Below are 57,671 nucleotides of genomic sequence, written 5' to 3' on the forward strand. Positions count from 1 at the left end.
GAATGTTCAACGTGTTCTAAATAAAATAAAAAACGATTGTGGTACATAAACGCTCTTAAGTCGATCAGCTACTAAAGCGTTGAGCTGTTTGTAAAATTATGACTGATTAGATTTTTTAAGATTTTAAGTTTAGCAAAGTTAAGTTCCATAAGCTAAATCTGTTGAATTTCGCAAGCATTCTGTCATCTACTCACCCGATACACACTTGATGTCAAAAATTCAATCTCTTGTATGTCATGACTGACGTACAGCATGGGAATGTTCATCGCTTTGATGTCTTGAAAAAACGGCAGAATTTCTTGCTTGTGTTCGCTATCTAGAGCGGACAGCGGTTCGTCCATGAGTAGTAGATTGGGAGAGTATAGCAACGCTCGCCCGAGTGCCACTCGCTGTTTTTCCCCGCCTGAGAGTTTGGCGGGCAAACGCTTGGTTAGATGCCCCAGTTTTAATAGACTGATGATGTCATCAGGATGGAAACGACGGGCGGACTTATCACGGTGCCGATAGCCGAACAGCAGGTTATCCATCACGCTCTTGTGGGGGAGTAGTTGCCCGTCTTGGAATACCAAACCGACCAGTCGGTCTTGTATGGGTAAATTGATGTTGGCTTGTTTGTCGAACCATGTCACGCCATTGACTCTGATGTGTCCTGATGTGGGCGTGACAATCCCTGCAAAGGCATGTAGGATGCTGGTCTTGCCCGTACCGCTCGCCCCAAACAGCCCGACGATGTTGTCATCAAAACAAAACTTTGGCGATAGGGTGATTTTACCCAGTTTTAGAGTGACATCACAATCAAAGGTGGATTTGTCATGGGTATTCATTGCTACACCTTTTGCTGTTGCTGACGATGATACCACTGTGAGAAAAACAACGCCACAAATGCCACGCCGACCGAGAACGCCATCAGTCGCATGATGGCAACATCGCCGTCAGCCTGTTGTAATAAGCTATACATGGCAAGGGGCAGGGTGCGTGTCTCGTCTGCGACGTTGCCCACGAACGTGATGGTCGCCCCAAACTCGCCCAAACTGCGACAAAATCCCAAAATCGCCCCAACGACGATACCGCTTGCCGACAAAGGCAGGGTCACTTTAAAAAACGTACCAATCCTGCTAGCCCCCAGACTTTTGGCGACCCATTCTAGGCGTGTATCAACCATCTCAAAGGCAAGGCGTGATGATTGTACCATCAAAGGAAAACCCATCACCGCACTGGCAAGCACCGCCCCTTTCCAATTAAAGGCAAATTCTAGCCCCAAACTGCTCAAATGCTTGCCAATCACGCCTTGATTACCAAATAGAACAAGCAGTACATAACCAGGGACGACAGGTGGCAGGACAAGGGGGAGATACACCAAGGTCTCAACAAGCGATTTACCCCAAAACTGTGAGCGTGCCAAAAAATAACCCATCATGATGGCAGGGATGAGATTGATGAGCAGGCAGGATAGGGTGATTTTAACCGATAAGCTGATGACTTCAAGCTCGTCGGGGCTGAGTGAAAATAGCATGGCAAATGATGATGGCAATGATGGCGACATTATAAAGTAAAATGGGCAATCTGGCTAATGCCCATTTGTAAGTAGTGTTCAATTATGATTTATTTTAACGGGGTAAATCCATGCTTTTTAAAAACTGCTTTGGCATCGTCAGATTGTAAAAACTGATAAAATCGCTTGGCATTGCTGTTATTAGGACGGACAAGCCCTGCAGGATAAATGATGGGCGTGTGACTGTTAGTGGGAAAAGTCGCCACGGTCTTTACCGCTTGGGTGCTGATGGCGTCAGTGGCATACACGATACCAAGTGGACACTCGCCACGGGCGACGAAATTTAAGGCGACACGTACGTCTTCGGTCTCGACCAGTCTTGGTTTGATACTCTGCCACCACGTCATGTGCGTGAGTGCTTCTTTGGTGTATTTGCCGACGGGGACGCTGGCGGTATTGCCTGTGCAGAGTTTGCCTGTAAAACTACCACTAATATTAAAATTTTGGCTCATTGTGACTTTGATGGGGTTTTTGGCAGGGCTGATTATTACCAAGCGATTGCCTAGCAAATGCGTGGTGTTGGTAGGGCTGATGAGATTTTTTCTATTAAGATAAGTCATCCATGCTACATCTGCTGAGATAAATACGTCCGCCTTGCCACCTTGTTCTATCTGCTTGGCGAGCGTGCCTGATGATGCATAAGAAGTCTTTACTTTGGTGCGGTATTTTTTCTCATACATTTTGTTAAGCTCGCCCATGACATCGGTCAGGCTGGCTGCTGCATAGACGGTTACGTCAGCATGGGCGACAGGCAGGTTTAGCATGAGTGTGGACAATAGGGGCAGGGTCAAAGATTTCATAAAGGACACCAAAACAACCATTAAAAATTGACATAAGTTAAGAAAAGCAAGATGACATGATTGTATAACAAAATCACACCCTAGCCCATTGCCCAAAAGTGGTAAGCTGTTCAATATTTAGCCAATCTTTTTATCAATCTTTGCCAATAATGCTCGCAGTAGGGCGTATTCTTTTTGGTCAAGTTGCAGGCGAGAAGATAGGCGTGATAAGCGTTTGGGCAGGTCTTTTAGTTCATCATCTCGGGCGAGATTGAGCTTGATGAGCAGGCTTGTGATGGCGTCATCAAGCCCCATCTTTTGGGCGTGGGTGATGGCAGGCTCATCCCATTCGGTGCGATGATGGATGTCAAGATGGTGTTTGAGATTGTGCTGATTATAATGGGTGTCATCTTTGGGTTTGTCGCTGTTTTGCTCATCAAAATAAGCATAAAGTGTGCTTATGATGACTTGTACGGCACTTGCCACGTTAAGCACAGGATAGGCAGGGTTGGCAGGGATTTGCACATGATAATCCGCCAGTGCCAGCTCGTCATTGGTCAGCCCTCTGTCTTCACGCCCAAAGACCAAGGCGATGGTTGCATTGGGGTTTTTAGCCAAAAAATCATGACACAGCACCGCACACTTGTTTGGTGTGATGACAGGCTTGGGCAGATGGCGAGTGCGTGCCGATGCCATGACAATCAAGGCATGTGGCGATAGGGCGGTCTCGATGGTGTCAGAGATGATGGCGTTGTCTAGGACGGACGTACCACCGGCGGCATTGGCGTGACTGGTCTCATCAATGGGTAGGCGGGGGGCGACCACGGTCAAATGGGACAGTCCCATGGTGTGCATGGCACGAGCTGTTGAGCCGATATTGGCAGGCAGGGTTGTATTAACCATGATGGTGTGAATGCGGTTTAGGAGGGTGTTTGGCATATGAATTCAATTAACAGTATGGAAGCGTTGGTGTTGGTAAAACATGTTGGTTTGAATGCTTGCAACTTAGGTTGTGATTGGTTGTATTGGGTTTGCAAAGCCAATCCTTTTGGCATGAAAGACTGCCAAACACGTAGCGATTGTAGTGTTGTGATTTTACAAGGCTTATTTGGTAGAACAATCATTTGTGCTTGCCAGTGGTAATATTTTGTTTTTATGACTGGTATTAACGATAAGTGTATCCAAAAAACACCAATCAAAGATTGGTGTTTGGGTTTATAGTTTGATTTTATCTTTTAACAAAAACTCCATGAGTGCTTTTTGGGCGTGCAAACGATTCTCCGCTTCATCCCACACCACCGAACGGGGGTCATCTAGTAGGTCATGGCTTATCTCTTCGCCACGATGAGCAGGCAGGCAGTGCATAAACAGCACGTCTTTGTCGGCGGTGTCTAGTAGCTTAGGCGTGATTTGAAAGCCTACAAAGTCGGCTTCACGTTTTTTCTGCTCAGCTTCTTGTCCCATGCTTGCCCACACGTCTGTAACGACAAGGTGTGAACCTTTAACCGCATCGGCAACGCTGTTTGTCAAAGTCAAGCGATGGGCATATCGGGTGACCAGTTCACTGTTTGGCTCGTAGCCTTTTGGCGTGGCGATATTTAGATGAAAATCAAACTGCTCGGACGCTAGGATATATGAGTTACACATATTATTACCATCGCCGACCCACGTTACCGTTTTGCCTTTGATGTCGCCTTTGTGTTCAAAAAAGGTCTGCATGTCGGCAAGCAGTTGGCAAGGGTGATAATCATCGGTCAAGGCGTTGATGACTGGCACGGACGAATGTTTGGCAAAGGTCTCTACACGCTCATGGGCGAATGTACGAATCATCACGATATCGGTCATCGAGCTAATCACACGAGCCGAATCTTCTATCGGTTCGCCACGCCCAAGCTGGGTGTCGTTGGGCGACAAAAACAGAGCCTGACCGCCAAACTGTCCCATGCCTGTCTCAAAGGACACACGGGTGCGAGTGCTGGATTTTTCAAAAATCATGGCAAGCGTGCGACCGACAAAAGGGCGATAAATCTCGCCTTTGTGTTGCATTTGGCGAAGTTCACTGGCACGACTGATAACGGTGCGAAGTTCGTCTTTGGATAGGTCAAATAAGGTTAAAAAATGGCGAACGCTCATGCCAACTCCTTGTTTTAATCATGGAAAAATAAAGGCATGAGTATAACAAATCTTTTTATAAAAATGCAATGCCTTAACCGATTTTATTGGTAAGTACACCTAATGAACCGATGTTTACCACAAGATTTGCAGGGGTGTGTTGAACACACCCTTTAACAATATTATGCCCATACACCCTATTCTTAACTTTATATAAGTTATTGATTTATCAAAAAAATAATTATAGATTAATCAATAAGTTGCTATTGTAAATTGAAATTAAAGTATCTACACCACAACACCCCGATGTGGGCGGTTGGTGGTTTTACAAAACAGCTCATAACTAATGCTATTCGCCCAATGTGCCACGTTATCGGCAGGTAAATCGTCGCCCCATAGCATGACCGTATCGCCTACACCCACAGGCAAGCCTGTGATGTCTATCATCATCATGTCCATGGCGACACGTCCAACAATGGGGGCAAGATAAGTTTGAGCGTCTTTGGTAATGGATACCTTAGCATCAGTAACCACACGGGGGTAGCCGTCGCCATAGCCGACACTTAGCACGCCAATGCGAGTAGGTTTATCCGCTCTCCACAGCCCACCATAGCCGACCTGCTCGCCTATAGGCAGCTCATGCGTGGCAAAGATTTGGGCGGTGAAATTCATCACAGGGGACAAGCCTAAGTCATCGGCAGAGCTATCCGCCACAGGACTTGCCCCATACAAGGCAATGCCTGCACGCACCCAGTCATGATGAGCGTGGGGGAAGTTGATGATACCTGCCGAGTTACAGAGCGAGCCTTGTACATCGCCGTACAAAGATTTTAGGGTGGTTAGTACGTCATCAAACTGCTTGATTTGTCGGGCATTGGCAGGGTGGTCTTTGTCATCAGCACAGGCAAAATGACTGGCAAGAATCAGCCGATAGCCCTTATCATGTAAAAGTTTGGCACAAGTGAGTACGTCATCATGCCCAAGACCTAAGCGGTTCATGCCCGTGTTGTATTTGAGCCAAATGGTGCGTGTGGGGCTATCTATAGGCGGAACGTGCGATAACGCCCAGTCCAGTTGGGCTTGACAATGCACCACGCATTCAAAACCGTGCGTTTGGGCGACAAGCCACTCATCTTGGCTAAACACGCCTTCGATGAGAATAATGCGTTTGGATAACTGCCCACAAATCTCATGCACCATTAAGGCTTCATCAAAACTTGCCACACCAAAAGCGTCCGCTTGCATAAGAGCAGGCAGGCAGTGGGCGACCCCATGACCGTAAGCATTTGCCTTGACCATTACCATGATGGACGCATGGGGGGCGTGGCGTTTGATGATGTCTAGATTATGGCTTAGGGCGGTTTGGCTTATGGTGATGTGAGTGTGTCGCATGGATTGTCCTGTTTATTTGTCATTTTATTTGTCATTCTTCTTCATAATCATCGAGTCTGTCGCCAACGATGAGATTATCAAAGCGGGTGTATTCGCCCACAAACTTAAGGGGCAGTTTACCGATGGGGCCGTTACGCTGTTTGCCAATGATAATCTCGGCAAAGCCTTTGTTGTCCGCCTTATCCTTATAATACACTTCATCACGATAGATGAACATAATCAAGTCAGCGTCCTGCTCAATCGCCCCTGACTCACGCAAATCCGCCATCATCGGGCGTTTGTCGGTACGTTGTTCTAGGCTACGGTTAAGCTGAGATAGGGCGATGACAGGGCAGTTCATCTCACGGGCTAGGGCTTTTAGGCTTCGGCTAATCTCGCCAATCTCTTGGACACGGTTGTTCTCCATGCCCGGTACTTTCATAAGCTGCAAATAATCCACGACAATCATGCCCAAGCCTTCGGGGTGGTTTTTGGCGATACGTCGGCAGGTGGAGCGGACTTCGGATGGCGGTAGGTTGTTACGGTCGTCAATGTACAGATGAGTGTTTTGAAAAAAAGTCATCGCCTGCGACAGACGCACCCACTCATCTTCGCTCATCTGTGCCGAGCGTAGGTTGCTTTGGTTAATGCTACTAAACCCCGACATCATCCGCATGAGAATGGACTCGGCAGGCATCTCCATGGAGAACATGACCACGGGTAGCTCTTGCACCAGTACTTCTTGGGCGAGATTCATGGCAAAGGTGGTCTTCCCCATGGACGGACGTGCCGCCAAAATAATGAGATCGCCCCGTTGCAAACCTTGGGTTTTGTTATTTAGCTCTTCAAAGGGCGTACGCAGTCCGATGAGTCCGCCTTGACGGCTTTTAATCTCAACGAGCTGGTCGGTCACGCTTTGTAAGATGTCTTCAACTCGCCGAACCCCCTGTTTGCCCGTGCCACGAGAGTAGTCTTCATTGATACGAAAAATATCCGCTTCGACCACGTCCAAAATCTCGCTCACGGTCTGTTTTTTGGGGTGATACGCCAGATTGAGCATGGTATTGGCGGATTTGATGAGCTGACGATAGATCGAGAACTCACGCACCCGCTCGGCATAGGGGATTAGGTTAAAGAGCGTGGCAGGGCTTTGGTTGATTTGCATGAGATACTCTTCCCCGCCTGCCATGGCAAGTAGGTTTTGCTGACTCAAAAAGTCATGCACCATCAGTGTATCATAAGGCTGATTGACTCGTGATAAATGATTGATGGCATTAAAAATCTGCCGATGACGCTCGCCATAAAAATCTTCTGTCTTGACAATGCCGTCGATTTTCTCAAAGGAATCATCAATACTCATGAGCGACGCCAGTAACGCCCGCTCGATGTCCATGTTGTGTGGCGGTTGCAGGGTCAGTAGGTCATCATTGGCGGTGTTGGTATCTTTTAGGGTGCTAGCTTCGGTCATGGCGATGATGTTTATTTTTTAAAAATTAGGCGGTAAATTTTACCACAAAGCCCAAAAATGTGCTTTTTAAAATGTCAATTAATCGGTAAAATAGACGACTCATTTATCCACAGATGACATCAATATGCAGACCACACCCCCCAAACCCCTACTCATCACCACAGGCGAACCTGCTGGCATTGGCATGGACATCGTCATTGATACGCTGACCCATCACGCCCACGCCTTGCCCACGCCCCTTATCATCTGTGCGGACAAACACGCCTTTGCCGAGCGAGTGGCACAGCTACAAAGGCACAGCAAGGCACAGACGGACATACTGACGGACATGGCAGTGATAGATGACATCGGTGGGATTAACCCATCTGACCCATGCCCTATCTATCTACTCCATGTGCCTTGTTTTGCCCCTGTGGTCGCAGGTGTGCTAAATGCCGATAACGCCCATATGGTCAAGGCTCAGCTTGACATCGCCCACACACTTGCCACCACCCACCAAATCCGTGCCATCATCACCGCTCCCCTACAAAAATCGGTGATGATAGACGGCAGGGTATGCCTAGACAATGGCGATAAATTTAGCGGTCATACCGAGTATTTTATGCACAAGGCAGGCGTGGACAAGGTTGCGATGATGCTTGCCAATGCCAAGATGAAAGTTGCCCTAGTAACCACGCATATCCCCCTAAAAGACGTACCCAGTGCCATCACACCCCAAGAGATTCGCCAAACGGTGCAAATCACTCACGATGAGATGGTGCATAAATTTGGCATAACCCGCCCCAAAATCCTAGTATGCGGACTAAACCCCCACGCAGGCGAAGACGGACATCTGGGCGATGAAGAGCTGATGGTTATCAACCCTGTTTTGCATGATTTTCGCAAAAACGGCATGGACATCAGTCTTGCCATGCCTGCCGATACCTTATTTACCGAGCGACATCTGGCGATGGCGGATGCGGTGATTGCCATGTATCATGACCAAGGGCTTGCCCCCCTAAAATCGCACGGCTTTGGCGATACGGTCAATATCACGCTAGGCTTGCCCTATGTGCGAACGTCCGTAGACCACGGCACGGCATTGGATTTGGCAGGGACAGGGCGGGCGAGTAGCAGTAGTCTAAGACGTGCCATTGAGATGGCGGTGATGATGAGTGGGGTTGGTTAATTGATGTGGAAAATTGAGTGGTTTTAAAAGCAGAATAAAGCCATCGCTACCATTTTCCACTTTTTTACATGACAATCATGGTTTTTTGTGGCATTATCCCCATATTGTTATAAAAGCATTCACCAAGTAGGACTTTTATGTTTAATAAAACCTTTGAAAATACTCGCCAAGCGGTAGAAGATTTCGCCCGCAAAGAACAGCACGAATACATCACGGTTGAGCATTTGCTACTGGGGCTTATCAGCGACCCCGAAGCGCGAGAGATTTTGACGGCGTGTGGGGTGGATTTGGACTTTTTGGCAAATGAGTTAAAGCGGTATTTGCAAGTTTATATCCCACGCATTACAGGCACGCACGCCACGCCCATGATGACCAAAGCCTATCAGCGAGTGCTACAACGGGCGATTTGGCATGTGCAGACCAGTGGGCAGGGGCGAGCGGTGTCAGGCATTGATGTGTTGGTGGCGATATTTAAAGAGCGGGATTCACAGGCGGTGGCACTGCTCAAATCGCAGGGCATATCGGGCTTGTCAGTCATGCGGTATCTGTCGCATGGCATGAATGAGCCTAATGATGAGCAGGGCGAGAGCGAAGAAGATGACAGCCCCAAAGCCCAAAAGTCCGCCCCCAAAAAAGACCCACTAAAAGAGTTCGCCCAAAATCTTAACGAGCGAGCCAAGCAGGGCTTGACCGACCCACTCATTGGACGCATGGCAGAGATAGAGCGCACCGCCCAAATCCTATGCCGTCGCCGTAAAAATAACCCCCTGTTGGTGGGCGACCCTGGGGTGGGTAAGACCGCCATTGCCGAAGGGTTGGCGTGGCTCATTACCAGTGGCAAAGCCCCAAAAGCCCTAGCCGATACCATCATTTATAGCCTTGATATCGGTTCATTGGTGGCAGGGACGAAGTTTCGTGGTGATTTTGAAAACCGTATCAAAGACTTATTAAAAGCCATTAAAAAACAGCCCAATGCCGTGCTATTTATCGATGAGATTCACACCATCATCGGGGCAGGTTCATCTATGAATAGTACGATGGACGTATCCAACCTTATCAAGCCTGCCTTAGCCAATGGCGAGTTACGCTGTATCGGCTCAACGACCTTTGCCGAATACCACCAAGTCTTTGAAAAAGACCATGCCCTATCCAGACGTTTCCAAAAAATCGACATTAAAGAACCAAGCATAGAAGACAGTATTGATATCTTGCAAGGCTTAAAAGTCCAGTACGAAGCCTTTCATCGGGTCAGCTATACCGATGACGCCATCAAATCGGCGGTGGAGCTGTCTGCCAAGCACATCCATGACCGCTTTTTGCCCGACAAAGCCATCGATGTCATCGATGAAGCAGGGGCGAGAATGCGACTGCAACATGGCGAGAAGTTGGATAATGCTAATCATGACACACAAACAGCCATCATCGGCACGGTGGACGTGGCACAAGTCGAAGAAATCGTCGCTAAAATCGCTCGCATACCGCCCAAATCGGTGAGTCGTGATGACGTGGAAGTGTTGAAAAACTTAGAGCGAGATTTAAAACACGTCGTCTTTGGGCAAGATGAAGCGATTAGCAAATTAGCCGACAGTATCAAGCTGGCTCGGGCAGGACTCAAATCCACCGACAAACCCATCGGGGCGTTCATGTTCGCAGGACCAACAGGGGTGGGTAAAACCGAAATTGCCCGTCAGCTTGCCTTTGCCTTGGGCGTGGAGCTTATCCGTTTTGACATGAGTGAATACATGGAGGCCCATACTGCATCACGGCTCATCGGGGCTCCCCCTGGCTATGTCGGCTATGACCAAGGCGGACTTTTGACCGAAAAAGTCCATCAGCACCCCCACTGCGTGCTACTGCTTGATGAAATTGAAAAAGCCCATCATGACGTCTTTAACCTACTGCTACAAGTCATGGATCACGGCACGTTGACCGACAATAACGGCAGAAGCGTGTCCTTTAAACAAGTCATTCTCATCATGACAACCAATGTCGGGGCAGAGAGTATTAGCCGTACATCGATGGGCTTTACCGAGCAAGACCACAGCAGTGATAACTCTGAGGCAATGAAACGCACCTTTACCCCAGAGTTTCGCAATCGTTTGGACGCGGTGGTGCAGTTCGCTCCGTTATCTAGTGAGACCATCGGTTCGGTGGTGGATAAATTCATCATCGAGCTACAAAGTACCCTAGATGATAAAAACGTGGTGCTAGAAGTCAGCGATGACGTGCGTACATATCTTGGCGAGAAGGGTTATGATAAACTTATGGGGGCAAGACCGATGGCACGACTGGTGACTGATGAGCTTAAAAAACCCCTTGCTGAGATGATACTCTTTGGCGAGCTGGCACAAGGTGGGGTGGTGCAAGTGTCGCTTGATGATGAAAAATTGGCAAATGATGATAAAAAGTCATCAAAATTACGCTTTGATGTGGTAAAATCAGCACAAGCAGTAGATATGGTGTAGGATTATCCTAAGTCATATCATTAGATGATTACGTTAATATAAAAGGTGGATTTATGGCACAGATTTTAGATGGTAAAGCCCTTGCTGGTCAAATTGAAAAAGAACTTAGTGAGCGGGTGCAAACTCTCAAAGACAAGACAGGACGTACGCCCATTTTGGCGACTATCCTAGTCGGCGATGACCCAGCGTCAGCGACCTATGTCCGCATGAAAGGCAATGCCTGTAAGCGTGTGGGCATGGACTCTATCCGTGTGGAAATGCCAAGCGAGACGACCACTGATGAGCTACTTGCTAAAATCCGTGAATTAAACGCCAACCCCGATGTGCATGGCATTTTATTGCAGCACCCTGTGCCTGCTCAGATTGATGAGCGTGCCTGTTTTGATGAGATTGCCCTATCCAAGGATGTGGATGGTGTGACTTGTCTGGGCTTTGGGCGTATGGCAATGGGCGAGCGTGCTTATGGTTCTGCCACACCGCAAGGTATCATGCACCTGCTAAATCACCATAACGTACCACTGGCGGGCAAACACGCTGTGGTGGTGGGGCGTAGTGCGATTTTGGGCAAACCGATGGCGATGATGCTTCTAAATGCCAACTGCACCGTAACCATTTGCCACTCTAAGACCGCCAATCTTGCCGACCATGTCCGCCAAGCGGACATTGTGGTGGGGGCGGTGGGCGTGCCAGAGCTTATCAAAAAAGATTGGATAAAACAAGGGGCGGTGGTCGTGGATGCAGGCTTTCACCCGACTAAGACAGGCGGTGTGGGTGATATTGAGCTTGATGGTATTGAAGAGATTGCCAGTTTCTACACACCCGTACCAGGGGGTGTGGGGCCGATGACCATTAACACCCTAATCCGCCAAAGTGTCGAAGCAGGCGAGTTAGAAGCAGGTTTGTAAAATAGAGTCAAAGAGCTTAAAATTACCACAGGTTTATGATATGTGGATATAGGGACGTGTCAAGCACGTCCTTTGTAATTTTATGTGCTAAATTGCTTGTAAAATAAAAACCACAAATGTAAATTCGTGGTTTTTAAAGTAAATGGGGATTTAAAAGGAAAGCAAGCGATTAATCAATACGCTCAATGCTGACATTGCCCACGCCTTTTTGGGTTAGCCCAATGGCTTTGGCGGCACCATAAGACAAATCCAAGATACGGTTGGCTTGGGCAGGGCGGTCATTGACTTTAACGACGACCGATTTGCCGTTGTCCTTATTGGTGACTTTGATGTAGCAGTTCATCGGTAAGGAGCTGTGAGCGGCGGTCATGGCATTCATGTCAAAGGTTTCGCCACTGGCGGTGGGTTTGCCATGGAACTGGCGACCATACCATGATGCCATGCCTGATTGTTTAAATTTGCTGACGGTATTAGAAGCAACAGCAGAGAGCTGTCCTAGCATGTCCGAGTCTTTTTGAGAGTCACTCTTAGCGTCCTTGATTAAAGAGCTTGATAACGCCAATGAAGTGTTGTCACGAGTCGATTTGACAAGGCTTGATGCGTTATTGTGCTGACGGCTAAGCTCGCCCAATACTTTATCAATATTGGCACTTGTGTTTGCCGCATTGACCGCTTGAACAGGAGCGACTGTTCCTAGGGTTGTTGCAAGTGCAATCGCACCAGTTTTTAGATATTTCATGTGAGAACCTATAAAGGAATGCCTGACATTTTTTATTCATACCTACAAAAGCAATGATGGCATTCTAGTGGGTTAATGATTGGTGTTAAGTCAATTTAAGCAAGCCAATCGTTAGTTATCCTAATAAGATGGGGGGTTTTTCTTTATTTTGCAAGATTGTTTTATAAGTCACTTTACAAATTTGCAAAGGTTAAAATGAAATCCGTCCCATGACATAAAATTAATTACTGCAAGTTTTATGCCAAATAACCACAATGATGTTAGGGCGTGCCTACCATTGATAACATTTTTATAAAATAAGATGAAAATTTAATGCTTTTATCAATTTTTGCATGAAAAATGGCTAAATCTTGTTTTTCTGCGTCAAAAGCTCGTTTGATAGAACGACTATCAAACTTCACTTTTTCCTTGAAAAACGGGCGATTTCCCCTATTTTTCATTGCAAATACCAAAGGCAGGCACGCCCTATTGTTTTTAAAAATTTAACAAATAAAGGGTGTCTTCAACCATTATTTATGATTTTTTGTCATAAATCTGTCATGTTCTTATCTTAACATGATTTATAACAAAACCGTACATCATTTTATGACATACGGTTTTAAAATAGTGACAGAAGGTATTGTGTCCTACTGCTTGGTATGAGTATGCACACAGGTTAGCAGTCCAAAGCCTGCCATCAGAGTAATCACCGCCGTACCGCCATAACTGATAAATGGCAAAGGCACACCAACCACGGGCAGTATGCCACTGACCATGCCCATATTCACAAAAATATAGACAAAAAATGACATGGTCAATGCCCCAGCGAGCAGACGACAATAAGTGTCAGGATTGACAACGGCAATATAAAAAGAGCGAGCCAATAAGCACAGATAAAAGAACAGCAACAGACCCACGCCTGCCAAACCAAACTCTTCGCTAAATGCTGCGATGGCAAAGTCGGTATGACCTTCGGGCAAAAAGTGTAAATGTGACTGCGTGCCTTCGAGATAGCCTTTGCCTGTCAAGCCACCCGAACCGATGGCGGTTTTTGATTGGATGATGTTCCAACCTGCCCCCAAGGCGTCCGCTTCGGGGTCAAATAGGGTCATGACACGGGTTTTTTGGTAGTCGTGCATGTAAAAATTCCACAAGCCCCACACAAAAGGAATAAACACTGCAATCGCCCCGCCAATCATCCACCAAGGCAACCCTGATAAAAACAGCACAAACATACCACTGGCTGCCACCAGAATAGACGTCCCCAAATCAGGCTCTTTGGCGATGAGTATCACAGGCACAGCGATGATGGCAAGCGTGGTAAAGACCGTGGGAATGCTTGGTGGTAGCTCCTTTCTGGATAGATACCACGCACACATCATCGGCATGCCAAGTTTCATGAATTCAGACGGCTGAACACTACCAAAGCCAGGGATGTCAATCCAACGCCTCGCCCCCATGCGAACTTCGCCAATAATCTCAACGAGCACCAACAAAATCAGCCCCAGCACATAAAAAATGGGGCTTAGCGTGCGATAAAAAGTGGGGGGAATCTGTGCCATGACTGCCATGACCACAAAGGCAATGCCATAGCTCACCATTTGTCGGATGACCATGGCGGTGTTTTGCGTGGACGCACTGTATAGCACCGTCAAACCCACAAAGCAGATACTGAACAAAATCAGGGTCAGCCATGGGTCGATGTGAATGCGTTGCCACACGCTCGGCTCTAAATCTCGCCCAACGAAGTGATGGCTTTGGCGTGAAAATCGGTACTGTTCTTCTCTCATGGCAAATCGTGGTGCGGTTGGATGAACTTTTGATAAAATTTATCAAAAAATTGCTGATAGTTGGCGGATTTCATGATAAATTATAAGATGGTCGTGTAAGTTACTTGATGTATCAGCGACTGACATTTTTATCAAAACATGCTATTTTAATTCATCTTGATGATTTTTAACAGTAAAATTTTGTGTTAGGGCAAAATTTTGTAAAAATAAGGAAAAATTATGGCCATCATCGTAACACTCATCATATTGGCAGTTATCATCGGCTTTTTGATAGCGGTGTACAACGCACTGGTTCGTCTAAGAAACCAAGTGGCAAATGGATTGGCACAGATTGATGTTCAGCTCAAACGTCGCCACGACCTAATCCCCAATCTTGTCAATGTCGCCAAACGCTACATGACCCACGAAGAGCAGGTACTAACCCAAGTGACCGAAGCCAGAAACATCGCCAAAAGTGGATTGGATGCACTTAAAGGTGCAGGGCTGTCAGGCACGGATGGGCTTATCAAACTGGCAAATGCTGAGAGCAACCTGTCTCGGGCGTTGGGCAGTTTTTATGCCGTGGTAGAAAATTACCCTGAATTAAAAGCCGATTCTGCCCTAAAAGAGCTCTCTGATGAGATTAAAAACACCGAAAATCGCATTGGATTTGCCCGTCAGTTTTATAATGACAGCGTGATGTTTTATAATAACCAACGTGAGAGTTTTCCTAATAATTTAGTGGCAAATTGGTTTGGGTTTATGCCAATAGCACAATTAGAATTTGCTGATAAATCCGCCATTGATGTTGCACCAACGGTCAGTCTTTAATGTATTGGTGATGTATGCCACAGCGAATTTATCAAAACTTTTTTGAATTACAACGCCATTACAAAAGAAACAGCATGGTGTTATATGCGTTATTTGTCATGGCGATGATGATTCATGTATTGCTTGCCTTATTACTTTTTATGATAATATGGTATGTTATCTTTGGTGATTTGGGTGGTTTTGCATGGTTTTGGGTGCTGATTCTTGTGCCCAGTTATTTTATCATGAGTGTTTTGTATCATTATAATAAAATCAGCCATGATAATGACTTTTTATTAAAAGACATTGATGTCACACGCTTATTTATTAATATCTCAGGCGTGGATTTGCCTATTAATCATTTTAATGATGATGAAGATAATAATAAAAAGAAAAAAAGACAGCAGGTGATTTATGCCAAAGACATCAAAGACTTTGAACCAAAATATCGGCGGTATTATGAATTTGCCGAGCAGTTAGCCATTGCCTCAAACATTACTTTACCCAAATTATACGTCATGGATGAGACGGGGGTGAATGCCTTTGTGGCAGGGGTTAATCAAGCAAATATGATGCTCGTTGTCAGTAAAGGGGCGTTAGAATTAGATAATGAAAGTCTTTATGGACTTATCGGGCATGAATATGGGCATATTTTACATGGCGATGCCAAATTAAATGTACAAATGTATGTCTTAATGTCAGGTCTGTCATGGCTTTATGATGTTGCCGATGGCTTAGAATGGCTGTCTAAATGGCGACAAAAACCCAAAGCCAAACGCTATCAATACCAAGATGATAAAGGTGAACGCCAAGAATATGTGATTGTGATGGGTACGGGGCGATTGTCCATAGAGTTTATTTCTTTGGTGATTCGCTTATTGGGCTTTTTGGGCATGGCAAGTAGCGAATGGATAAAACAGCATTTTAATCGTCAGCGTGAGTTTTTGGCGGATGCAACATCGGTGCAATTAACCCGTAGCGATGGCGTGTCAAAATTATTACAAACCCTGCAGCGAATGCCGTATTTGGCACATGCCCAAAAACGCTATACCACGCATTTGAGTTATTTTTTCTTTCTAAATCCCCAAGATACCCAGACGTCTATCAACTGGCGGGAGCGAATGGGGCATATGGGTAGCACGCACCCGAGCAATCATGAGCGAATACTGGCGTTGGATGAGCATTATTATGATGACTTTGCCAAGATGGCGATTGATGATTTGGATGTGGATGTATTACAACAAACCCATGATAAGATGATGTTCATTGATTGGTATAAAAAATCAGGCGTGAGCGATTATAAAACCGTGGAGTTTGTATTATGTGATGATAAAGATATGGGTAAAGATAAAGATGCTCATTTATTTGTGAATTCTGGTGATAATCAAAAAGTGATTGATATCGCCATTTATAATAATGACATTGAAATATCACAAGATAAAGTGGTTAATGGCAGGCTGGTTGTGGATAAATCATGGCAAGCCCAAGGCGAGATGATATACCCCAAACAAGCCAGAGCCGATTATGAATTAAAAAATATTCATCATGTTAATATGACTCATGTCAAAAGCATGACATTGCCCCTTATCATCGCTCGTTATTTACGTAATGATGACCTACATCGCCCCATAAGTAAATTATTTTCGCTGTTTTATGCGATTGTCTTTTGTCATGATAATGATGGGTTTTATTTATCCGACTCGCTTAATTTGGCAAATATTTTTTATATAAAATCAGATAATATTGATACCATAAAAATAGATAAGTCTTTATTAAAAACTGTGGCAGAGATGGATAGACGCATTGATAATGGCTTATTAATGCTGATTTATCAGCGTATTATCAAGGATTTAGAACATGATGATAAACAGGTTTTATTAAAAAATGACGTTCATCATCTGTTGGATTTTATCAATGCGTTACATCATCAAGACAATCATCATGATGATTTGAGTCTATTCTGGCAGGGTGTGCATTTATATCGTTTATTGGCGATATTTGCCGATGATATGGATATTGCTGATAAGCCATTGTTACAAAAACTGACATTCATGTATCATAAATATGACATGGACATGAATGATTGGATAATGATAACAGTAATGATATATATGGTTATGGCTCATTATGATGATGGCGATGACATAAAATGCCGTGCAAGCATACAACGGCTGATTCGGCTTATCAATCATGAGATTGTGATTGATGAGACAGACATGACGCAATTAATGCAAGTCATGAGTGCATTTAGTGTGATGGATATGGCATTATGGCTGTTAAAATATCAGCAGAAAAATACATTGACGGCTAAGCGATATATTGATACACTACATACTGCTTTATTGGGCGATGGGATATTGTGTGAGCGTGATTATGAAATATTATTAACCTTACATCAATATTGGTGCCCTGATGATGAATTTGTTTTGTATTGATTTTCAATAATAGCCACAAAACTTTAAAATTACTACAAACACAATGATATTTGGGTGTAGGGGCGTGCTGAGCACGCCTTATCAACAAAGTCATCAAAAGAGCATGCAGAACCAGCCCTTGCAAGTCTGTGATGTATATTAAGTTATTTGTAAAATAATATTGATAAAACGCCCCATATAACATGAATACCCTGTCCGACTGTCCGCCAAAGATTGCCCAAAGTCGCCATATCTTAGCATTGGCGGGCATACCTTTGTGGGCAAAAAAACACGCGACAGCAGGGCAAAGTAGGGCAGGGATTATAACTCTACCGCCTGCGTATGACCGCTTGCAACCCAATCCACGCTTGACTCATTTGTTGCCCGATGAGTTGCCTGCCAAGCAACACGCCAAGCCAATTACTGCACCAAATACCACGCCAACACCCGATAAATCGCAAATCTTATCTGTCATGGATGTCAGAGCGTTGCTTGATTCTGCCAGTTTATCAGTTGATAATCCGCCATCTGCTGATTTAACACCTAGCGACATCATAAATAAGCAACCACCCCAAGCCACGCCCGAATCACAAAGAGCATTGGGAAGCATTGTAACAGGCGAACAAGCCCAGTCCCCAGTCCAACCAAACCCCATAACCAACCTTGCCCAAGCCCAACCCTTTGCTCCGCCTGCCCATCTTGACATTCGCTTTGCCCTGCAAGGCGTGCGGTTCGGGCAGTGGGTGCTGATTGTGGATATGCTGCTGATGAGCCGTGATGAGCAGTCGCTGTGGCAGTCTCTCAAAAACGCCCTAAGTAATCAAGCCAGTCATCAGCCCATTACCGCCTTTTATCGTGAGATTGGTTATCCATTGGTTAAAAATGAATTTCGCTCGGACGTGGGGCTAAATCCTGCCCAATATACCTTTGACGGCTTTGTCATTGGGCTTTGTGTGTCATCTGGTCATCATCAAGCTGTGCAAGTGGCGTTTTTGACAGATACGCCCGCAGGTGTCATTGCCCAAACTGCCCAAATCTTGCCGAGTATCCGCCAAATGATGACGAGTCCTGCCCTAAAAAAGCAGTTTTGGCAAACGGTGGTGGGTTAAGTTATGGTTAAATATGCCGATGACTGTTAAAATTTTGCCAAAAATCTGCTACAATGCTAGGGCATTTTTGAGTATTTACCAAAGTTCAATACACCCTATTATTCCCCACCTTTAAAGGACAACCATGAACCGTCTTGCCAATTTTTGTGCCGGCCCTGCCACCATGCCCACCGAAGTCCTACAAAAAGCTCAAGCTGAGCTGTTAGACTGGCGTGGCAAGGGTACCTCCGTCATGGAGATTAGCCATCGCAGTGCTGATTATATTGAGATTGCCACCAAAGCCGAGCAGGATTTACGCACGCTCATGGGCATCTCGGACGACTATGCCGTGCTGTTTTTGCAAGGCGGTGCGTCATTGCAATTTTCAGCCATTCCCTTTAACCTGCTAAATGGCGGCACGGCGGATTATCTAAATACTGGCACATGGTCCCAAAAGGCCTATAAAGAAGCCAAACGCTATGAAACGCTAGGCTTAGGCAAGATTAACCTAGTTGCACAAGGGGATGGTAAAAACGTACCCACGCCTGAGACTTGGGAGCTAACAGACGGTGCGTCTTATTTTCATTATTGCCCCAACGAGACCATTCACGGCGTGCAGATTTTTGACACACCAAAAGTAAACGCCCCCATCGTGGCGGATATGTCGTCTTGTATCCTATCCGAGCCGATTAATGTGAATGATTTTGGGCTAATTTATGCAGGGGCTCAAAAGAACATTGGACCTGCTGGCTTGACCCTTGTCATCGTCCGCAAAGACCTAATGGAGCGTGCAAGTGCGTGGTGTCCTAGCATTTTAAATTATAAAAATCAAGCAGATGGCGACAGTATGCTCAACACCCCGTCCACGTTTGCGTGGTATTTGTCGGGATTGGTATTTGAATGGTTATTGGCAAATGGCGGCGTGGAAGGCATTGCCAAAACCAACCGAGCCAAAGCCGAACTACTATATCAAGTCATTGATAATTCTAGCTTTTATGATAATGCCGTCAATCCACGCTATCGCTCTATCATGAATGTGCCGTTTACGCTTGCCGACAGCGAGCTTGATAAAGTCTTTTTGGAAAAGTCTAAAAATGCAGGGCTGTTAAACCTAAAAGGCCATCGTGTGGTTGGCGGTATGCGAGCGAGCATTTATAATGCCGTAACCTATGAGCAGGTACAGGCATTGGCGGACTTTATGAAAGAATTTGAAAAAACGTACGCTTGATTTGTACCAATGCGTAGACCAACCCCAAATCACAAATTCATGATATATGGACGTAGGGGCGTGCTGTGCACGCCTATAAAAATGACAACATCAAAAGACGTGCGGAGCCAACCCCCTTGTATATCCAAAACAAGATATAATAAGCCAACCCACTTATCTGTCTTTCGTTTCGCCCCTAGAGATGACATTCGTTTGTCGCATTGAAACAGATAAGCACCCATCAACAACAACCGTACAGTTACCAGTTTAACACCCGAATGCAAGGCAGGTTTATGATGAGTATGAAATCAGCAAACAATGAGTTAGACAAACACTATGTTCACTTTATTGACATTGACATCGCCAAAAAGAGCTTTGTGCTTGCCACTTCATTATCACCCAAAACTATGATAACACAGCACAAGGCATTGACCAAGCCATCTGTTTTATCAAAGATGAACAAACACAATGCGATCATGGCAAAACCTTAGTGGTTCTAGAAAGTACAGGTGGACTTGAAGGGCCCCTTGCCAAAGCCTTATGTTTGGCAGGCATTTGTGTCATGATTGCCAATCCAAGACAAACACATCAATTTGCCAAATCACAGTCCTTAACCAAAACAGACAATAAAGACGCCAAAATGCTTGCTTTTTATGCCAAAATGATGGCACAAAGAGATGATTTAGCCACCTTGCTTTATTGTCCACCCAGTCAAAGTCAAGAGTTATTAACCGCATTGATTAACAGACGCAATCAATTTGTCCAAATGTGTACGGCTGAGAAAAACCGCTTAGAGCAATCTCATCACAGTCAAGTGGGTAGCATTCAAGCTCATATTGCTTATCTAACAGAGCAAATTCATGAGCTTGACAAACAAATCAAAACCCATCTTGATGATCATCACCCAGACCTTAAACAAAAGGGCAGTGTCATTCAAAGCATCAAAGGTATTGGACAAACCACCACAGCCACCTTATTGGCAATGCTGCCTGAGCTTGGCACAATCTCACACAAACAACTTGCCAGTCTTGTGGGTGTTGCACCCCACCCCAAACAAAGTGGAGAGACTAAGTTTAAAGGTCTGTGTCAAGCAGGGCGAGCAGAAGTGCGTAAGGCACTGTATATGGCAACCTTGGTGGCTACTCGCTTTGATGAGAAAATCAAAACCTTCTATCAAAGATTAAGAGCCAATGGCAAGCCCTTCAAAGTTGCCATTGTTGCCTGTATGCGTAAACTTCTAACCATTTTAAATGCAATGGTAAGAGATGAGTTACAAAAGCAAGTTACTGTACATTAAATGCTCGGTATTGACTCTTTGTACTAAGTTTTTGTATTGCACTTTGATGGGGAGTGGAATACAGTTGCTACAAAACCTATGGCAAATATCAGGTTTATTAGGTTAACATAAGGGCGGATTTGGTTCGCCTTTATTTTACAACTGACCAGTCGGCTTTTTATATTTTGGAAAAACTCATGCATATTACTCCCATTCCCATTTTAAATGACAATTATGTTTGGCTTATCGTGAAGGATAATAACGCCGTTGCCGTGGATATTGGCGATGATAAGCCTGTGCTTGATTATCTACATGAGCACAATCTTACCCTATCCGCCATTTTAATCACGCATCATCACGATGACCATATTGGCGGTGTGGCAAGTGCCAAATCCGCTTATCCCAACGCTAAGATTTACGCCCATAAGTCGCACCTTAACGCCATTGGCATGACCCCTGATGTGGCGTGCGATGAAGATAGTGAATTTGAACTGCTCGGCTTGACGTTTAAAGTATGGAAAACGGCAGGACATACCGACACGCATTTGTCCTATTTGTGTGATATGGACGACAAGACCCATGTATTTTGTGGCGATACGCTATTTAGTGGCGGTTGTGGACGGGTGTTTACAGGGACGATTGGGGAGTTGTTTGATAGCATGAAACGCTTTGGGGGTTTGCCTGAGGAGACTTTATTTTATCCCACACACGAATACACGTTGTCTAATTTAACATTTGCCCTGTCGGTTTGTGCGGATAAATATAAAGAGGAAATCATTCATCATCAACATCAAGTAAAAGATAAACTAGCAAATCAAATACCATCTCTACCCACCACCTTAAAAGTCGAAAAATCGATTAATGTGTTTTTGCAAATCGATGATAAAGACATGGTGGTAAATATCAAAAAGCATTATCCCTTAACCAGTGATGATGAATTATCCATATTTACCGCACTTCGTGAATTAAAGAATGGGTTTTGATATTAAAAATGACTGGGTTTGGGTGGCGTGATTTTTATCTTGTTAATATCAAACCCCACCCAATACCAACAATTCCCATAAAAATAAGCAATTCTTTGCCTAATTTTTTATGATAAGCGATTAAAGAATTTTTATCTTTTCTGATTTTATAAATGGCGTGTAGGTATTTTAAAAATGATAGCATTAAAAATGCCAAAAACATTGCAATGACAAAATGCCCAAAATTCTGCCGTTCAAATGACACAGGAATAACAATATCGCCATCAATTTGATATTCTGAATATTCGGTTTGTAATGCCCCTTCATTGATGTATTGATAATTGCCATTTTCCAAAATTTTTAAACACCTATCCACAAAATCTTGCCAATGCTGTCCACCCACCATAAACCTTTCATTGGGCGTATCGGTGGGGGTGTAATGTTCTTTTTCTAATTTACTAAGGCTGATTGCAATAAGGGTGGTTAATAAACACCAAAGGCAAACGATACCGATGGTTTTTATTAAGGATAAAATGGCGTGGATAAATTTTTTCATTGTTTTAGAAAGTAAGGTGTGTATTACGCACCGTTTTTAATACCGATATTTAATGTTATTAAAATTCAATATCATCATAAATATCCGCCACTTTTACCGAATAATCCACGCTTTTTAAATATAAGTCATCATCAATATTCAAATATTCGGCTTGCCAATTATTATCTTTGCGATAAATAAAAATTTGCGGATTATTTAAATCCACCACCACATATTCTTGTAAAGTTTCTAGGGTTTGATAATGTTCAAATTTGGCATTTAATAGGTGTTTGTTTTTATGGGTTAAAATTTCAAAAATAATGATTGGCTCTGTGGAACAAGGCTTATCACTATTAATGGTTTGTCTTTTTTCAAGAATTGCTTTTGGTAAATAAATATTATCATCGTCAATTTTTACATCAAAATATTGTAAAAATAAATGGTTGTCAGATGATTTTCTGTATAAATTAATTAAATTTCCTGTAATTTTAGAATTAATTCTTCCATAATGTAGCGTTAAAATTACCATACCATTGATAATTTCATAACGAGTATTTTCAAGTCCATTGGGCGTGTATTCTGTCCAAAGTTTCATTTTGCCAGCATCATCACGCAGTTTTTCCAGCAATTCGGTTTCGTTGTCAAATCTTGGCATCTCTTTTCTCTAAAAAATAAAGGAACGATTACTCGCCCCCTCATTCTAGCAAATTTACAACCTTTATTCCACCTGCCCCACATCTCTCACCGCCCCTGTATCGGCACTGGTTGCCATGGCAGCATAGGCTCGCAGGGCTTGGGAGGCATAGCGTTCACGGTTTACAGGTTTCCACGCTTGTTTACCACGTTCATTCATGGCGGTACGGCGTTTGGTAAGCTCATCGTCCGATACGTCCAGATGAATGGTGCGGTTTGGAATGTCAATTTTGATGGTGTCAAACTCTTCCACCAAGCCAATCGCACCGCCTTCGGCAGCTTCGGGGCTTGCGTGTCCGATAGACAGCCCTGATGTACCACCGCTAAATCTACCGTCTGTGAGCAACGCACACGCCTTGCCCAAGCCTTTTGATTTTAGATAGCTTGTCGGATAGAGCATTTCTTGCATACCAGGCCCGCCTTTGGGGCCTTCATAGCGGATAATGACGATGTCGCCTGCGACAATTTTGTCCGCCAAAATCGCCTCCACCGCACTGTCTTGGCTTTCAAACACACGAGCTCGCCCTGTAAAGGTCAAAATGCTCTCGTCCACGCCTGCGGTTTTGACCACACAGCCACGCTCGGCAATGTTGCCAAACAACACGGCAAGCCCACCGTCTTGACTGTACGCAAATTCTTTGGAGCGGATACAGCCTGATTCACGGTTCAAATCAAGGTTACCCCAGACTTTGTTTTGGCTAAATGCTTGCGTGGTGCGTACGCCCGCAGGGGCGGCGATGTACAGCTCTCGGGCGGTTTGGTTGTCGGGGTTCATCACGTCCCATTTGGCAAGGGCGTCCGCTAGGGTTGGGCTATGCACGGTTGGCACGCCCGTGCGAATTAGCCCTGCTCTATCAAGCTCCGCCAAAATCCCCATCACACCCCCTGCACGGTGCACGTCTTCCATGTGGTATTTTTGGGTGGCGGGGGCGACTTTCGATAGGCACGGCACGGCACGAGATAGGCAGTCAATGTCCGCCATTTTAAAGTCCACGCCTGCCTCAAACGCCGCCGCCAATAGGTGCAAAATGGTATTGGTACTACCGCCCATGGCAATGTCAAGGCTCATGGCGTTCAAAAATGCGGCTTTGGTGGCGATAGAGCGTGGCAAAACGCTATAATCATCTTGTTCATAATGACGTTTGGCAAGCTCTACAATCAGCCGACCTGCTTCCAAAAAAAGCTCTTTACGCTTGGCGTGCGTGGCAAGTAGCGAACCGTTGGCAGGTAGCGACAAGCCTAGTGCTTCGGTTAGGCAGTTCATGGAGTTGGCGGTAAACATACCAGAGCATGAGCCACAAGTTGGGCAAGCAGAACGCTCCACGTTTGCCACGTCTTCATCGCTGATTAGGTCATCGGCGGCATCAATCATGGCGTCCACTAGGTCAAGTTTACGCACCTTTTTACCCGTTTCATAGGTAACGGTCTCATGGGTCATGTGTCCGTCATGCACCTCACTTGCCAGCACCTTGCCAGCTTCCATAGGGCCGCCCGAGACGAAGACCACAGGGATATTTAGGCGTAAGGCAGCCATAAGCATACCGGGGGTGATTTTGTCGCAGTTGGAGATACACACAAGGGCATCTGCACAGTGGGCGTTTACCATATATTCCACGCTGTCGGCAATCAAATCACGGCTTGGCAAGCTATACAGCATACCGCCATGCCCCATGGCAATGCCGTCATCTACGGCAATGGTATTAAACTCTTTGGCAACGCCCCCTGCCTTTTCAATCTCACGGGCGACAAGTTGCCCCATGTCTTTTAGATGAACGTGCCCGGGGACAAACTGCGTGAATGAGTTGGCAATGGCAATGATTGGCTTATTAAAATCATCGTCCGTCATGCCTGTGGCACGCCATAAGGCTCTTGCCCCTGCCATGTTGCGACCGTGTGTGGAAGTTTTTGAGCGGTATTGTGGCATAATTTTTTCCTAAATTGGCGGTTGGCTAAAAGGGTTATTTTAGCACTTTTTAAAGGATAATATTTGACAAATTTTATTTATAATTTTTATAAATTTAAAAACTTTTAATTATAAAAATAAATTCAACCATTTCACAAAAACCCCTTGCCAAATTCGCCATTTTGGGCTACATTTGCACTTTTATTGATAGCATTCATCTAAGTGCCTGCCATGACCACATCTTACAAATCCGCCATTGTCTTTTTTGTCGCCCTTGTCCTGTTTTTGATGAGTTTTTATTATCTCATTCAAGTGTGGCTTATGGTATTTGCGTCCATTTTGGTGGCGGTGTTTTTGCTAAGTTTGGCACAGCTCACCTGCCAAATTCCCAAAGTGGGCGACTACTTTGCCAAACTGCCCCACGGCGTGCAAGTCGGTGCGGTAACGGTGGCGGTGCTGTCGGTGGTGGCGGGGTTTTTGGCGATGTTTGGCTCGGAGCTTGTCGCTCAGTTTGCCGACATGAAAGAGCTTGCCCCCAAGTCTTTTGACGCCATCAAAGACTACCTTAAAAGCTATCCTGCCATCTATGAATGGCTAACCCAAAACGCGTGGGCGGTGGAATTCCAACAAGACCCCAAGGCGTTTTTTGAAAAATTTCAAGACAGTATTGTCGGTGGTCTGCCTGCATTTTTTGGGGGTATGCTAAGCGGTGTGGGGACGTTTTTTGTGATTTTGGTGGTGGGGCTGTTTTTGGCATTATCGCCAAGCGTGTACACCAAAAGTGCCATTGCCCTTGTGCCAAAGCCGTATCGAGACAAGGGCGAATACCTGCTAAAACGCAGTTATGGAGCGATAGAGCAATGGCTCATCGGGCAGTTTGTGGTCATGGCGTTTGTGGGTGTGGCAACAGGGGCAGCGTTGTGGCTGATGGGCATTCCGTTTGCGTTGGCAATGGGCGTGATTGCCTTCGTGCTGGATTTTGTGCCTGTGATTGGTCCGTGGCTGTCGGCGGTGCCGATTCTGCTCCTTGTGCTGATTGTCTCACCTGATTTGCTACTGTGGACACTTGTTATGATTGTCGTGGTTCAGCAGTTAGAAAGCTATGTGGTCGCCCCAATGGTGCAACAACGGCTCATCGACCTGCCCCCTGTGGCTCTACTGCTCTCGCAAATCATCATGGGAACGCTCACAGGCGTGCTTGGCGTTGCCATGGCGACACCGCTTATGGTGGTGGCGATTGTGTGGGTGCAGGTGGTGTATGTGAAGTTTGTCTTACAAGATTATTCAATCAAAGTGCTTGACCAAAACGAAAACGACATGAAAACCGACCCCTATGCCGATTATGACGCTTATAAGGCAAAAAGCGAGCCAAAAGTGGTGGTGTTATCCCCAAAGCAAGATGTAAATAATACAGACAAGAAGTCTTAAATGTGAAAATTTTAAAAAATAATCATTCTTAACCCCTTGCAATTTTGTACAAAATTTAAGATAATGTACCGATTGATAATTGTTATCGTTTCTTGCTTTTTTATCCGTTTTGTATAACTTTTTGTTATGATAAATGCTGTTTAAATCCAAAAACAACGTTTTTCTTTTGTGGGTTTGTGATGATGACCTTTGAGCACTCTAATAAATACAAGGTGTTGGCGGCGGCTGTGGCGATTATTTTGCATGGCGTGGCAGGCGTGGGTTTGGCAACCATGCAAATGCTTCATATTGAGCCACCTAAAATCACGCCACCGCTTGAAATTCAGATGATTGAGCTTAATAACGAAGAGTCGCCTGAACCACCCAAGCCTGAACCCACCCCCGAACCCAAGACAACGCCCACCCCTGCACAGTCTGTGGCGGCACCTGCCCCACCCAAGGCAAGCCCATTGCCACCACCAAAAGCTCCTAAGCCTGAGCCTAGACCTGAACCCCAAAAAGAGTTACCAAAACCTAAACCACCAAAACCTGAGCTTAAACAAGAACCTGTTAAACTCGAACCCAAAGAGCCACCCAAAGTCACAGAACCACAGGTGGACATCATCACTCAGGAGCGAGCTCAAAAAGCCTTTGAGTTGCAACAGCAAAGAGAGCGAGAACAGCGTGAACGTGAGCAACAAGAAAGAGAACGTCAAGCCGAACGTGAACGTCAAGCCGAACGAGACAGACAGGCAGAATTGGCACGCCAAAAAGCAGAAGCTGATGCCAAAGCCCGTGCCGAACAAGGTCAAGGCAGGGGTGGTGATGGTAAAGACACCAAAACCGACAATAAAACTGGCAATAAAGATACGACAAAAAGCGGTGGTGCTGGCGGTGGTGAGCTAAAAGGTCAAAATTTATCCATCTCCAATGCCAGTTGGAAAAGCAAACCTAACTGGAATGGATTGACGTCCGAAAAATTAAGCGGTTCGGCAAATTTTGTTGCCACACTCACCATTGATGCTAATGGTAAGATTACCAGTGTCTCTGGCGTGAATACAGGCGATAAAGGCTTGGATAGACAAATCTCCCAAGCCCTTCGCCGAGCCAGATTGCACCCCTTTAAATCATCAAGCGGTCAGCCGATGTCGGGAACAGTGACATTCTCCACGACAGTACAATTTTAAATACAACATTTACTTAACCCATTCTTTATAAGGAATGATTATGGATTTTGCACATTATTGGCAATATACTGACGCTGTCAGTAAAACATTATTTTTTATCTTGATTGCTTTGTCATTGGTTTCATGGTTTGTGGGTATTACTCGCCTACTTAGCTCTCGCCAAATGGCAGGCGTGATTGGCGATGAACTCACTGCCGAGATTGATAACGTCAGCAAAGATTTTGGTGGGCTTGATTTTAATCAACGCAAAATCATCACCGAGCAGAGCCTGTTACAGAACATCGCTCGCTATCGTTTTGAGCTTGAAAAGGGTTTATCGGTACTCGGCACGACCGCCGCCATTGCTCCATTTATCGGGCTGTTTGGCACGGTGTGGGGGATTTTTCATGCCTTGCATTCCATCGGTCAGAGCGGGCAGGCAGGACTTGCCCAAGTGGCAGGGCCGGTGGGCGAAGCCTTGATTATGACGGGTCTAGGTCTGGCGGTGGCGATTCCTGCGGTGGTGTTTTTTAATATCATCACACGTATCAATAAGCGTGCCATTCATCATGCCAATGATACCGCTCACGCACTGCTTGCCCGTGTGGCACGCTAGGGAGTTATCATGGCGTTTGAGCTGGGCGACAACGACAATGGGGGCATGAATGAGATTAACCTTATCCCCCTAATTGACATCATGCTGGTACTCATGATTATCTTTTTGGTAACAGCAACGGTACTAAACCCGACCGTACCGCTTGATTTGCCAAAGACATCGGCACAGGTCAATGACATGCCCCCCGATGTGATACAGATTAGCATTGATGCGGACGGTCAAATTTATTGGGATAAAACGGCTTTGAGCCTAGATGAGCTTAACGCTCGTTTTGGTGAAGAAGTGGCAAAAGGGGCTGACCCCCAAGTTCATCTGCGTGCCGACAAAGAAGGCAAATATGACACAATCGCCCAAGTGCTGGCAACAGCAAGCGGGGCAGGGCTGACTAAGATTGCTTTTGTCAATGAATGAGCTGTTAAAAATAAATCATCATCAAATAAAGCCCTACATTATGTGGGGTTTTATTTATTTGGGCTAAAAATGCGTATCCGTCCAAAAACAAAATTTCATGATATAATACAAAAAATTAACCACACAACATTCAAAAATGCGTATCCGTAAACTCTTTAAATTTGAAAATGCCCACATCGTCCGCAACTGCACGTCCGACCGTTGCAGTCGCTCTATTCATGGGCATAGCTATCAGGTCGAACTTATCCTAGAAGCCCACGCCTTTGACAACGGGCAAATGGTCTATGATTTTGGGCTATTAAAGTCGCATATTAAGGACTTGATTGACAGCTTTGACCACGCCATTACTTTTTGGGATAAGGACGATAGCGACTATATCCGTGCGTGCAAGGACTTTTCGGCTCGCTGGATAAGTCTGCCTGTGTCGCCATCTGCCGAGCAGTTTAGTCGTGTGATTTTTTATTGGGCGGATAAAGTACTAGCCAATACCACAACCCAAAATGGCGAGACGGACGTGTCTGTCTATTCGGTCATCGTCCACGAGACCGCCACAGGGTACGCCCAATGTTTTAAAGAAGACATAGAAAACGACCGTATGGGCAAATTGTCGCTGGATATGTTTGAATTTAGCGAACAAGTCAAAGCCGAGTGGGGCGATAGCGAGCTGTTTGATAAGTTAAAACGTGGCGAGAAATTTGTCAATCCACAGCCGTTAAGACAAGTGAATTTTTAAGGATAAACTATGATAGTGTTAGACATTACTCCTAGTGAGCAAGTGATTATTGAAAAAGCAAGTCAAATTGTTGGTATGCCATTGAGTGATTTTATTACTGAGCAAGCCTATCAAACCGCTTTAAAAATAGTTGATAAAGACAAAGGTATTTATTTGACTGATGAAGAGTGGAATAATATGATGGATTTTTTAAATAATCCCCCAGAGCCAAATGAAAAAATGAAAGCGTTAATTGCTCGGGGTTATGAACTTGATAAATCGTAAGCATTCATTGGTATTTGAACCGTTAAATAAAAATCACGATAGGTTTTTATTTGACTGTGGTAATGACATATTAAATCGTTTTATTAAACAACTTGCCAGTCAAATTGTAAAAAGACAGGAAGCGGTTATTTATGTTAGTCATGAAAATGGTCGTGTCATTGGATTTTACACCTTATCAGCGGATAAAATACAAAAATCGGACAGTCCTGATGAATTAAAAAATCAATCACCACATACTGCCATACCTTGCATATTGATTGGGCGTTTGGCGGTTGATAAAAATTATCAAGGCATGGGAATCGGTATTGATTTGTTGGCACACGCCCTACGGCGAGCAAAAAGAACAGCTGAGTTGATTGGTGTGGCTTTTGTGATTGTTGATGCCAAAGATGAACAGGCAAAATCATTTTATCAAAGTTATGGATTTTTTGAATTGCAAAATACACCATTGAGAATGGCTTTTCCTGTTTCTAAAATTGAACGTGAAGAATGAAAACTTTAATCCTAAAAAACGAAACCGACACCGAACATCTTGCCAACGCCCTTGCCAAAACCAATCCCACAGGCAGTCTGTGGCTATCGGGCGATTTGGGGGCGGGCAAGACGACTTTTACCCGTTATCTTTTGCGTGCATTGGGGCATACAGGGGCGGTAAAAAGCCCAACTTATACCCTAGTTGAGCCTTATAACATCAATGGTAAGCCTGTGTACCATGCCGACCTATATCGGCTAAATGACCCAGAAGAGCTGGATTTTATTGGGTTTTTTGAATATTTTGATGAGCTAAATTCGCTGGTTATCATTGAATGGGCAAGCCGTGCCGAGAACATTTTACCAAAGCATGATATAACAATAAACATCACAAGACAAGCCGATGAAAGTCGGGTGGTGGAGATTGTTGGAATGGATTTGGATTTGTCATGAATTTACATTATCAATCCCTACCCGATAACACCGTCCTATCGCTTATCGCCCCCACCGCCAGCGGTAAAACCGATTTGGCGTTTAAATTATTTGATACAGGGCGGTTTGAGCTGATTTCGGTGGATAGTGCCCTGATTTATGAGGATATGAACATCGGCACGGCAAAGCCTAGTGATGATGAGCTTGTCCGTTTTCCGCATTATTTGGTGAATATCATCAAGCCGACCGAGACTTATAACGTGGCGACTTTTGTGGCGGACGTGGAGCGACTCATTGGCGACATTCACGCACGGGGCAAGATTCCGCTACTTGTGGGCGGTACGATGATGTATTATATGGCGTTACTTGATGGCTTGTCTGCCGTGCCTGACACCGACCCTGCCATTCGCCAAAAGGTCATGGCATGGCTGTATGGCAAAGGCATTGGCGAGCTGTACGCCTATCTGCAAACGCATGACCCCAAGATTTGTCAGCGTCTAAAAATATCCGACACCCAACGCATCACAAGGGCGGTGGAAGTGCATGTGCAGACAGGCACACCCATGAGCGTCTGGCAAGATACGCCCAAAGTCGCCCCTTGTCATAATCCACACCAGCATTGGCTGACCCTATCGGTAGAGCCTGAACGTGCATGGCTACACGAGCGTATCGCCAAACGCCTTGACATCATGTGGGAGCAGGGACTGGTTGATGAAGTGATTCATCTTTTGCAAAAATACCCCGATTTAACGCCTGATATGCCGTCCATGCGGTGCGTGGGCTATCGGCAGGTGTTGGAATTTTTGGCGATAACTGACCATGAGATTATGCAAATCTCCCCCATTTGGCATGCGTTTGCTATAAATTTACAAAAAAACAACAAAATGACTGCCGAAAATGGCAAAAATTTTGTAACAAAAGGGCAAAATATGCATGACATGGCTTGCCAAGACATGAAAAATAAGGCATTATATGCAACAAGGCAAATGGCAAAACGCCAATCAACATGGCAAAGACAACTGACCAGTTTACCCCAATTTATAAACGCCAATGAAATGAATAAAACAAAGGCTAGCATAACAAGTGACCCCCAGTCACAGCAACGGATTTTTTCATTTGCAAGCATGAAAGACGCACAAAATGAGCTTTTGGCGTGATTTTTAACGTATTTTTCCAAGCACCGTTGGTTGCTTTTTTCTTGTGTTAATTTTGGAGAACAACAATGTCAAAAGGGCAAAGCCTACAAGACCCCTTCCTAAACGCTCTGCGTAAAGACCGCATTCCTGTGTCTATTTTTTTGGTCAATGGTATCAAGCTACAAGGTCAGATTGAATCATTTGACCAGTATGTTGTGTTACTAAAAAACACCGTGAGCCAAATGGTCTATAAGCATGCCATTTCTACCGTTGTCCCCACTCGCAACCCACGCACAGATGGTGCAACCCCTAGTGCAGGTACGGGCTATCCGTCATCGGTGGGCGTGATGAGTGGCAGTAACTATCAAGGCACGGGCTATCCTAATGCAGGCTTTGACCGTCAAGGCTTTGGCGGTGGGGCGGGCACAACCCGTCCTGTGGGTGGCTTTACTCGCACTCCGCCAAACCAAGGTTTTGGTGGCAATCAAGGCTTTGAACGTGGTGGCTATCCACAAGGGGGCATGGGCTTTAATCAAGGCTTTGAGCGTTCGGGTTTTGAAGAGCGTGGCTTTGATGGTAAAGGCTTTGAGAAAAATGAACGTGGCTTTGATGGCAAGGGATTTGATAATAAAGCCTTTGACAACAGCACCTTTGACCGTCAAGGGTTTGACAAAACCAATGACGATGAATGATGTCGCTCGTGGTAACTAATCGTAAAAAAGCTCACATGATGTGGGCTTTTTTATCATAAAAGTTTTTATGATAAAAGTTATCGCAGTTTGATAAAAATTTGCCATAAAACATCGCCAAATATGGTATCATACCCATTTTATTTTACAAACCATCCGCCGCTCATGAACGACCAAACCCCGAACACAGCCGACCTTGATACTGACTTTATTAGCGTGGGCTTGACCGCCATTAACACCGAACAAGAAGCATTGGCACTGCTTAAAAATGAGCTTGATGAGCGTTTTGTGCAGGCGTGTCAGGCGATTTTGGCGTGTCGGGGGCGTGTCGTGGTGACAGGCATGGGCAAGAGTGGACATATCGGGCGTAAGATAGCGGCGACATTGGCAAGCACGGGCACGCCTGCATTTTTTATGCACCCAGGGGAGGCAGGGCATGGCGATTTGGGTATGCTCGTGCAGGGCGATGTACTGATTGCCATTTCTAACTCAGGGCAGTCCGATGAGATTAAAATGCTTATCCCTGTTGTCAAACAGTTGGGTATTCCCCTGATTAGTATCAGCCGTGACCGTCGTGGGTTTTTACCCAAATCTGCCAATATCGCTTTAACCCTTGGTAATTTTGAAGAAGCCTGTCCGCTCGGACTGGCACCGACATCAAGCACGACCGCCACACTGGCATTGGGCGATGCGTTGGCGGTGGCACTGTTGCATGCTCGGGGTTTTACCAGTAATGATTTTGCCTTGTCGCACCCAGCGGGAGCATTGGGACGTAAACTGTTGACCCGTGTCAAGGATGTCATGCACACCGAGAACCTGCCCGTGGTGCGAGCCGATACCAGTCTTGATAAAGCCCTGCTCGTGATGACAGGGGGGCGACTGGGCTTGGCGGTGGTGGTTGATGAGCAGGATGGTGTGGTGGGTATTTTTACCGATGGCGATTTACGGCGTAAACTGGCGGATAACGTGTCGCTATCGACCCCCATGAGTACGCTCATGACCAAGCACCCTAAGCATACCACGGGCGAGATGCGAGCGTCTGATGCCCTAACGCTGATGAATGAGCGTGCCATTAGTCAGCTGTTGGTACTGGACAACGGTAGGCTTGCAGGCGTGATTAGCATTCATGACTTGCTAAAAGCAGGCGTAAGCTAAATTTATAAAACAACAAAAGGAAAAAGCATGAGCGATTTAACCAAACGATTGCAAGCGGTCAAACTTTTTGCCATGGACGTGGATGGGATTTTGTCAGACGGGCAAATCATCTATGATGCCAATGGGATAGAGACCAAAGCCTTTTATGTCCAAGATGGTGTGGGATTAAAGGCATTAAAAGAGCAGGGCATTATCCTTGCCATCATCACAGGTAGAAACTCGCCCATGGTGGCACGTCGTGCCGATGAGCTGGGCATTGACCATGTGGTACAGGGGCGAGATGACAAATTTACCGCTTTATCTGCCCTTGTCGATGAGCTTGGACTGTCTGTGAGCGAATGCATGTACATGGGTGATGATTTGCCTGACCTAAAAGCCGTGCGTGAATCAGGCGTGGGCGTGTCTGTGCCAAATGGCTGTGCCGAAACGCAAGCGGTGGCGGACATTGTCACTACCAAATCAGGCGGTCATGGCGCGGTGCGTGAAGTGTGCGAGCAGTTGTTAAAGGCAAAAGGGGCTTATGATGCCTTTATCGCCCAATATATCTAAACGTTTAAGCTAGCAATAATCAAGCTCAAAGATAGAGATAATCACTCATGAATCTAAAAATTCTCAGCGTGCTTGGTGTGATGGCACTCATGGTCGGGGCATGGTTTTTTTACAAAGAAGATGTCAAAATCGAACCTGCCGTGCCGTCTGCCCCTGCCGTCTCTTATGAAGTGACCGAGATTAAGGCGGTGCAGACCAGTCCTGAGACGGGCGAGATTGAATACACGCTAACGGCGGACAGTTTGGCAAAAAACAGTGCAGGCGTGGATGAGATGAAAAATGTCAAAATGGACTGGACGCCACCAAATAGCGAAACTTATCATTTAGAAGCCAGCCTTGCCAGTTTGGAGCAGACCACGGGCGATTTGTTATTAAAAGAAGGCTTTGTGTTGGTGCGACAAGGCGATGACACTAAGCCTGATATGACCATCAAAGGCAATCTACTAACAGGCAATACCAAACAACGTCAAGTGGCAAGCAGTGAACCCATCAGCGTCACCCAAGGGGTGGACAGCTTTATGGCACAGGGTTTTACAGGGGATTTACAGACAGGCGAGTATGAATTTTATCGCATTCAAATGGAACTTGCCCCGCCCAAGCGTGAAGACAAGCCCTTATTTTAATTCATCTATCATGGATATCTTATGAGAACATCACACTTATTATCAGCCCAAATCCTACTTTTTGTGTCAGGGATGGGTATGGCGTTATCTGCTCATGCTCTGCCATCGGACGCCAGTCAGCCCATCCGCCTGCTTGCTGACAAAGCGACATACAGCGAGCGTACAGGTGTAACCAGTTATTCGGGTAATGTCATCATCGAGCAAGGTACGCTCAAAATCACCGCCGATAACATCACGCTAAACCTAGATGACAAACGCAGTATCAAAACTGCCCTAGCAACAGGTCGCCCTGCAACCATGCAACAAGTTGTCACTCAAGAAAAGGGTCTTGCTAAGGGGCAGGCAAATAAGATTGATTACAACGCTGTGACAGGTATCATCACGCTCACAGGTAATGCCAAGCTGACCCAAGCAGGGGCAAGCTTTTCGGGTAATACCATTCGTTATAGCCTAAAACTGGGCGATGTGGAAGCCAATGCTGGCGGTGGTCGCCGTGTGGAGTTGGTGTTTCCGCCAAGCGAGTCCAATAGTCAAACAGGTGTTCGCCCATGACCACGCTTGCCATGCACCATTTGGGCAAACGCTACGGACAGCGTTGGGTGGTCAAAGACGTCTCTTTTGAGATAGACGAAGGGCAAGTGGTGGGTATCTTAGGGCCTAATGGGGCAGGCAAGACCACAAGTTTTTATATGGTTATCGGGCTTGTGCCGATGGATAAAGGGCAAGTCATGTTGGGAGATACTGATTTGTCCAAAAAAGCCATGCATGATCGTGCCAAGGCAGGCATTGGCTATCTACCCCAAGAAGCATCTATTTTTCGTAAGCTGACCATTGAGCAGAACATTTTGGCGATATTGCAGACTCGTCAGGATTTGGATAAATCCGCCCAACTTGCCGAACTTGAAAAGCTCATTGGCGAGTTTCATTTGGAGCACGTACGGCATTCGCTGGGCATGAGTGTGTCAGGGGGCGAACGTCGTCGCTGTGAGATAGCCCGAGCATTGGCAAGTAACCCCAAGTTTATCTTATTGGATGAGCCGTTTGCAGGGGTTGACCCCATTTCGGTGGGTGACATCAAGGAGGTCATCACCGCCCTAAAACAGCGGGGCATTGGCGTACTAATTACTGACCATAATGTGCGTGAGACCTTATCCATCTGCGAAAAGGCTTATATCGTCTCCGAAGGCAACATCATCGCCCAAGGCTCGCCCAGTGATATTTTACAAAATGAGTTGGTGCAACGGGTGTATCTGGGTAAAGATTTTGTGGTATGACTTGTTTGTCATGTAAGCTTTACGAGTTAAACTCTTCGGGATATCTATCTAGCCCTAATGTTTGACTAATCAGCTCATAAGCAATCGTCCCTTGCTTGGGAATTAGTGGTAAATCATCTTTGCCAAAAAACTGAGCATGGAACAGCTCATCTTCATCGATGACGATATTCCCCGACTTATAAGTGGCACAAAAGCCAAGCATGAGATTGGTCGGATATGGCCAAGCTTGGCTTTTGATGTAGCGGATGTTATCCACGCGAATACCCGTCTCTTCTAACACTTCACGATGAATGGTCATCTCGGCACTCTCGCCCACTTCCATAAATCCAGCAATGAGTCCATACATGCCTGTTGCCTGATGGCGATGATGTTGTGCCAATAGGATTTGAGGCTGACCTGTCATGGGACAAGGACGGGTAATGGCGATGATGACACAAGGCTGTATCTTGGGATAAAAATGCTGATGGCAGGTAGGACATGCCATGGTGTTTTCTTTGCGGTGGCGTACTGTTTTGGTGCCACAACAACCGCAGAATTGATTACTCTTTTGCCATAATAACAGCTGAATGCCTGCCGAGATTTCATGGGCGGTGTGGCCGTCGGTTACGGCAACGGCATGGCGATAGGCGATGAGCTCGCCATCAAAAGGATGTGGCTTAGTCATCTTTTGATAATCAATGGCAAATACCCGTCTGCCATCATCTCCAAAATGTAGTAGTTCAACCACGCCCAGTGTGTCATCCAAACCATCATCCAAGTCGTCTAAGCCATCTATGCCTATCTCAGTATGATAAAATGCATAAGGCTTGCCATCACGACAAAAAACACGCTCGCCATCAACGACCCATATTGCATGGGTGGTTGATGACTGTGTGTCTACTGTGTTGATGCTTTGATGCTTCATGCCACGAGCTGATTTAAGCTATTTTGGCTGATGAGAATGCTTTGTTCATTGGTAGGACGGTTTTCTTCAAAGTTTTCAAATTCAAAGTCTGCCGCCACCAAGACATCTGCCCAAGCGTTACTGATGCGAATCAGCTCGCTGTCGGGGGAGGTTTTAACTTTATCAAGCAGTCCGTTTTCTAAGCGACGAGCCAGCAGGTATAGCTGAGCTGATGTGGCAGATAGGCGTAGGAACGCCGCCGCCCCTGCCACTTGGCGAATCATCTCAGGTGTGTTTTGCAGATTCATGATGTCACGGTTACTATCTGTGATATAGTCAGTTAATGCCAAAGTTGCCGCAGTTAGGTTGCTACGTGCTTCTTTGACCAAAGTTTCATAAGAAGTATCGAGCTGATGTAGTGAAATTTCACGGTTGTGCAGGGGTAATTTAACTGCCCCAGGGGTGTGGCTCTTGGCAAGGAAGATGGCAGCGTTTTCAGCGACCAATAGTTTATCCAAGAAAGTATCCAAGTCTTCTAGGGTGGGGTTTTGCCATCCACTTACTTGTGCTGATGCTGCTGTTAGTGCTTGGCTAGCATCGGCAAGCTCCAACAAGGTCATGGTCTGGGATAAGGTATTAAGCTCAGTTTTAATGTCATCAATGCTGACCATGTCACCAATCTCACCCATGCCGTTAGAGGCACGCACGAATTTATCTACTTTTTGTTTGATGGCTTCGATTTGCTCTTGAATCAAATTATTGAGCGTATCGGTGATTTCACGGTTGGGCCCGAACAAGAATCGTTGCATTTCGCTAAACTTGGTGTCGCTCACTCGGTTTAGGGCGTACTTTTGATTAGCAAGGGTGGCAAACTCTTTGTTTTTGTTGCAAGCAAAGCTGACCATCTCGGCAAAACGACGGTCCTCAATCGGCAAATAGTCAGAAAATTGCTGTTCTAGATAAACCAAGATACGCTTTTTGGCATGGCTTAGCGGTAGGTCGTTGGCGATGTTTTGGGTGATGGTCTTTGCCGATTGCCAAAATAAGGTGTCAGAATGCTGGGCAATCAAAGCACAGGCTTTAGTCATGCCATCTAATTTTTGGCGTTCATCATCAGAGATGATGCCGTCTTTATTTTCAAGGATGACAGACAGACCTGCGCGGTAGGCTTGGGTCAAGGCTCTGACATTGAGTCCAAGCGTGCTAAGAGAAGCGTAGTTTGCTTGGGGGTCGGCGATGATGACGCTGTTAATGTTTTGGTTTAGGGTGGTGGATTCGATGACAGCATGTCCCAAATGCTTGCCCAGTTTATTAATGATGGGTAGTAGCAGGGCAGGTTCGGGCGTTTCTTTTAATAAGACAAATTCAACATAACGGTCTAGTAGCATGATGGCTTCTGAGATGTCTGTCATCAGAATCTCATTTTCATCTTCGTCGCCATCGGCATTACCATGCAACAGCGTATAGCTTGCTGATAGATTTTCGGCAAGCAGTCCTGCTCCGTTAAAGGCAATCAATTTAAAAATGGCAGATAACTGTGATAGGTTATTTGCTGAGTCTAACAGCAGGGGGGCTTGGTCAGGGTCATCATAAAACTCACGCAAATGCACTTCGGCGTCTTTTAGCACAGAGCCGATTTCATTACGCAAAATATGAAGTGATGATAAGTCAAAATTGGTGGCGGTTTTGGCTGATTGAGTCATGATAATCCTGTTGTTTTATGGCAAGCAATAGGGTGTGTTGAACATTGATAACATTTTATTGGAGTTTGATAAAAACTTGATGGTTTAATCAATTTTTGCATGAAAAATGGCTAAATCTTGTGGCTCGAAGTCAAAAACTTGCTTGATAGAATAACTATCAACCTCAAGTTTTTTCCTTGAAAAACGGGCGATTTTTCTCATTTTTCATTGCAAATACCAATATTCAACACATCCTAATAATCGCTACATTTAACCATGTTTGGCGAAACTTGGCAAGTAAAATTATGCTAAATAGGGCAAATATCGGATAAATTGTTATTTGAGTACGCTCTTGCGCCATGCCCCATCGGCAGAGAAGTCATCTTTTGAGCGAATCAATTGGGCGGATAAGGCACTTAAATCACTAAAACTAATCTCGCCCCTGTTGTCATCTTGGCTCACCCCTTCTTCTTCCATGCTCATGGCAATCTGTCCGCTGGTCATGGCAAGATAGACTTCAAGTAAAATCTGCGAGTCCTTTAATGCTCCGTGGTAGGAACGGTCAATGTCCTGACCGACATCTAGGCGTTTGGCAAGGGCGTCCAAATTGTTCTTTTGCCCTGCGTACATTTTACGGGCAAGCATGAGTGAGTCGGTGACTTCCACGACATCGGCAAAGTCGGTCATGCCCACTTTGTCAAACTCATGCGATAAAAATTTCATATCAAACTGGGCGTTATGAGCGATGATTTCCGCCCCTTTCATGAACTCATAGACATAAGGAGCGACATCGGCAAATCGGGGCTTGTCTACCAAAAATTCATTATGAATGCCGTGAACGCCAATGACTTCATCATCCATCTCCCTGTCAGGATTTAGGTACACATGTAGCTGAACCCCAGTTGGCTTACGCTTGACCATCTCAACAATGCCAATCTCAACGATACGGTCGCCCGTGGCAGGGTCAATGCCTGTCGTCTCCGTATCCATAATCAGCTGACGTTCTGACGCCCCACGATGAATGGGGTCGGGCAGTACCGCCCAAAACGGCTCACGAATCTCATCGGTGCGTCCGTCATAGTCTGGGTTTTGGTGGTTGTGGCGAACCACTTGCATGGGGGCAGGCGGTGTTTTTTTCTTGGATTTTTTGCTGGGGGTTTTATTTTGGGCTTGGCTGACTGGCTCGCTGTCATTCATATCCGCTCCCACATCTGCCATTGGGTCGGTGGGGTCAAATTCATCATCTGCGACCATGTTTGCCATGTCGGCATAATAACTCATGTCATTGCCCACATCATTTTCATAAACAGCATTGTCATGAAAATCAGTGCCGTGAAAATTATTATCATCAAGGGCGTGGTTGGCGGTCTCGTTCATTGTGGTTGTCTCGTCTGTCTCTTTTGATATAGTGTTTGGCTCGGTATTGGTTTTGCTGTCTGTCTTGTTGCTTGCAGGGTTATTTGTGGGGGCGTGACTGATAAACAACTCACCACTGCCAGTAACGCCATCATTGGCAAGTTTATCCGCCATCTCATTACCGACATGTCCTGCATGTCCTTTTATCCATTGCCAATCAATGGTGCGACGTTGGCAGGCGTTATCTAGACGTATCCATAGGTCTTGGTTGAGTACTGCTTTGCCGTCCGCTTTTTTCCAGCCTTTGGCTTTCCAGCTGTTAATCCACTGGGTAATGCCGTTTTTGACATAGCCCGAGTCCGTCCAAATCTGTATTGGCGTATCGGCAGGCGTGCGTTCTAGGGCGGTGATTGCCCCCATGAGTTCCATGCGGTTGTTGGTGGTGTCGCTCTCACCGCCCCAAATGTTTAGCACGTCGCCTGTGGGGTAGATGATGTGCGTGCCAAATCCGCCAGCGGACGCCCCTGCCTTGCCGTTGCCTTTGCACGCCCCGTCAGTATAAGCGATGATGGTCATGAGTGTACGCCGTTTGTTTTATATAAATTTTTTAAAAACCATGCCAATGCCATGTCATAACCCATGTCGCCAAGCCCACAAATCACGCCCACCGCCTTATCCGAAAAATACGAATGACTGCGAAACGGTTCACGAGCGTGGACGTTGGATAAATGCACTTCAATAAAGGGTTTGCCACTGGCAAGCAAAGCATCACGAATGGCAACGGATGTATGGGTAAAGGCGGCTGGATTGATGATGACCCCATCAAATTTGTCGTGGTCGTCCGCCAATACGCCTTGGCTACCGATGATGTCCACGATATCGCCTTCGTGGTTGGACTGAAAATGGTCAAGTTGGATACCGTGCTGATGAGCGGTGGTGGATAGGCGGTGAATGATGTCTTGTAAGGTGGTCGTACCATAAATGTGCGGTTCACGCTTGCCCAATAAGTGCAGATTGGCACCGTTTAGCACTAATAATTTACGGTTTAGGGGGGTGGTTTGATTCATGAGTACTGATGTCTATGTGTTTTATGCTAAATGCTGATTATTTTAACAAATTTTTAAAGGTAGTGGGGCGTAAATTTTTTGTTAATGTTTGGTTACGTGCGTTTACAGCCCTTTAAAAGTGTGCTATATTTAGGCACGAGTTTACGATAACTGCGTAGTGCGTAGGCTTATTTGATTATTTGTATCATTGTAAGTGTTACAATGTGGTATTTTTTAAGGAAGTGTTATGTCTGCTCGTGAACAAGGTCAGGTTAAATGGTTTAACAATGCCAAAGGTTTTGGCTTTATCCAGCGTGCCACTGGCGAAGATGTGTTTGTGCATTTTCGTTCCATTGTCGGTGACGGCTATCGCTCACTAAGAGAAGGTGAAATGGTGGAATTTGTCGTGACCGAAGGCGATAAAGGATTGCAAGCCGAAGAAGTCACCAAATTAATGTGATGTTTAAATCACGCAAAACCTGCCCTTGGGGTGGGTTTTTTTTATAAGGTTTTAAAATTAGGCTTTTAAATTGGGTTTTGCCTGTTATGATAAGTTATGATAAAATATAAGATTGATTCTTTTATAAAGGCGTGATTATGCAAAAGCCAAACAAACTTATCCATACACTTGGTATCCTAGTGTTGCTTGGTGTTGGCGGTACGGCTCATTCGGCAGTGACCTTATCAGCGGACGAATCAGCCAGAATCGAAGAGATAGCAGGGATTTGCATGCTTGCCAGTAAAGGCGTTTATGACATCGCCATTGACCATCAAAATGGCGTCAGCAAAGACAAAGCCAAGAAAAACCTTGATAAAGCCCTAAAAAGAGTGGAAAAAAGTTTTTCCAAAAAAGACATGGTGTCATTTATCGACGAGACATGGCAAAACGGCTTGAACATCATTTATAAAATGCCTGTTTATGATGACAAAGCCGACAAAGAGCGGTTTGTTCAGCAAGCCGTGGAAGGCTCACTTAATGCCTGTTTTAATGATTTGGATGGATGATTTGAAAATATCAAAAGATAAAAACGTAAATGTTGCCAATCACTTTTGATTTTTATCATTTTTAAAAATATCATTGATAAAAACTTGACAAACATTTGGTAAAAACACCAAACAATATTCGCCCATTTAGCTTAAAAGGACATGCCCTTGACCGAGCAATTTAGCACGTTTCGTGACTTACCCCTAGCAGAACCCATCCAAAAGGCAGTATCGGCTTTGGGTTTTGAGACTCTCACGCCCATTCAAGCCCAAATCTTGCCCCATACCCTAGCAGGACAAGACGCCATTGGGCAGGCACAGACAGGCACGGGCAAGACCGCCACGTTTTTGATTACCATCATCCAAAGCCTGCTTTCTCGCCCGTTTGGTGATGATGAGACACGTTATTTGGGTGAGCCACGGGCGTTAATCCTAGCACCGACCCGAGAGTTGGCACAGCAGATTTATAGCGACTGCCGAGAGCTCGTCAAATACAGTGGGTTGTATGCCTTGTGTATGACTGGTGGGGCGGATTATGACAAGCAAGCAAATGAGATAAACCGTCGTCCGATGGATATTTTGATTGGCACACCAGGGCTGATTATTGATTGGGTGCAAAAGGGCGTGCTGTTTCTTGACCGTGTGGAAGTGTTGGTGTTAGATGAAGCCGACCGCATGCTGGATATGGGGTTTATTCCTGATGTCAAGCGACTCATCAACAAAATGCCTGCCAATACGCACCGCCAAAGTTTACTGTTCTCGGCGACGTTTAACACTGACGTCATGAATTTGGCGTATCGCTGGCTGTATCAGCCGACTTTTGTGGAAATCGCCCCCGAGAGTCGTACCAATAAGAACATTGAACAGCGTTTTTATCTATTGACCGACCGCCAAAAACTGACAGCATTAAAGCAGTTGCTTGGCAGTGATGATGTCAAAAAAGCCATTGTTTTTGCCAATCGCAAAGACCAAGTCAAACGCCTGTATGACAACCTACGCAAGCATGTGGACGTGACCATGCTTTCAGGCGATGTCGCCCAAGCCAAGCGAGAGCGTTACCTAAAACGCTTTAAAGATGGCGAAGTTAATGTACTGGCGGCGACCGACGTGGCAGGGCGTGGCATACATGTGGATGACGTGACCCATGTCATTAACTACACTCTGCCTGATTTGCCCGATGATTATGTTCATCGTATCGGGCGTACAGGACGAGCAGGACAATCGGGCGTGTCTGTTAGCTTGGTGGGCGAAGATGACGCTTTTAACCTGCCTGCCTTAGAGAAGCATTTGGGAATGAAGTTTGGTTTGTTGCAATTTGATGATTTGGTGCAAGACTAGGCGTGAGCTGATATGATGGCTAAATACAATACCAAATAGTATGGCAACTTAACACAAAAATCATAACAACCAATCATAAAAACAACAAAAGGCATGGCATGTGTCACGCCACAAAAACCCATGAACGAACATAGCCTAATCCTTGACCCTGCCAATATCCCATTGTCTTTGTACATTCACATTCCGTGGTGTGTTAAAAAATGCCCGTATTGTGATTTTAACTCGCACGCCTTGCCCGAGTCTGCTCCCTTTGCCGACTATGTCAAGGCACTTTTGGCTGACGCTCGCTCGCAGGTTGCCTTAACAGGGGGGCGTGCGATACAGAGTATCTTTATCGGTGGGGGGACACCGTCGCTGTTGCCGATAGAGCAGTATCGGGTGCTTTTTTTGGGGTTGCGTGAGATGCTTCCTTTTGCCGATGATATTGAGATTACCTTAGAAGCTAACCCCAGCACGCTAGAACGCGCCCCTTTTGCCGACTATTTGGCACTGGGTATCAACCGATTATCGGTGGGTGTGCAGTCCTTTGATGATGAGGTGTTGACGACATTGGGGCGAATACATCGCCATGATGAAGCGGTCAATGCCGTCAAAAACGCCAAACAAGCAGGCTTTACCCGTATCAATGCCGACCTAATGCATGGCTTGCCCAATCAGACCGCCACACTTGCCGTGCGTGACATTGACATGGCATTATCGGCAGGGGCAACGCACATCTCATGGTATCAGCTAACCATTGAGCCGAACACCGCCTTTTATCGCAGTCCGCCCGACCTGCCCTGTGATGATGAGCTAGAACGCATAGAGAATGCAGGGCGAGAGCGACTTTTGCAAGCAGGTTTTGCCAATTATGAAGTGTCGGCATGGGTCGGGCGTGATGATGAGCCGTGTCGTCATAATGTCAATTATTGGCAGTTTGGCGACTATCTTGCCATTGGGGCAGGTGGGCATGGCAAAGTAACACTGCGTGGACATGATGATTATCCAGATGGCATTTATCGTTATGCCAAATCTCGCCTGCCCAAAGACTATCTAAATTATGATAACGCCCCAAAGATGGTAGGCTTTGAACGGGTAGCGGATGAAAGCCTGCCCTTTGAATTTATGATGAATGCCCTGCGTTTGGCAGATGGCACGACGACTTGCACCTTTGAAGAGCGGACGGGGCTACTTATTAGCACGATTGATAATGAGCTTTTACCCCTGCAACATCAAGGGCTGATGGTGTTTCACCCTGACATCATCGCCCCGACCAAGATGGGCTTTAAATACGTCAATCATTTGGTGCGGGCTTTTTTATAAAAATAACAACGAAATACAGCCATGAAACAAATTCATATCGTTCTCTACACCCCCAAAATCCCCAACAATACCGGCAATGCCATTCGTCTGTGTGCCAATACAGGGGCAAAATTGCACCTTATCAAGCCCTTGGCCTTTGAGCTTGATGATAAAAAGCTAAGACGGGCGGGTCTTGACTATCATGAATATGCCAACATGCAAGTACATGATGACTGGCAGACGTGCCGTGCTTATTTGGCAAGCGTGGGCGTGGATACGGTCGTGGCGATGACGACCAAGTTTAGCCGTCCGTTTTATAACTATGATTTTAAAGTTGGTAACAGCTCGGTGGCACTGGTGTTCGGCTCAGAGACAGACGGTTTGCCGTCTTTTGTGCGTGATGACATTGGGGCGGATAACTGGCTAAGATTGCCCATGCTCCCTGATTCTCGCAGTCTTAACCTGTCTAACAGCGTGGCGATTTGTCTGTATGAAGTGTGGCGACAGCTTGGTTTTGTCGGTGATGTTGGTGAGAGCGTGGGCTATCATCGTCTGTCTAGCCGTCCTGAGTGATGGTTTGGTTTGTTATTTGAATAATTTTTAAAATTTACAAATATCGGTAACAGTCGCATTTGCCAAAAATAATAAGATTTTAACATAAACAAATTGTAATGTATTCCGATGGGGATTGTCTAAAAATATTGTTGATTGCAATTTTGTTTTTTAAAATTTACCCCTTAATAAACTTATCATTTTTTTTAAATGATGTCAGTACTTGATGATTTGCTTTTAAAATTAATAAAATCATCTAAAATCAAAAACTGACACGAATCAATTTAACTTAACCTTTATTAATCACACCATGTCTATCAAATCTTATTCTTGTATCCTATCCATTTTCTTTGCCCTTGGCTTAACCGCCTGCAACCAAACCGCCCCAACCGATAACGCCCCGACTGCCAAAGCAGATGGGCAGGCAGGGGCATTTGTCGGCTGTTATAGCGTTGAGAAAAATAGCCCTGCTCAGATAAAAGTGAGTGAGCAGGCAGGCGGTTTTGTCATGCAAATGAAAGAGCCTGACGGGGCAAAAACGCTGTGGGATAACCCCGAACCTTTGGATGAGATAAGCGTGGATGAGGCGTGGGATTATTTTGGCGTGAATGCCTTATCGCTTGATAAATCTGATGTCGAGCGTGTACTGGCACGCCCTGATGAGATGATGGTATTGGCAAAGATCAAGGACGCCAGTCAAAACATCAATCCAATGCTTGACAGTCCTTATGTGGTCTATATTTTTAAAGGGGCGAACACCATTTATCAAGTGCCGTGCGATGATACGCCTGTGGACATTGTCAAAGATGGCGAGAAAACAGTACAAGCGTTTTATCAGTGACTTGTTCTGTTGGTCATCCTTTGGTGGTAGGCGATACGTGTTTGGCTAGTGGGCTTGGGGTGAGATGTCTGTTATGATTTCACCCAAAATTTATTTTCACTAGGGCGTGTTGAATGTTGGTATTTGCAATGAAAAATGAGAAAAATCGCACGTTTTTCAAGGAAAAAACTTGAGATTGATAGTCATTCTATCAAGCAAGTTTTTGACTTCGAGCCACAAGATTTAGCCATTTTTCATGCAAAAATGGATTAAAGCATTAAAATTTTCATCTTATTTCATAAAAATGTTATCAATGTTCAGCACGCCCTATTTATTTAAAAAATAGTTCAATGATAAACATTTACCAAAAAACATAACAAATTTTAGGCAAAGTCTTTTATAATATATGACTAAAATTAGCTTTTATAAAAAGTAACTTTTCACAGCTTTTCACAAAAGTGACATAGTTTTCTGTCAAGCTATCTGTGCTTGACATTCATCGCTAAGTTCATCTTAGCATTCACAACAGTAGGAAAATTTTATGACGACCTATTACAACGATTCCGACCATGTAGAAACCCAAGAGTGGCTTGATGCATTTGAGTCGGTCATCAAAAACGCCGACAAAGAGCGGGCTCAATTCTTATTAAAAGCCCTATATAACAAAGCCGTACAAGAAGGCTTGCCCTTTAACCGCCTAGACACCGCCTACATCAATACCATTCCCGCCGAGGACGAGCCTGCTTACCCAGGGGATTTGCACCTAGAGCGTAAAATCCGCTCAATCATGCGTTATAACGCCCTAGCGATGGTGATGCGTGCTAACCTAAATGACGATGATTTGGGTGGGCATTTGGCGACATTTGCGTCATCGGCAACCCTGTATGAAACTGGTTTTAACCACTTTTGGCGAGCTCCAAGCGAGAACCACGGTGGCGACATGATTTATTATCAAGGTCATGGCGCCCCTGGTATGTACGCTCGCTCCTTTATGGAAGGTCGTCTGTCAGAAGAACAACTCAAAAACTTCCGCCGTGAAGTGGACGGCAAAGGTCTATCAAGCTATCCGCACCCTTATTTGATGCCTGACTACTGGCAGTTCCCGACTGTATCTATGGGTCTTGGACCTTTGATGAGTATCTATCAAGCCCGCACCCAAAAGTACCTAACCAACCGTAGCCTTATCAAAGATGAAGACCGCAAAGTGTGGGCGTTCCTAGGCGACGGTGAGACGGACGAGCCAGAGAGCTTGGGTGCCATCTCAATGGCAGGTCGTGAAAAATTAGACAACCTAATTTGGGTCATCAACTGTAACTTACAACGCCTTGACGGTCCTGTGCGTGGTAATGGCAAAATCATTCAAGAGTTAGAATCGGTATTCCGTGGGGCAGGCTGGCGTGTGATTAAAGTCATCTGGGGCGATCATTGGGACAGCCTACTTGCCAAAGACACATCGGGTGCGTTAAAGCAACGCATGGAAGAAGTGGTGGACGGTGAATATCAGCTTTATACCGCTCGTGACGGTGCGTTTGTACGCAAAGAATTCTTTGGTAAATACCCAGAGCTTGCCGACATGGCGTCTGCCTTGTCTGATGATGAAATCATGCGTCTAAACCGTGGCGGACACGACCCCAAAAAGGTCTATGCTGCTTATGCCGAAGCCATGAAAACCAAGGGTCAGCCAACTGTTATCCTTGTTAAAACTGTCAAGGGCTATGGTCTATCCAAGCAAATCCAAGCGGTAAACAAAGCTCACCAATTGAAAAAACTAGACGAGAGCGGTCTAAAATACTTCCGTGACAGATTTGACCTACCAATCAGCGATGACGAATTGCAAAACTTGCCATTTTACCGCCCAAGCGAAGACAGTCCTGAATACAAATACCTAATGGGTCGCCGTGAATCTTTGGGCGGACACTTGCCTGCTCGCCGTAGCGGTCATATCCCACTAGAAATCCCCGAATTGTCTGTGTTTGACGGTGTGTTACAAGGCAGTAAAGGAAAAGAGCAGTCCACCACGATGGTATTTGTGCGTTTGCTTTCGGCACTATTAAAAGACAAAGGGCTAAACAAATACGTTGTGCCTATCGTTCCTGATGAAGCTCGTACCTTTGGATTGGAGGGCATGTTCCGTCAACTTGGCATTTATTCATCAGTCGGTCAAAACTATGTTGCCGAAGATGCCGAAGCACTCATGGGCTACAAAGAAGCCAAAGACGGGCATATGCTAGAAGAGGGCATTAACGAAGCAGGGGCGATGAGTTCGTGGATTAGCCTTGCCACAAGCTACTCAACCAATGCTCTGCCGATGATTCCGATGTACATCTACTACTCGATGTTTGGCTTCCAGCGTATTGGCGACCTTGCATGGGCGGCAGGTGACATGCAAGCCCAAGGCTTCTTGTTTGGGGCAACCGCAGGACGTACCACGCTAAACGGCGAGGGCCTACAACACCAAGATGGTCACAGCCACATTCTATTTGGCACCGTACCAAACTGTGTCAGCTATGACCCATGCTTTGGCTATGAGCTTGCTGTTATCGTGCATGACGGTCTAAAACGTATGTATGGCAATGGTGAACGTGTGTACTACTATATCACACTCATGAATGAAAACTACGACCAACCTGCCATTGGTGACAACAGACAAGCCATTGAAGAAGGTATCAAGCGTGGTATGTACCTACTAGAAGACAACGGCTCAACCCAAGTGCAGCTACTTGGCTCAGGCGTGATTCTAAGAGAAGTGCAAAAAGCAGCTCGTATCTTGGCAGAAGAGTTTAACATCAAAGCCAACGTATGGAGTGTAACGAGCTTTAATGAGCTGACTCGTGACGGCATGGCGTGCGACGATTACAACCGCTTGCACCCAACGGACGAACCAAAACTACCTTGGGTCACCACACAGCTTGCCCCACACAAAGGTATCGTGGTTGCTGCTACCGACTATATGCGTAACTATCCTGAGCAGATTCGTGGCTGGCTACCTGACACACGCCCTTATACCACGCTAGGCACAGACGGTTTTGGACGTTCGGACACTCGTGCCAACTTGCGTAGCTTCTTTAATGTGGATGCAGCTCATATCGTGGTCGCCACCTTGAAAAAGTTGGCGGACGAGGGCGAGATTGACGTGCGTTTGGTTAAAGATGCCATTTCTAGCTTTGGTATTGATGCTGACCAACTTCCTGCATGGCAGCCGCAACCACACCATGACTACTACCCAGATGCCCCAGCTCCTGCGCGCCCAACACCAAAAGCTGTGCCTGAGCTAAAAGATGAGCCAGACAGTGCCATCAGCACCGAAGGGCGTAGCGAAGATAAGGCAGATGCCAAACTGCTTAACGACAGCAATATTACCGAACCCAAATAAGGAGACAAATCATGCAAATTAAAGCCCCCGATTTGGGTGTAGACAGTGCCGAAGTGGCAGAAATTTTGGTAAAAGTTGGCGATGTTATTTCCGAAAATGACAGCCTAATTTTGGCGGAATCTGACAAAGCGTCCGTAGAAGTGCCGTCCCTTGTGGGCGGTACCGTAACCGCCATTTTGGTAAAAGTTGGCGACAGTATCTCTGAGGGTACAGCCCTTTTTGAGGTAGAAGCAGGTCAATCTGACTCTACTTCAAAAGCAGAAACTCAAGAAGTCCCACAAGAACCAAAAGAAGAGCCGCAAGCTCCAAAAGCTGAAGAGTCAAAATCCGAACCAGCCCTAAGTGCGGTTTCGGGCGGTGCAAGCCAAACGCACAGCCTACCTGATTTGGGCGTGGATAGTGCTGAAGTTGCCGAAGTGCTTGTTAAGGTTGGCGATAGCGTTACTGAGGGTCAATCCTTGCTACTTGTTGAGTCTGACAAAGCATCTGTGGAAGTGCCAGCCCCACTTGACGGCGTGGTAGAGGCGATTTTGGTACATGCTGGCGATACCGTAACCAACGGTCAAGCCTTTATTGCCATTAAAGGTGGTTCTGCCCCCGCCCAAACGTCCGCTCTAAGCGAAACCAAAGCAGAAGTCAAAACTGATACGCCTAAGACAGAAGCGCCAAAAGCCCCCGCCCAAACTTCTGCCCCTGCAAGCGGTGCCAAACTGCCAGAAGCAGAAGTGAACGCTCGTGCCAAAGACGCTCACGCAGGACCTGCCGTGCGTAAGTTGGCTCGTGAATTGGGCGTGGATATTAGCCTTGTGAAGGGAACAGCTCCACACGGTCGTATCCTAAAAGAAGACTTGTTTGGCTATGTCAAGTCGGTCATCAGCAGTGCCACCACCAAGCCCACTGCCAGCGTGGCAAGCGGTTCGGCGATTAGTCTGCCACCACTGCCTGACATGAGCAATAAAGAAATCTGGGGTGAGATTGAGACGGTTGATCTAACGCGCCTACAAAAAGTCTCTATTCCGCAGCTCAACCTAAACACGCTTTTGCCACAAGTTACGCAGTTTGATTTGGCGGACATTACCGACACCGAAGCCATGCGTAACGAGCTAAAAGCCGAGTTTAAGGCACAAGGCGTGAGCCTTACCATTTTAGCGTTTATCGTTAAGGCGGTGGCGTATGCTCTGACTCAGCACCCCAAATTCAACAGCCACGTGTCGGATGACAACACCCAAATGATTATCCGTAAATCGGTGAACATGGGTATTGCGGTGGCGACCGATGACGGTTTGATTGTGCCTGTGATTCGTGATGCCCAAGCCAAAGGCATTCGCCAGCTTGCCATTGAGATTGGCGAGCTTGCCAAAAAAGCCCGTGATAAGAAACTGTCCGCCAAAGACTTGCAAGGTGCGTCATTCACCATTTCAAGCCAAGGCAACATGGGAGGTACTTATTTCACACCGCTGGTTAATCACCCACAAGTGGCAATTTTGGGGATTTCTGAATCTACCTATCAGCCACGTTGGAATGGCAAAGAGTTTGAACCACGTCTTATGCTACCGCTATCGTTGTCATACGACCATCGTACGATTAACGGAGCAGATGCGGCGGTGTTTACTCGCTATATCGCCAAATTGCTTGCTGACCCACGCAAAATTTTACTGTAATTTTAGTAAAATAAAACCCACAAAAAAGGCGGAAATTTTTCCGTCTTTTTTGTTATAATTTTAAAAATTTAACCAGAAAAAACCATGCCAAACCGCCGTAGCCTATTAAAATCACTCATCGTCCTGCTCATTGCCTTCGCCATTGGGTGTAGCGACACGCCCAAATATACCGCCATGTCAAGCGGGGCAAAGGTTGTGGCATTGGGCGATAGTCTAACCTTTGGCTATGGGGCGGACAAATCCCAAAGCTATCCTGTTGTCCTTGCTCAAAAAACAGGCTGGAACATCATCAATATGGGCGTTAATGGCGATACGACCAAAGACGTACTTAACCGCATGGACAGCGTGATTGGCGAAAATCCCAAATTGGTGCTACTGGGGATTGGCGGCAATGACGTGCTAAGACGAGTAAATGCCAGCGAAACCCGTGCTAATTTGGTAAGCATTATCAAGGTATTGCAAGACAAAAATATCCCTGTGGTGCTGATTGCCGAGCCACATTTATCCGCCAGTGCCCTGTTTGGCAAGGCAAGCGATAACCCTGTGTATAAAGACGTAGCGAGCGAGATGAACGTTCCATTACTTGAAAAAGCATGGTCAAATATCCTATCGGACGACAAACTAAAATCCGACCAAATCCACGCCAATGGGGTAGGGTACGCCAAATTTGCCGATGAGTTATATCAGTTTTTAAAGGAAATTGGCTATGTCTAAACGCATGATGAGTGCCAGTCTAAGTCTGTGCATGATACTGCCGATAATTGGTCTTGCCAATCCGTCATATAGCCCCCATGCTGATAGCGATAAAGCCCTGATTGGCAAATGGCAATGCCATATCAAACACGCCAATCCGCTCATTAAACAAGAAAGTCAGTTGCAGTTTTTTAAAAACCACACCATGCACGAGCATATTCGCATTTATTATGGACAGCCTAATGATTATGCCTATCAAATCGAATCCGCCACTGCCAAATCGTCATGGACATTGGCACAAGAGACCCTGCATTATGGCAATCATCAATTTCATAATTATGCCGTCAGAATGCCAAATGCCAATAAAGATGATTTGGAGCAGGCAAGTATCGCCCTACAAAAATCCTTGCCAATGGTGCAGGACATGATGAATAATGACATTAACAAAAGAACGTTTGATATTCATTTTATCAATAAAAAATCTTTTATCATGAATGATGTGGACAGTCAGATATTTACCACGTGTCATAAACAAGGTTTATTTGGTTTTATTTTATAAGGAATAATCATGCAAAAATCTCTTTTATGGGCGATGATATTACCCATGACAGCCTTAGCAAATAGCAATATATCTGCCCCTGATGTGGTAGGTGATTGGCGTTGCGTGGCAGATAGTGAATACTATTTGGTAAAAACACTCATGCGTTATCATGCCGATGGTACGGCAACGGAGTTTATGGAAACCAAAGAAAGAGTAGATAATTTGCCTGAATTGGAATTTAGTATCATGAATTATCAATGGCAACTCAAAGATAATAAGCTATTGATGAGTAATCCAGACATCACTTATTATCAATATTATTTTATTTTACCTGATGGTGGCTTTTATAAATTTGACGATAAAGTAAATGCAGAAGGTAGGGCATTAATGATGGAGAGTTTTGAAGAAAATAATTGGCATTATCTTGAATTTGATGGCAAAGATAAACACCGTTATTATTTTGAAGATGGTTTTGAAGGGCATTGCCAACGCTTAAAATAAGTTTGGTTTTAATGATTGATTGTATATTAATTGGAGATAATAATGCTTAAAAATTTTCTTGCGTGTATTTTGTTTTTACCAACATTAGTAATGGCAAATCTTTAACAGAGTTTGGTGGGTAAATGGGAATATAAGGGCATAGAAGATGAATATTTTCACTATACCAGCGATATTGAATATCGTGATGATGGTATATTGTCCGAAAAATCTATTGTGTATCAATGGGATAAAGATGATGATTTTTATCAAATAGACACCGTCAGAATGTTGTTTAAATATCGTGTGATGGGCGATAAGGTTGTTTATTATGATGGGATTGTTCAATCTTATGCGGTGGATATGCCCAATCTTGATGAGAGTGTTTATTATTTGAGCGAAAGAGATGAATTGATAAATTCCATAGTTGTGATGGAACGGTCTGAAGCCGAACAGATGATATCAGAAGATATGATAAGTCGCATTCGTTTTCTTGATAAAGATACCTATATTACCGCCTTTGAAAGCATTGATGAAGATTTTCCAACCGATATTGAAAATAACCATTGCAAACGTAAAATTTAATTTGGAGTAAAGTCATGAGCTACACACCCCCAAAAGTTTGGACGCCTAATGACATGGGCGGAAAATTTGGTGGCATCAACCGACCGACCGCAGGGGCAAGGCACGAACAGACCTTGCCAAAAGGCGATAAGCCTTATCAGTTATACAGCCTAAACACGCCCAACGGCATTAAGGTTAATATCATCTTAGAAGAGTTAAAGGCGTTGGGGCTACTTGACTATGACGCTTTTAAAATCAATATCATGAATGGCGAGCAGTTTGGCACAGGCTTTGTGGAAATTAACCCCAATTCAAAAATCCCTGCACTCGTGGATTATAGCACCGACACGCCCATATCGGTGTTTGAAAGTGGGGCGATACTGCTTTATCTTGCTCAAAAGTTTGACAAATTTTTACCAAAAAATCCGACCGACCACGCCCAAATGCTGTCGTGGATCATGTGGCAAATGGGGTCAGCTCCCTTTGTCGGTGGTGGTTTTGGGCATTTTTATGCGTATGCTTCCACACCGATTGAGTACGCCATTAACCGCTATGCGATGGAAACCAAACGCCAGCTTGATGTGCTAGACAAACATCTGGCGGAGCATGACTATATGGCGGGCGAGTACAGCATTGCTGACATGGCGATTTATCCGTGGTATGGAGCGTTGGTGCTAGGCAATTTGTACATTGGCGAGAATGACTATGCCAAATATAACGCGTCTAAATTTTTGAGTGTACACGAATACCAAAACGTCATACGCTGGGCGAATACCATAAAAAATCGTAAGGCGGTAGAGCAGGGCGAGAAGTTGGAATTATTGCCAATGGCATGATAAATCCAATGTCAATTTAAAAGATTGATTAATTACTGGTTAATTGTTTTTGATATAGAGTGAATTAATTTGCCCTATATCAAATTAAAAATTATCGCTTAATTTATATTAGTCATTTTAATATTAAAAACATAGGAATAAATATCAGCCATGCAAAAATTATTTATCGTCAGTATCATAAGTCTCATGGCGACCATGACTTATGCCAACATCGCTTTTAATAAAGATGATTTGGTTGGGGTTTGGCAATGTGATTTATTGATAGAGCAAGTGGACGGCAATGTTACCAAAAGTCAAAATATGCACCATTTCTTTGCCGATGGGCGTTCGGTAGGCTATGGCGAAACTCGGCAGATTTATCAAGGGGTAGATATTCAATCAGTCTTTATGAGTACGCAAGATAATTGGGATTTTGATGGTAAGCATTTGACAGTAAATGTAGGGAATATTAATCATGTGATGATTTATAATGCCATATCAAAACAACGAGAATATGAGAAGGAGCCAGAAATGCAGGCTTTATTTACAGAGATGTTTAGAGAAAATAGCCCAATAATACAAGCGGTAACGGTGATTGATAAAGATAATTTTGGTTATGAGCTGGGGGCGATTAATTATGGCGAGATAAAACAAAAAACGGCTCACTGCAAACGTTTGGGCGGATAAAGTAAATTAAGGTAAATAAAGATGGGTTTTCTTGGTTATTTAATATTAGGTAGTGCGGTATATGTCATCGGATTTATGATAAATTTAAAAATCCTAAATCCTAAACGCAAAGCAGGCACAAATTACACACTCACACACCCGACCATGATACAGCTATTATTGGCGTGTTTTGTGGTCATGCTTGCGGTATCGGCACTGCTTGGGCGGTTTGTGATGGGGCATGAGAGCTTGGATTTGGCATTTATTTTGGCAAATAGCATGGTGGCGACGTTTGTGTTTTATTTTGGGTTAAATCCCGACCAGTCGCAGATGAATTTACCAGATTAATGTTGGTTTTGGAGTATATTTGTTTTCTTAGGCTAAAAGTGGTGCTGATAATTTTTCATGAATAAACGCAAATTTATCATAAAATACCATTTGCATAAAAGCCAAAGTAGTGGTAAATTATAGCAGTTTAACCGATTAACTAAGTTACAAATTTGGAGCGAGCATGGCGAATAAGTTACTTGACTTGATTGAATCATCAGGGGCGAAATGGGTGGATTTTCGTTTTACCGACACACACGGCAAAGAAATGCACCTAACCTTTCCTGCATACAGCGTGGACGAAGACACCCTAGAAGACGGTAAGATGTTTGACGCGTCAAGCGTGGCAGGGTGGAAAGGCGTGGAAAGCTCGGACATGATATTGTTGCCGGACGTTGATACCGCCTATCTTGACCCATTTTTTGAAGTGCCAACGGTGGTGGTGGCGTGCGACATCATCGAACCTGACACCATGCAAGGCTATGCCAAAGACCCACGTTCTATCGCCAAGCGTGCCGAAGTGTACCTAAAATCGACAGGTCTGGGCGATAAAGCCTTGATAGGCCCTGAACCTGAATTTTTTGTCTTTGATGAAGTCAAATGGGACATTGACATGTCAGGAGCCAGACACACCGTCATTTCTGAAGCGGCGGCGTGGAGTACCAACAAAGACTATGCGTGGGGCAATAGCGGTCAGCGTCCTGCCGTCAAAGGGGCGTATGCCGTCGTACCGCCCATTGACCATTATCATGACATGCGTGCGGTGATGTGCGACCGCATTGATGAAGTCATGGGCGAAGGTCGTATTGAAGTACATCATCACGAAGTGGCGAGCAGTCAGCTAGAAATCGGCATCTCGTTTAATACGCTCGTTAAAAAAGCGGACGAAGTACAGCAGTTTAAATACATCGTACAAAATGTCGCCAGTCAATTTGGCAAAACCGCCACTTTCATGCCCAAACCCTTGGTTGGAGACAATGGCTCGGGCATGCATGTGAATATGTCCATCTCAAAAGACGGTGTAAACACATTCTCTGGCGATGAGTACGCAGGACTGTCTAAGACTGCTTTGTACTTTATTGGTGGGGTCATCAAGCACGCTCGTGCCTTAAACGCCATTACCAATCCTAGCACCAACAGCTACAAACGCCTTGTACCGCACTTTGAGGCACCGATTAAGCTGGCGTACTCGGCGTCCAACCGCTCGGCATCGATTCGCATTCCGCATGTCAATAGCCCCAAGGCGGTGCGTGTGGAAGTGCGTTTCCCTGACCCTTCTGCCAACCCTTATTTGGCGTTTTCGGCACTACTTATGGCAGGGCTTGACGGCATTGAAAATAAAATTGACCCTGGTGAAGCGTCCGATAAGAACCTGTATGATTTGCCCCCAGAAGAAGAAATGCTTATCCCAACGGTGGCAGAAAATCTAGAAGTGGCACTAAATGCCCTGCGTGATGACCATGACTTTTTGTTAAAAGGTGGGGTCTTTACCAAAGAAATGATTAACGACTATATCGCTCTAAAAATGAAAGAAGTACAGCGTATTAATGAAGCGGTACACCCCTTAGAATTTGATATGTATTATCGTTGCTAATCGTTAGGGTACGCCCTAAAAAGACAGACGGCATGAATTTGGGTTTATGCCGTTTTGTTTTGCGTGCATTTTTGCTGATTTTTGGGTACAATAAGATTATTTGTAGCATTGGAACTTAGATGACTCATTTTTCAAAATCAACCTTTTTCAAATCAGCGATGTGCGTGGCATTATCTATCCTGCCGACATTGAGCTTTGCTTATCACATCCAAATCACCGAGCCTGCCGAAGACCGTGCCTATCATCGCCCTGCCCAGAGTATTGATGTGCAGGCTACTGTGTCGCCAACATTGGAGATGGGTTATACCACAGCGGTGCTATTAAATGGCAAAGTGGTGGGTGATGGGCTAACCGCCAGCGTGCCAACCATTGATTTGGTGGCAGGCGAGTACACGCTAGAAGCCATCGTGATGGACAAAAATGCCCAAACGGTGGCGAGCGATACTCGCACGGTCTACGTCATTCAAAACAACCAAATCCAACGCAAAAAGAAAGCCGCCATTGCCGAGCGAGAAGCATATGATAATTCGTCAATTTGGCATAAGATTGCGGTGGGTCTAAACCCCAAAGTTCAAGCCCCACCAAAGGTCTATGAATCCACGCCGACATGGGAGCTTAGGGATTTGCCAAATAAACCAAATAAATAAGTCCTGTTTATAAATAAAAGCCCTGTGTAAACAGGGCTTTTATGCCAAATCCACCCCTCCTAAAAAACACTACAAACCTATGTTGCAATACTTATCCATTGTGGCACATGCAATAGAGCTTAGACAAAAGGCGTTAGCCTACTTAGGTAATTGTGGCAATATAAGTAAAGTTTGTGTTGCCTACAATATTTTAAGAAGCACCTTGTATGCTCGGATTAAAAAACAAGAACAAGGAGATTTATCCTGCCAA

At 45.3% G+C, this 57,671-nt stretch carries 58 protein-coding genes and 1 pseudogene (1 of these 59 running past the window's edge); 42 read left to right on the forward strand and 17 right to left on the reverse strand.

Annotated elements, in window-relative coordinates:
• Window positions 1-182: 182 nt before the first annotated feature.
• The 7 genes from B5J93_RS05350 to dnaB all read right to left on the reverse strand — a co-directional run bounded on the left by B5J93_RS05350 (window position 183) and on the right by dnaB (window position 7,282).
• Entirely contained in the window at window positions 183-824 is a 642-nt protein-coding gene (locus B5J93_RS05350) for an ATP-binding cassette domain-containing protein (protein ID WP_079325263.1), read from the reverse strand.
• Window positions 825-826: 2 nt separating this feature from the next.
• A complete protein-coding gene (gene modB / locus B5J93_RS05355; protein ID WP_079325368.1) occupies window positions 827-1,513 on the reverse strand; it encodes a molybdate ABC transporter permease subunit in 687 nt (228 codons plus the stop codon).
• A gap of 89 nt (window positions 1,514-1,602) precedes the next feature.
• A complete protein-coding gene (gene modA / locus B5J93_RS05360) occupies window positions 1,603-2,352 on the reverse strand; it encodes a molybdate ABC transporter substrate-binding protein (RefSeq protein ID WP_079325265.1) in 750 nt (249 codons plus the stop codon).
• 117 nt (window positions 2,353-2,469) lie between these two features.
• Window positions 2,470-3,270: an RNA methyltransferase gene (locus tag B5J93_RS05365; RefSeq protein WP_079325267.1), complete on the reverse strand. Its 801-nt coding sequence runs from the start codon at window positions 3,268-3,270 to the stop codon at window positions 2,470-2,472.
• A gap of 276 nt (window positions 3,271-3,546) precedes the next feature.
• Window positions 3,547-4,464 (reverse strand): ornithine carbamoyltransferase, encoded by a 918-nt coding sequence (gene argF, locus B5J93_RS05375; RefSeq protein ID WP_079325271.1) that lies wholly within the window; start codon window positions 4,462-4,464, stop codon window positions 3,547-3,549.
• Between the two features lie 267 nt (window positions 4,465-4,731).
• Window positions 4,732-5,835, reverse strand: coding sequence for an alanine racemase (gene alr, locus B5J93_RS05380; protein ID WP_079325273.1), 1,104 nt, complete (start codon window positions 5,833-5,835; stop codon window positions 4,732-4,734).
• 31 nt (window positions 5,836-5,866) lie between these two features.
• A complete protein-coding gene (gene dnaB, locus B5J93_RS05385) occupies window positions 5,867-7,282 on the reverse strand; it encodes a replicative DNA helicase (RefSeq protein ID WP_079325275.1) in 1,416 nt (471 codons plus the stop codon).
• Window positions 7,283-7,406: 124 nt separating this feature from the next.
• On the opposite strand from dnaB, the gene pdxA reads away from it, so the two are divergent.
• The 3 genes from pdxA (at window position 7,407) to folD (ending at window position 11,820) form a co-directional block, all read left to right on the forward strand.
• Window positions 7,407-8,450, forward strand: coding sequence for a 4-hydroxythreonine-4-phosphate dehydrogenase PdxA (pdxA, locus tag B5J93_RS05390; protein ID WP_079325277.1), 1,044 nt, complete (start codon window positions 7,407-7,409; stop codon window positions 8,448-8,450).
• 137 nt (window positions 8,451-8,587) lie between these two features.
• A complete protein-coding gene (gene clpA, locus B5J93_RS05395; protein ID WP_079325278.1) occupies window positions 8,588-10,915 on the forward strand; it encodes an ATP-dependent Clp protease ATP-binding subunit ClpA in 2,328 nt (775 codons plus the stop codon).
• Between the two features lie 53 nt (window positions 10,916-10,968).
• Window positions 10,969-11,820 (forward strand): bifunctional methylenetetrahydrofolate dehydrogenase/methenyltetrahydrofolate cyclohydrolase FolD, encoded by an 852-nt coding sequence (folD, locus tag B5J93_RS05400; RefSeq protein ID WP_079325279.1) that lies wholly within the window; start codon window positions 10,969-10,971, stop codon window positions 11,818-11,820.
• Between the two features lie 169 nt (window positions 11,821-11,989).
• Here the strand turns inward: folD and B5J93_RS05405 are convergent, their stop codons facing one another.
• The 3 genes from B5J93_RS05405 to rodA all read right to left on the reverse strand — a co-directional run bounded on the left by B5J93_RS05405 (window position 11,990) and on the right by rodA (window position 14,328).
• Entirely contained in the window at window positions 11,990-12,559 is a 570-nt protein-coding gene (locus B5J93_RS05405) for a septal ring lytic transglycosylase RlpA family protein (protein WP_079325281.1), read from the reverse strand.
• A gap of 260 nt (window positions 12,560-12,819) precedes the next feature.
• Complete coding sequence (locus tag B5J93_RS05410) at window positions 12,820-12,999, reverse strand: hypothetical protein (protein WP_079325283.1); 180 nt, start codon at window positions 12,997-12,999, stop codon at window positions 12,820-12,822.
• Between the two features lie 186 nt (window positions 13,000-13,185).
• Complete coding sequence (rodA, locus tag B5J93_RS05415; protein ID WP_079325285.1) at window positions 13,186-14,328, reverse strand: rod shape-determining protein RodA; 1,143 nt, start codon at window positions 14,326-14,328, stop codon at window positions 13,186-13,188.
• 219 nt (window positions 14,329-14,547) lie between these two features.
• Between rodA and B5J93_RS05420 the strand changes: the two genes are divergently transcribed.
• The 6 genes and pseudogenes from B5J93_RS05420 to gloB all read left to right on the forward strand — a co-directional run bounded on the left by B5J93_RS05420 (window position 14,548) and on the right by gloB (window position 22,085).
• Entirely contained in the window at window positions 14,548-15,138 is a 591-nt protein-coding gene (locus tag B5J93_RS05420) for a LemA family protein (RefSeq protein WP_079325287.1), read from the forward strand.
• Between the two features lie 14 nt (window positions 15,139-15,152).
• Window positions 15,153-17,552, forward strand: a complete 2,400-nt coding sequence (locus B5J93_RS05425) for a M48 family metalloprotease (RefSeq protein WP_079325289.1) — start codon at window positions 15,153-15,155, stop codon at window positions 17,550-17,552.
• A gap of 182 nt (window positions 17,553-17,734) precedes the next feature.
• Window positions 17,735-18,640: a hypothetical protein gene (locus tag B5J93_RS05430; protein ID WP_079325291.1), complete on the forward strand. Its 906-nt coding sequence runs from the start codon at window positions 17,735-17,737 to the stop codon at window positions 18,638-18,640.
• 124 nt (window positions 18,641-18,764) lie between these two features.
• On the forward strand, window positions 18,765-19,847 hold the full coding sequence (gene serC, locus B5J93_RS05435; RefSeq protein ID WP_079325293.1) for a 3-phosphoserine/phosphohydroxythreonine transaminase: 1,083 nt from the start codon (window positions 18,765-18,767) through the stop codon (window positions 19,845-19,847).
• Window positions 19,848-20,128: 281 nt separating this feature from the next.
• A pseudogene (locus B5J93_RS05440) lies at window positions 20,129-21,123 on the forward strand (IS110 family transposase).
• 176 nt (window positions 21,124-21,299) lie between these two features.
• On the forward strand, window positions 21,300-22,085 hold the full coding sequence (gloB, locus tag B5J93_RS05445; protein ID WP_079325295.1) for a hydroxyacylglutathione hydrolase: 786 nt from the start codon (window positions 21,300-21,302) through the stop codon (window positions 22,083-22,085).
• A 34-nt stretch (window positions 22,086-22,119) separates the two neighbouring features.
• Here gloB and B5J93_RS05450 read toward each other — a convergent pair whose 3' ends face one another.
• The 3 genes from B5J93_RS05450 to ilvD form a co-directional block, all read right to left on the reverse strand.
• Entirely contained in the window at window positions 22,120-22,620 is a 501-nt protein-coding gene (locus B5J93_RS05450) for a hypothetical protein (protein WP_079325297.1), read from the reverse strand.
• Window positions 22,621-22,678: 58 nt separating this feature from the next.
• Window positions 22,679-23,254, reverse strand: a complete 576-nt coding sequence (locus tag B5J93_RS05455) for a Uma2 family endonuclease (RefSeq protein ID WP_079325299.1) — start codon at window positions 23,252-23,254, stop codon at window positions 22,679-22,681.
• A 63-nt stretch (window positions 23,255-23,317) separates the two neighbouring features.
• Window positions 23,318-25,216 carry a dihydroxy-acid dehydratase gene (gene ilvD, locus B5J93_RS05460; protein ID WP_079325301.1) on the reverse strand — a complete coding sequence of 633 codons (1,899 nt, stop codon included), beginning with the start codon at window positions 25,214-25,216 and terminating at the stop codon, window positions 23,318-23,320.
• Window positions 25,217-25,426: 210 nt separating this feature from the next.
• On the opposite strand from ilvD, the gene B5J93_RS05465 reads away from it, so the two are divergent.
• From B5J93_RS05465 to lptB, 15 genes are all read left to right on the forward strand, one after another.
• On the forward strand, window positions 25,427-26,623 hold the full coding sequence (locus B5J93_RS05465) for an AI-2E family transporter (protein WP_079325303.1): 1,197 nt from the start codon (window positions 25,427-25,429) through the stop codon (window positions 26,621-26,623).
• Window positions 26,624-26,802: 179 nt separating this feature from the next.
• Complete coding sequence (locus B5J93_RS05470; RefSeq protein ID WP_079325305.1) at window positions 26,803-27,789, forward strand: energy transducer TonB; 987 nt, start codon at window positions 26,803-26,805, stop codon at window positions 27,787-27,789.
• Between the two features lie 40 nt (window positions 27,790-27,829).
• On the forward strand, window positions 27,830-28,384 hold the full coding sequence (locus tag B5J93_RS05475; protein WP_079325307.1) for a MotA/TolQ/ExbB proton channel family protein: 555 nt from the start codon (window positions 27,830-27,832) through the stop codon (window positions 28,382-28,384).
• Between the two features lie 9 nt (window positions 28,385-28,393).
• On the forward strand, window positions 28,394-28,795 hold the full coding sequence (locus B5J93_RS05480; protein WP_079325309.1) for an ExbD/TolR family protein: 402 nt from the start codon (window positions 28,394-28,396) through the stop codon (window positions 28,793-28,795).
• Window positions 28,796-28,931: 136 nt separating this feature from the next.
• Window positions 28,932-29,528: a 6-pyruvoyl trahydropterin synthase family protein gene (locus B5J93_RS05485; RefSeq protein ID WP_079325311.1), complete on the forward strand. Its 597-nt coding sequence runs from the start codon at window positions 28,932-28,934 to the stop codon at window positions 29,526-29,528.
• Between the two features lie 9 nt (window positions 29,529-29,537).
• The gene (locus B5J93_RS05490) at window positions 29,538-29,792 is read left to right on the forward strand and encodes a type II toxin-antitoxin system TacA family antitoxin (protein WP_029102153.1); all 255 of its coding nucleotides are present in this window, start codon (window positions 29,538-29,540) and stop codon (window positions 29,790-29,792) included.
• Window positions 29,779-30,285 (forward strand): GNAT family N-acetyltransferase, encoded by a 507-nt coding sequence (locus B5J93_RS05495; protein WP_167432579.1) that lies wholly within the window; start codon window positions 29,779-29,781, stop codon window positions 30,283-30,285. The genes B5J93_RS05490 and B5J93_RS05495 overlap by 14 nt, the downstream gene beginning before the upstream one ends.
• Window positions 30,282-30,716 carry a tRNA (adenosine(37)-N6)-threonylcarbamoyltransferase complex ATPase subunit type 1 TsaE gene (gene tsaE, locus B5J93_RS05500; RefSeq protein WP_079325315.1) on the forward strand — a complete coding sequence of 145 codons (435 nt, stop codon included), beginning with the start codon at window positions 30,282-30,284 and terminating at the stop codon, window positions 30,714-30,716. The genes B5J93_RS05495 and tsaE overlap by 4 nt, the downstream gene beginning before the upstream one ends.
• Entirely contained in the window at window positions 30,713-31,852 is a 1,140-nt protein-coding gene (gene miaA, locus B5J93_RS05505) for a tRNA (adenosine(37)-N6)-dimethylallyltransferase MiaA (protein ID WP_079325317.1), read from the forward strand. Before tsaE ends, miaA begins: the two co-directional genes overlap by 4 nt.
• A gap of 65 nt (window positions 31,853-31,917) precedes the next feature.
• Window positions 31,918-32,523, forward strand: coding sequence for an RNA chaperone Hfq (gene hfq, locus B5J93_RS05510; RefSeq protein WP_079325319.1), 606 nt, complete (start codon window positions 31,918-31,920; stop codon window positions 32,521-32,523).
• A gap of 162 nt (window positions 32,524-32,685) precedes the next feature.
• On the forward strand, window positions 32,686-33,675 hold the full coding sequence (locus B5J93_RS05515; RefSeq protein ID WP_079325321.1) for a KpsF/GutQ family sugar-phosphate isomerase: 990 nt from the start codon (window positions 32,686-32,688) through the stop codon (window positions 33,673-33,675).
• Between the two features lie 27 nt (window positions 33,676-33,702).
• Window positions 33,703-34,224: a KdsC family phosphatase gene (locus B5J93_RS05520; RefSeq protein WP_079325323.1), complete on the forward strand. Its 522-nt coding sequence runs from the start codon at window positions 33,703-33,705 to the stop codon at window positions 34,222-34,224.
• A gap of 47 nt (window positions 34,225-34,271) precedes the next feature.
• Window positions 34,272-34,847, forward strand: a complete 576-nt coding sequence (gene lptC / locus B5J93_RS05525; protein WP_079325325.1) for an LPS export ABC transporter periplasmic protein LptC — start codon at window positions 34,272-34,274, stop codon at window positions 34,845-34,847.
• Between the two features lie 72 nt (window positions 34,848-34,919).
• The gene (gene lptA, locus B5J93_RS05530) at window positions 34,920-35,399 is read left to right on the forward strand and encodes a lipopolysaccharide transport periplasmic protein LptA (protein WP_174700912.1); all 480 of its coding nucleotides are present in this window, start codon (window positions 34,920-34,922) and stop codon (window positions 35,397-35,399) included.
• Complete coding sequence (gene lptB / locus B5J93_RS05535) at window positions 35,396-36,121, forward strand: LPS export ABC transporter ATP-binding protein (protein ID WP_079325328.1); 726 nt, start codon at window positions 35,396-35,398, stop codon at window positions 36,119-36,121. Before lptA ends, lptB begins: the two co-directional genes overlap by 4 nt.
• A 19-nt stretch (window positions 36,122-36,140) precedes the next feature.
• Here the strand turns inward: lptB and nudC are convergent, their stop codons facing one another.
• The 4 genes from nudC to aroQ all read right to left on the reverse strand — a co-directional run bounded on the left by nudC (window position 36,141) and on the right by aroQ (window position 41,109).
• Entirely contained in the window at window positions 36,141-37,025 is an 885-nt protein-coding gene (nudC, locus tag B5J93_RS05540; RefSeq protein WP_079325330.1) for an NAD(+) diphosphatase, read from the reverse strand.
• A complete protein-coding gene (locus B5J93_RS05545) occupies window positions 37,022-38,707 on the reverse strand; it encodes a hypothetical protein (RefSeq protein WP_079325332.1) in 1,686 nt (561 codons plus the stop codon). Before B5J93_RS05545 ends, nudC begins: the two co-directional genes overlap by 4 nt.
• 315 nt (window positions 38,708-39,022) lie before the next feature.
• Entirely contained in the window at window positions 39,023-40,618 is a 1,596-nt protein-coding gene (gene dnaQ, locus B5J93_RS05550; RefSeq protein ID WP_079325334.1) for a DNA polymerase III subunit epsilon, read from the reverse strand.
• Complete coding sequence (gene aroQ, locus B5J93_RS05555) at window positions 40,615-41,109, reverse strand: type II 3-dehydroquinate dehydratase (protein WP_079325336.1); 495 nt, start codon at window positions 41,107-41,109, stop codon at window positions 40,615-40,617. The genes dnaQ and aroQ overlap by 4 nt, the downstream gene beginning before the upstream one ends.
• 226 nt (window positions 41,110-41,335) lie before the next feature.
• Between aroQ and B5J93_RS05560 the strand changes: the two genes are divergently transcribed.
• The 18 genes from B5J93_RS05560 to B5J93_RS13305 form a co-directional block, all read left to right on the forward strand.
• Window positions 41,336-41,548: a cold shock domain-containing protein gene (locus B5J93_RS05560; RefSeq protein WP_029102179.1), complete on the forward strand. Its 213-nt coding sequence runs from the start codon at window positions 41,336-41,338 to the stop codon at window positions 41,546-41,548.
• Window positions 41,549-41,685: 137 nt separating this feature from the next.
• Window positions 41,686-42,093, forward strand: coding sequence for a hypothetical protein (locus B5J93_RS05565; RefSeq protein ID WP_079325338.1), 408 nt, complete (start codon window positions 41,686-41,688; stop codon window positions 42,091-42,093).
• Window positions 42,094-42,234: 141 nt separating this feature from the next.
• Window positions 42,235-43,410, forward strand: coding sequence for a DEAD/DEAH box helicase (locus B5J93_RS05570; protein WP_079325340.1), 1,176 nt, complete (start codon window positions 42,235-42,237; stop codon window positions 43,408-43,410).
• 93 nt (window positions 43,411-43,503) lie between these two features.
• On the forward strand, window positions 43,504-44,712 hold the full coding sequence (gene hemW, locus B5J93_RS05575; RefSeq protein ID WP_079325342.1) for a radical SAM family heme chaperone HemW: 1,209 nt from the start codon (window positions 43,504-43,506) through the stop codon (window positions 44,710-44,712).
• Between the two features lie 21 nt (window positions 44,713-44,733).
• Window positions 44,734-45,264, forward strand: coding sequence for a tRNA (cytidine(34)-2'-O)-methyltransferase (locus B5J93_RS05580; protein ID WP_079325344.1), 531 nt, complete (start codon window positions 44,734-44,736; stop codon window positions 45,262-45,264).
• Window positions 45,265-45,553: 289 nt separating this feature from the next.
• The gene (locus B5J93_RS05585; RefSeq protein WP_079325346.1) at window positions 45,554-46,084 is read left to right on the forward strand and encodes a hypothetical protein; all 531 of its coding nucleotides are present in this window, start codon (window positions 45,554-45,556) and stop codon (window positions 46,082-46,084) included.
• A gap of 520 nt (window positions 46,085-46,604) precedes the next feature.
• The gene (gene aceE, locus B5J93_RS05590) at window positions 46,605-49,436 is read left to right on the forward strand and encodes a pyruvate dehydrogenase (acetyl-transferring), homodimeric type (protein WP_079325348.1); all 2,832 of its coding nucleotides are present in this window, start codon (window positions 46,605-46,607) and stop codon (window positions 49,434-49,436) included.
• A gap of 11 nt (window positions 49,437-49,447) precedes the next feature.
• Complete coding sequence (locus tag B5J93_RS05595) at window positions 49,448-51,097, forward strand: dihydrolipoyllysine-residue acetyltransferase (protein ID WP_079325350.1); 1,650 nt, start codon at window positions 49,448-49,450, stop codon at window positions 51,095-51,097.
• Window positions 51,098-51,181: 84 nt separating this feature from the next.
• Window positions 51,182-51,811: a GDSL-type esterase/lipase family protein gene (locus B5J93_RS05600; RefSeq protein ID WP_079325352.1), complete on the forward strand. Its 630-nt coding sequence runs from the start codon at window positions 51,182-51,184 to the stop codon at window positions 51,809-51,811.
• A complete protein-coding gene (locus B5J93_RS05605) occupies window positions 51,804-52,349 on the forward strand; it encodes a hypothetical protein (RefSeq protein WP_079325354.1) in 546 nt (181 codons plus the stop codon). The genes B5J93_RS05600 and B5J93_RS05605 overlap by 8 nt, the downstream gene beginning before the upstream one ends.
• A gap of 9 nt (window positions 52,350-52,358) precedes the next feature.
• The gene (locus tag B5J93_RS05610) at window positions 52,359-52,832 is read left to right on the forward strand and encodes a hypothetical protein (RefSeq protein ID WP_079325356.1); all 474 of its coding nucleotides are present in this window, start codon (window positions 52,359-52,361) and stop codon (window positions 52,830-52,832) included.
• A gap of 114 nt (window positions 52,833-52,946) precedes the next feature.
• Window positions 52,947-53,393, forward strand: a complete 447-nt coding sequence (locus B5J93_RS05615; RefSeq protein ID WP_079325358.1) for a hypothetical protein — start codon at window positions 52,947-52,949, stop codon at window positions 53,391-53,393.
• A 14-nt stretch (window positions 53,394-53,407) separates the two neighbouring features.
• On the forward strand, window positions 53,408-54,208 hold the full coding sequence (yghU, locus tag B5J93_RS05620; protein ID WP_079325360.1) for a glutathione-dependent disulfide-bond oxidoreductase: 801 nt from the start codon (window positions 53,408-53,410) through the stop codon (window positions 54,206-54,208).
• Between the two features lie 150 nt (window positions 54,209-54,358).
• Window positions 54,359-54,874, forward strand: coding sequence for a hypothetical protein (locus tag B5J93_RS05625; protein ID WP_079325362.1), 516 nt, complete (start codon window positions 54,359-54,361; stop codon window positions 54,872-54,874).
• A gap of 21 nt (window positions 54,875-54,895) precedes the next feature.
• Window positions 54,896-55,201, forward strand: coding sequence for a hypothetical protein (locus B5J93_RS05630; protein ID WP_029102195.1), 306 nt, complete (start codon window positions 54,896-54,898; stop codon window positions 55,199-55,201).
• Between the two features lie 163 nt (window positions 55,202-55,364).
• Window positions 55,365-56,774 carry a type I glutamate--ammonia ligase gene (gene glnA / locus B5J93_RS05635; RefSeq protein ID WP_079325364.1) on the forward strand — a complete coding sequence of 470 codons (1,410 nt, stop codon included), beginning with the start codon at window positions 55,365-55,367 and terminating at the stop codon, window positions 56,772-56,774.
• A gap of 119 nt (window positions 56,775-56,893) precedes the next feature.
• Window positions 56,894-57,421 carry a hypothetical protein gene (locus B5J93_RS05640; protein WP_079325366.1) on the forward strand — a complete coding sequence of 176 codons (528 nt, stop codon included), beginning with the start codon at window positions 56,894-56,896 and terminating at the stop codon, window positions 57,419-57,421.
• Between the two features lie 79 nt (window positions 57,422-57,500).
• On the forward strand, window positions 57,501-57,671 hold part of the coding region annotated (locus B5J93_RS13305) for an IS630 transposase-related protein (protein ID WP_228144873.1) (this coding region is incomplete at its 3' end). 172 nt of the annotated region lie beyond the right edge of the window; 171 of 343 annotated nt are visible.

It is taken from the genome of Moraxella equi, from assembly GCF_002027555.1.
Classification (GTDB): domain Bacteria; phylum Pseudomonadota; class Gammaproteobacteria; order Pseudomonadales; family Moraxellaceae; genus Moraxella; species Moraxella equi.

What these genes read in the sequence shown, in the direction of transcription:
- modA (WP_079325265.1), bottom strand. Translation starts at nt 2,352, where the DNA reads ATGAAATCTTTGACCCTGCCCCTATTGTCCACACTCATGCTAAACCTG.
- B5J93_RS05605 (WP_079325354.1), top strand. Translation starts at nt 51,804, where the DNA reads ATGTCTAAACGCATGATGAGTGCCAGTCTAAGTCTGTGCATGATACTG.
- glnA (WP_079325364.1), top strand. Translation starts at nt 55,365, where the DNA reads ATGGCGAATAAGTTACTTGACTTGATTGAATCATCAGGGGCGAAATGG.
- B5J93_RS05640 (WP_079325366.1), top strand. Translation starts at nt 56,894, where the DNA reads ATGACTCATTTTTCAAAATCAACCTTTTTCAAATCAGCGATGTGCGTG.
- B5J93_RS05350 (WP_079325263.1), bottom strand. Translation starts at nt 824, where the DNA reads ATGAATACCCATGACAAATCCACCTTTGATTGTGATGTCACTCTAAAA.
- lptA (WP_174700912.1), top strand. Translation starts at nt 34,920, where the DNA reads ATGGGTATGGCGTTATCTGCTCATGCTCTGCCATCGGACGCCAGTCAG.
- B5J93_RS05610 (WP_079325356.1), top strand. Translation starts at nt 52,359, where the DNA reads ATGCAAAAATCTCTTTTATGGGCGATGATATTACCCATGACAGCCTTA.
- tsaE (WP_079325315.1), top strand. Translation starts at nt 30,282, where the DNA reads ATGAAAACTTTAATCCTAAAAAACGAAACCGACACCGAACATCTTGCC.
- clpA (WP_079325278.1), top strand. Translation starts at nt 8,588, where the DNA reads ATGTTTAATAAAACCTTTGAAAATACTCGCCAAGCGGTAGAAGATTTC.
- B5J93_RS05520 (WP_079325323.1), top strand. Translation starts at nt 33,703, where the DNA reads ATGAGCGATTTAACCAAACGATTGCAAGCGGTCAAACTTTTTGCCATG.
- lptB (WP_079325328.1), top strand. Translation starts at nt 35,396, where the DNA reads ATGACCACGCTTGCCATGCACCATTTGGGCAAACGCTACGGACAGCGT.
- B5J93_RS05475 (WP_079325307.1), top strand. Translation starts at nt 27,830, where the DNA reads ATGGATTTTGCACATTATTGGCAATATACTGACGCTGTCAGTAAAACA.
- rodA (WP_079325285.1), bottom strand. Translation starts at nt 14,328, where the DNA reads ATGAGAGAAGAACAGTACCGATTTTCACGCCAAAGCCATCACTTCGTT.
- modB (WP_079325368.1), bottom strand. Translation starts at nt 1,513, where the DNA reads ATGCTATTTTCACTCAGCCCCGACGAGCTTGAAGTCATCAGCTTATCG.
- B5J93_RS05455 (WP_079325299.1), bottom strand. Translation starts at nt 23,254, where the DNA reads ATGCCAAGATTTGACAACGAAACCGAATTGCTGGAAAAACTGCGTGAT.
- B5J93_RS05630 (WP_029102195.1), top strand. Translation starts at nt 54,896, where the DNA reads ATGGGTTTTCTTGGTTATTTAATATTAGGTAGTGCGGTATATGTCATC.
- dnaQ (WP_079325334.1), bottom strand. Translation starts at nt 40,618, where the DNA reads ATGACCATCATCGCTTATACTGACGGGGCGTGCAAAGGCAACGGCAAG.
- B5J93_RS05585 (WP_079325346.1), top strand. Translation starts at nt 45,554, where the DNA reads ATGTCTATCAAATCTTATTCTTGTATCCTATCCATTTTCTTTGCCCTT.
- ilvD (WP_079325301.1), bottom strand. Translation starts at nt 25,216, where the DNA reads ATGCCACAATACCGCTCAAAAACTTCCACACACGGTCGCAACATGGCA.
- lptC (WP_079325325.1), top strand. Translation starts at nt 34,272, where the DNA reads ATGAATCTAAAAATTCTCAGCGTGCTTGGTGTGATGGCACTCATGGTC.
- B5J93_RS05420 (WP_079325287.1), top strand. Translation starts at nt 14,548, where the DNA reads ATGGCCATCATCGTAACACTCATCATATTGGCAGTTATCATCGGCTTT.
- B5J93_RS05490 (WP_029102153.1), top strand. Translation starts at nt 29,538, where the DNA reads ATGATAGTGTTAGACATTACTCCTAGTGAGCAAGTGATTATTGAAAAA.
- B5J93_RS05365 (WP_079325267.1), bottom strand. Translation starts at nt 3,270, where the DNA reads ATGCCAAACACCCTCCTAAACCGCATTCACACCATCATGGTTAATACA.
- yghU (WP_079325360.1), top strand. Translation starts at nt 53,408, where the DNA reads ATGAGCTACACACCCCCAAAAGTTTGGACGCCTAATGACATGGGCGGA.
- B5J93_RS05560 (WP_029102179.1), top strand. Translation starts at nt 41,336, where the DNA reads ATGTCTGCTCGTGAACAAGGTCAGGTTAAATGGTTTAACAATGCCAAA.
- nudC (WP_079325330.1), bottom strand. Translation starts at nt 37,025, where the DNA reads ATGAAGCATCAAAGCATCAACACAGTAGACACACAGTCATCAACCACC.
- B5J93_RS05425 (WP_079325289.1), top strand. Translation starts at nt 15,153, where the DNA reads ATGCCACAGCGAATTTATCAAAACTTTTTTGAATTACAACGCCATTAC.
- aceE (WP_079325348.1), top strand. Translation starts at nt 46,605, where the DNA reads ATGACGACCTATTACAACGATTCCGACCATGTAGAAACCCAAGAGTGG.
- gloB (WP_079325295.1), top strand. Translation starts at nt 21,300, where the DNA reads ATGCATATTACTCCCATTCCCATTTTAAATGACAATTATGTTTGGCTT.
- folD (WP_079325279.1), top strand. Translation starts at nt 10,969, where the DNA reads ATGGCACAGATTTTAGATGGTAAAGCCCTTGCTGGTCAAATTGAAAAA.
- B5J93_RS05450 (WP_079325297.1), bottom strand. Translation starts at nt 22,620, where the DNA reads ATGAAAAAATTTATCCACGCCATTTTATCCTTAATAAAAACCATCGGT.
- B5J93_RS05515 (WP_079325321.1), top strand. Translation starts at nt 32,686, where the DNA reads ATGAACGACCAAACCCCGAACACAGCCGACCTTGATACTGACTTTATT.
- miaA (WP_079325317.1), top strand. Translation starts at nt 30,713, where the DNA reads ATGAATTTACATTATCAATCCCTACCCGATAACACCGTCCTATCGCTT.
- argF (WP_079325271.1), bottom strand. Translation starts at nt 4,464, where the DNA reads ATGAGCGTTCGCCATTTTTTAACCTTATTTGACCTATCCAAAGACGAA.
- B5J93_RS05595 (WP_079325350.1), top strand. Translation starts at nt 49,448, where the DNA reads ATGCAAATTAAAGCCCCCGATTTGGGTGTAGACAGTGCCGAAGTGGCA.
- B5J93_RS05430 (WP_079325291.1), top strand. Translation starts at nt 17,735, where the DNA reads ATGAATACCCTGTCCGACTGTCCGCCAAAGATTGCCCAAAGTCGCCAT.
- serC (WP_079325293.1), top strand. Translation starts at nt 18,765, where the DNA reads ATGAACCGTCTTGCCAATTTTTGTGCCGGCCCTGCCACCATGCCCACC.
- hemW (WP_079325342.1), top strand. Translation starts at nt 43,504, where the DNA reads ATGGCATGTGTCACGCCACAAAAACCCATGAACGAACATAGCCTAATC.
- alr (WP_079325273.1), bottom strand. Translation starts at nt 5,835, where the DNA reads ATGCGACACACTCACATCACCATAAGCCAAACCGCCCTAAGCCATAAT.
- B5J93_RS05480 (WP_079325309.1), top strand. Translation starts at nt 28,394, where the DNA reads ATGGCGTTTGAGCTGGGCGACAACGACAATGGGGGCATGAATGAGATT.
- dnaB (WP_079325275.1), bottom strand. Translation starts at nt 7,282, where the DNA reads ATGACCGAAGCTAGCACCCTAAAAGATACCAACACCGCCAATGATGAC.
- hfq (WP_079325319.1), top strand. Translation starts at nt 31,918, where the DNA reads ATGTCAAAAGGGCAAAGCCTACAAGACCCCTTCCTAAACGCTCTGCGT.
- pdxA (WP_079325277.1), top strand. Translation starts at nt 7,407, where the DNA reads ATGCAGACCACACCCCCCAAACCCCTACTCATCACCACAGGCGAACCT.
- B5J93_RS05465 (WP_079325303.1), top strand. Translation starts at nt 25,427, where the DNA reads ATGACCACATCTTACAAATCCGCCATTGTCTTTTTTGTCGCCCTTGTC.
- B5J93_RS05485 (WP_079325311.1), top strand. Translation starts at nt 28,932, where the DNA reads ATGCGTATCCGTAAACTCTTTAAATTTGAAAATGCCCACATCGTCCGC.
- B5J93_RS05405 (WP_079325281.1), bottom strand. Translation starts at nt 12,559, where the DNA reads ATGAAATATCTAAAAACTGGTGCGATTGCACTTGCAACAACCCTAGGA.
- B5J93_RS05565 (WP_079325338.1), top strand. Translation starts at nt 41,686, where the DNA reads ATGCAAAAGCCAAACAAACTTATCCATACACTTGGTATCCTAGTGTTG.
- B5J93_RS05570 (WP_079325340.1), top strand. Translation starts at nt 42,235, where the DNA reads ATGCCCTTGACCGAGCAATTTAGCACGTTTCGTGACTTACCCCTAGCA.
- B5J93_RS05470 (WP_079325305.1), top strand. Translation starts at nt 26,803, where the DNA reads ATGATGACCTTTGAGCACTCTAATAAATACAAGGTGTTGGCGGCGGCT.
- B5J93_RS05410 (WP_079325283.1), bottom strand. Translation starts at nt 12,999, where the DNA reads ATGAAAAATAGGGGAAATCGCCCGTTTTTCAAGGAAAAAGTGAAGTTT.
- B5J93_RS05580 (WP_079325344.1), top strand. Translation starts at nt 44,734, where the DNA reads ATGAAACAAATTCATATCGTTCTCTACACCCCCAAAATCCCCAACAAT.
- B5J93_RS05625 (WP_079325362.1), top strand. Translation starts at nt 54,359, where the DNA reads ATGCAAAAATTATTTATCGTCAGTATCATAAGTCTCATGGCGACCATG.
- B5J93_RS05545 (WP_079325332.1), bottom strand. Translation starts at nt 38,707, where the DNA reads ATGACTCAATCAGCCAAAACCGCCACCAATTTTGACTTATCATCACTT.
- aroQ (WP_079325336.1), bottom strand. Translation starts at nt 41,109, where the DNA reads ATGAATCAAACCACCCCCCTAAACCGTAAATTATTAGTGCTAAACGGT.
- B5J93_RS05600 (WP_079325352.1), top strand. Translation starts at nt 51,182, where the DNA reads ATGCCAAACCGCCGTAGCCTATTAAAATCACTCATCGTCCTGCTCATT.